The 55,040-nt window shown below is 73.4% G+C and carries 52 protein-coding genes and 1 tRNA gene (2 of these 53 running past the window's edge); 26 read left to right on the top strand and 27 right to left on the bottom strand.

The window, feature by feature from the left end:
* The 4 genes in view from ACF3NH_RS09800 to ACF3NH_RS09785 are tightly spaced (at most 4 nt apart) and all read right to left on the bottom strand, a layout consistent with a single transcriptional unit that may run on beyond the window.
* A protein-coding gene (locus tag ACF3NH_RS09800; protein ID WP_232476923.1) for a CaiB/BaiF CoA transferase family protein crosses the window boundary here: on the bottom strand, positions 1–405 show its 5' portion. The gene continues 846 nt to the left of window position 1, outside the view; only the first 405 of its 1,251 coding nucleotides appear in the window; the start codon lies at positions 403–405; its stop codon lies beyond the left edge, outside the window.
* Positions 392–1,516, bottom strand: a complete 1,125-nt coding sequence (locus ACF3NH_RS09795) for an ABC transporter ATP-binding protein (protein ID WP_198365443.1) — start codon at positions 1,514–1,516, stop codon at positions 392–394. Before ACF3NH_RS09795 ends, ACF3NH_RS09800 begins: the two co-directional genes overlap by 14 nt.
* Positions 1,509–3,233, bottom strand: coding sequence for an ABC transporter permease (locus tag ACF3NH_RS09790; protein ID WP_198365442.1), 1,725 nt, complete (start codon positions 3,231–3,233; stop codon positions 1,509–1,511). Before ACF3NH_RS09790 ends, ACF3NH_RS09795 begins: the two co-directional genes overlap by 8 nt.
* Positions 3,234–3,237: 4 nt before the next feature.
* Positions 3,238–4,362 (bottom strand): ABC transporter substrate-binding protein, encoded by a 1,125-nt coding sequence (locus tag ACF3NH_RS09785; RefSeq protein ID WP_422922682.1) that lies wholly within the window; start codon positions 4,360–4,362, stop codon positions 3,238–3,240.
* A gap of 140 nt (positions 4,363–4,502) precedes the next feature.
* Between ACF3NH_RS09785 and ACF3NH_RS09780 the strand changes: the two genes are divergently transcribed.
* Positions 4,503–5,156, top strand: coding sequence for a GntR family transcriptional regulator (locus ACF3NH_RS09780; protein WP_422922681.1), 654 nt, complete (start codon positions 4,503–4,505; stop codon positions 5,154–5,156).
* A 9-nt stretch (positions 5,157–5,165) separates the two neighbouring features.
* On the opposite strand, the gene ACF3NH_RS09775 is transcribed toward ACF3NH_RS09780, so the two are convergent.
* Complete coding sequence (locus ACF3NH_RS09775; protein WP_370591939.1) at positions 5,166–5,765, bottom strand: TetR/AcrR family transcriptional regulator; 600 nt, start codon at positions 5,763–5,765, stop codon at positions 5,166–5,168.
* Positions 5,766–5,894: 129 nt separating this feature from the next.
* Between ACF3NH_RS09775 and ACF3NH_RS09770 the strand changes: the two genes are divergently transcribed.
* Entirely contained in the window at positions 5,895–7,040 is a 1,146-nt protein-coding gene (locus ACF3NH_RS09770; protein ID WP_422922680.1) for an efflux RND transporter periplasmic adaptor subunit, read from the top strand.
* Positions 7,041–7,051: 11 nt separating this feature from the next.
* Positions 7,052–10,246, top strand: coding sequence for an efflux RND transporter permease subunit (locus tag ACF3NH_RS09765; protein WP_422922679.1), 3,195 nt, complete (start codon positions 7,052–7,054; stop codon positions 10,244–10,246).
* Between the two features lie 33 nt (positions 10,247–10,279).
* Here the strand turns inward: ACF3NH_RS09765 and ACF3NH_RS09760 are convergent, their stop codons facing one another.
* Entirely contained in the window at positions 10,280–10,756 is a 477-nt protein-coding gene (locus ACF3NH_RS09760) for a MarR family winged helix-turn-helix transcriptional regulator (protein ID WP_198365436.1), read from the bottom strand.
* A 179-nt stretch (positions 10,757–10,935) separates the two neighbouring features.
* On the opposite strand from ACF3NH_RS09760, the gene ACF3NH_RS09755 reads away from it, so the two are divergent.
* Positions 10,936–11,259, top strand: coding sequence for a hypothetical protein (locus ACF3NH_RS09755; RefSeq protein WP_198365435.1), 324 nt, complete (start codon positions 10,936–10,938; stop codon positions 11,257–11,259).
* Positions 11,260–11,352: 93 nt separating this feature from the next.
* Here the strand turns inward: ACF3NH_RS09755 and ACF3NH_RS09750 are convergent, their stop codons facing one another.
* The 6 genes from ACF3NH_RS09750 to ACF3NH_RS09725 are packed head-to-tail and all read right to left on the bottom strand — an operon-like array spanning position 11,353 to position 17,864.
* Positions 11,353–12,843 (bottom strand): tripartite tricarboxylate transporter permease, encoded by a 1,491-nt coding sequence (locus ACF3NH_RS09750; protein ID WP_422922678.1) that lies wholly within the window; start codon positions 12,841–12,843, stop codon positions 11,353–11,355.
* Positions 12,844–12,846: 3 nt separating this feature from the next.
* Positions 12,847–13,332, bottom strand: coding sequence for a tripartite tricarboxylate transporter TctB family protein (locus ACF3NH_RS09745; protein ID WP_422922677.1), 486 nt, complete (start codon positions 13,330–13,332; stop codon positions 12,847–12,849).
* A gap of 4 nt (positions 13,333–13,336) precedes the next feature.
* The gene (locus ACF3NH_RS09740) at positions 13,337–14,287 is read right to left on the bottom strand and encodes a tripartite tricarboxylate transporter substrate binding protein (RefSeq protein WP_422922676.1); all 951 of its coding nucleotides are present in this window, start codon (positions 14,285–14,287) and stop codon (positions 13,337–13,339) included.
* A 42-nt stretch (positions 14,288–14,329) separates the two neighbouring features.
* Positions 14,330–15,103 carry an SDR family NAD(P)-dependent oxidoreductase gene (locus ACF3NH_RS09735; RefSeq protein WP_422922675.1) on the bottom strand — a complete coding sequence of 258 codons (774 nt, stop codon included), beginning with the start codon at positions 15,101–15,103 and terminating at the stop codon, positions 14,330–14,332.
* Positions 15,100–16,128 (bottom strand): zinc-dependent alcohol dehydrogenase, encoded by a 1,029-nt coding sequence (locus ACF3NH_RS09730; protein WP_422922674.1) that lies wholly within the window; start codon positions 16,126–16,128, stop codon positions 15,100–15,102. The genes ACF3NH_RS09735 and ACF3NH_RS09730 overlap by 4 nt, the downstream gene beginning before the upstream one ends.
* Positions 16,128–17,864 carry an acetolactate synthase catalytic subunit gene (locus ACF3NH_RS09725; RefSeq protein ID WP_422922673.1) on the bottom strand — a complete coding sequence of 579 codons (1,737 nt, stop codon included), beginning with the start codon at positions 17,862–17,864 and terminating at the stop codon, positions 16,128–16,130. The genes ACF3NH_RS09730 and ACF3NH_RS09725 overlap by 1 nt, the downstream gene beginning before the upstream one ends.
* Positions 17,865–17,947: 83 nt before the next feature.
* Between ACF3NH_RS09725 and ACF3NH_RS09720 the strand changes: the two genes are divergently transcribed.
* A complete protein-coding gene (locus tag ACF3NH_RS09720) occupies positions 17,948–18,649 on the top strand; it encodes a GntR family transcriptional regulator (protein ID WP_422922672.1) in 702 nt (233 codons plus the stop codon).
* Between the two features lie 27 nt (positions 18,650–18,676).
* Here the strand turns inward: ACF3NH_RS09720 and ACF3NH_RS09715 are convergent, their stop codons facing one another.
* The 4 genes from ACF3NH_RS09715 to pip form a co-directional block, all read right to left on the bottom strand.
* Positions 18,677–19,492 carry an SAM-dependent methyltransferase gene (locus ACF3NH_RS09715; protein ID WP_422922671.1) on the bottom strand — a complete coding sequence of 272 codons (816 nt, stop codon included), beginning with the start codon at positions 19,490–19,492 and terminating at the stop codon, positions 18,677–18,679.
* 25 nt (positions 19,493–19,517) lie between these two features.
* Positions 19,518–20,861, bottom strand: coding sequence for an APC family permease (locus ACF3NH_RS09710; protein ID WP_422922670.1), 1,344 nt, complete (start codon positions 20,859–20,861; stop codon positions 19,518–19,520).
* Positions 20,862–21,173: 312 nt separating this feature from the next.
* Positions 21,174–21,250: transfer RNA gene (locus ACF3NH_RS09705), tRNA-Arg, on the bottom strand.
* A 61-nt stretch (positions 21,251–21,311) separates the two neighbouring features.
* Positions 21,312–22,262 carry a prolyl aminopeptidase gene (gene pip / locus ACF3NH_RS09700; RefSeq protein ID WP_198365427.1) on the bottom strand — a complete coding sequence of 317 codons (951 nt, stop codon included), beginning with the start codon at positions 22,260–22,262 and terminating at the stop codon, positions 21,312–21,314.
* Between the two features lie 113 nt (positions 22,263–22,375).
* Between pip and ACF3NH_RS09695 the strand changes: the two genes are divergently transcribed.
* From ACF3NH_RS09695 to ACF3NH_RS09675, 5 genes are all read left to right on the top strand, one after another.
* Positions 22,376–23,155, top strand: a complete 780-nt coding sequence (locus ACF3NH_RS09695) for a hypothetical protein (protein WP_422922669.1) — start codon at positions 22,376–22,378, stop codon at positions 23,153–23,155.
* A gap of 78 nt (positions 23,156–23,233) precedes the next feature.
* A complete protein-coding gene (locus ACF3NH_RS09690) occupies positions 23,234–24,166 on the top strand; it encodes a metal ABC transporter solute-binding protein, Zn/Mn family (RefSeq protein WP_422922668.1) in 933 nt (310 codons plus the stop codon).
* Positions 24,167–24,348: 182 nt separating this feature from the next.
* Complete coding sequence (locus tag ACF3NH_RS09685) at positions 24,349–26,211, top strand: cation:proton antiporter domain-containing protein (protein ID WP_422922667.1); 1,863 nt, start codon at positions 24,349–24,351, stop codon at positions 26,209–26,211.
* 155 nt (positions 26,212–26,366) lie between these two features.
* The gene (accD, locus tag ACF3NH_RS09680) at positions 26,367–27,380 is read left to right on the top strand and encodes an acetyl-CoA carboxylase, carboxyltransferase subunit beta (RefSeq protein WP_422922666.1); all 1,014 of its coding nucleotides are present in this window, start codon (positions 26,367–26,369) and stop codon (positions 27,378–27,380) included.
* Entirely contained in the window at positions 27,377–28,660 is a 1,284-nt protein-coding gene (locus tag ACF3NH_RS09675) for a bifunctional folylpolyglutamate synthase/dihydrofolate synthase (RefSeq protein WP_422922665.1), read from the top strand. Before accD ends, ACF3NH_RS09675 begins: the two co-directional genes overlap by 4 nt.
* 87 nt (positions 28,661–28,747) lie before the next feature.
* Here ACF3NH_RS09675 and ACF3NH_RS09670 read toward each other — a convergent pair whose 3' ends face one another.
* On the bottom strand, positions 28,748–30,238 hold the full coding sequence (locus ACF3NH_RS09670; protein ID WP_198365422.1) for a transglycosylase SLT domain-containing protein: 1,491 nt from the start codon (positions 30,236–30,238) through the stop codon (positions 28,748–28,750).
* Positions 30,239–30,619: 381 nt separating this feature from the next.
* On the opposite strand from ACF3NH_RS09670, the gene ACF3NH_RS09665 reads away from it, so the two are divergent.
* From ACF3NH_RS09665 to ACF3NH_RS09655, 3 genes are all read left to right on the top strand, one after another.
* A complete protein-coding gene (locus ACF3NH_RS09665) occupies positions 30,620–31,189 on the top strand; it encodes a glycine zipper 2TM domain-containing protein (protein WP_232476919.1) in 570 nt (189 codons plus the stop codon).
* Between the two features lie 88 nt (positions 31,190–31,277).
* A complete protein-coding gene (locus ACF3NH_RS09660; protein WP_422922664.1) occupies positions 31,278–32,111 on the top strand; it encodes an ABC transporter permease in 834 nt (277 codons plus the stop codon).
* Positions 32,112–32,115: 4 nt separating this feature from the next.
* Positions 32,116–32,868, top strand: a complete 753-nt coding sequence (locus ACF3NH_RS09655; RefSeq protein WP_198365420.1) for an ABC transporter ATP-binding protein — start codon at positions 32,116–32,118, stop codon at positions 32,866–32,868.
* 13 nt (positions 32,869–32,881) lie between these two features.
* Here ACF3NH_RS09655 and arfB read toward each other — a convergent pair whose 3' ends face one another.
* The 5 genes from arfB to ACF3NH_RS09630 form a co-directional block, all read right to left on the bottom strand.
* Positions 32,882–33,301, bottom strand: a complete 420-nt coding sequence (gene arfB / locus ACF3NH_RS09650) for an alternative ribosome rescue aminoacyl-tRNA hydrolase ArfB (RefSeq protein ID WP_422922663.1) — start codon at positions 33,299–33,301, stop codon at positions 32,882–32,884.
* Between the two features lie 64 nt (positions 33,302–33,365).
* On the bottom strand, positions 33,366–34,088 hold the full coding sequence (locus tag ACF3NH_RS09645; protein WP_422922662.1) for a methyltransferase domain-containing protein: 723 nt from the start codon (positions 34,086–34,088) through the stop codon (positions 33,366–33,368).
* Positions 34,085–35,197: an NADH:flavin oxidoreductase/NADH oxidase gene (locus ACF3NH_RS09640; protein ID WP_422922661.1), complete on the bottom strand. Its 1,113-nt coding sequence runs from the start codon at positions 35,195–35,197 to the stop codon at positions 34,085–34,087. Before ACF3NH_RS09640 ends, ACF3NH_RS09645 begins: the two co-directional genes overlap by 4 nt.
* Positions 35,194–36,087 carry a DUF2272 domain-containing protein gene (locus ACF3NH_RS09635; protein ID WP_422922660.1) on the bottom strand — a complete coding sequence of 298 codons (894 nt, stop codon included), beginning with the start codon at positions 36,085–36,087 and terminating at the stop codon, positions 35,194–35,196. The genes ACF3NH_RS09640 and ACF3NH_RS09635 overlap by 4 nt, the downstream gene beginning before the upstream one ends.
* 63 nt (positions 36,088–36,150) lie before the next feature.
* Positions 36,151–38,187 (bottom strand): hypothetical protein, encoded by a 2,037-nt coding sequence (locus ACF3NH_RS09630; RefSeq protein ID WP_422922659.1) that lies wholly within the window; start codon positions 38,185–38,187, stop codon positions 36,151–36,153.
* A gap of 289 nt (positions 38,188–38,476) precedes the next feature.
* Between ACF3NH_RS09630 and ACF3NH_RS09625 the strand changes: the two genes are divergently transcribed.
* The 4 genes from ACF3NH_RS09625 (at position 38,477) to ACF3NH_RS09610 (ending at position 43,483) form a co-directional block, all read left to right on the top strand.
* Entirely contained in the window at positions 38,477–38,647 is a 171-nt protein-coding gene (locus ACF3NH_RS09625) for a hypothetical protein (RefSeq protein WP_198365414.1), read from the top strand.
* 132 nt (positions 38,648–38,779) lie between these two features.
* Complete coding sequence (locus ACF3NH_RS09620) at positions 38,780–40,177, top strand: FAD binding domain-containing protein (RefSeq protein WP_422922658.1); 1,398 nt, start codon at positions 38,780–38,782, stop codon at positions 40,175–40,177.
* On the top strand, positions 40,177–42,489 hold the full coding sequence (gene xdhB, locus ACF3NH_RS09615) for a xanthine dehydrogenase molybdopterin binding subunit (protein ID WP_422922657.1): 2,313 nt from the start codon (positions 40,177–40,179) through the stop codon (positions 42,487–42,489). Before ACF3NH_RS09620 ends, xdhB begins: the two co-directional genes overlap by 1 nt.
* Positions 42,490–42,544: 55 nt before the next feature.
* Positions 42,545–43,483, top strand: a complete 939-nt coding sequence (locus tag ACF3NH_RS09610; RefSeq protein ID WP_422922656.1) for a DUF5996 family protein — start codon at positions 42,545–42,547, stop codon at positions 43,481–43,483.
* 22 nt (positions 43,484–43,505) lie between these two features.
* Here ACF3NH_RS09610 and metX read toward each other — a convergent pair whose 3' ends face one another.
* Positions 43,506–44,645, bottom strand: a complete 1,140-nt coding sequence (gene metX / locus ACF3NH_RS09605; protein ID WP_422922655.1) for a homoserine O-acetyltransferase MetX — start codon at positions 44,643–44,645, stop codon at positions 43,506–43,508.
* A gap of 68 nt (positions 44,646–44,713) precedes the next feature.
* On the opposite strand from metX, the gene ACF3NH_RS09600 reads away from it, so the two are divergent.
* The 3 genes from ACF3NH_RS09600 to ACF3NH_RS09590 are packed head-to-tail and all read left to right on the top strand — an operon-like array spanning position 44,714 to position 47,665.
* Entirely contained in the window at positions 44,714–45,679 is a 966-nt protein-coding gene (locus ACF3NH_RS09600) for a chorismate mutase (protein WP_422922654.1), read from the top strand.
* A 4-nt stretch (positions 45,680–45,683) separates the two neighbouring features.
* Positions 45,684–46,772, top strand: a complete 1,089-nt coding sequence (gene hisC, locus ACF3NH_RS09595; protein ID WP_422922653.1) for a histidinol-phosphate transaminase — start codon at positions 45,684–45,686, stop codon at positions 46,770–46,772.
* A gap of 5 nt (positions 46,773–46,777) precedes the next feature.
* On the top strand, positions 46,778–47,665 hold the full coding sequence (locus ACF3NH_RS09590; RefSeq protein ID WP_422922652.1) for a prephenate dehydrogenase/arogenate dehydrogenase family protein: 888 nt from the start codon (positions 46,778–46,780) through the stop codon (positions 47,663–47,665).
* 13 nt (positions 47,666–47,678) lie between these two features.
* Here ACF3NH_RS09590 and ACF3NH_RS09585 read toward each other — a convergent pair whose 3' ends face one another.
* The gene (locus tag ACF3NH_RS09585; RefSeq protein ID WP_422922651.1) at positions 47,679–48,326 is read right to left on the bottom strand and encodes a YceI family protein; all 648 of its coding nucleotides are present in this window, start codon (positions 48,324–48,326) and stop codon (positions 47,679–47,681) included.
* A 75-nt stretch (positions 48,327–48,401) separates the two neighbouring features.
* Positions 48,402–49,298, bottom strand: a complete 897-nt coding sequence (locus ACF3NH_RS09580) for a LysR substrate-binding domain-containing protein (protein WP_422922650.1) — start codon at positions 49,296–49,298, stop codon at positions 48,402–48,404.
* 88 nt (positions 49,299–49,386) lie between these two features.
* On the opposite strand from ACF3NH_RS09580, the gene ACF3NH_RS09575 reads away from it, so the two are divergent.
* The 3 genes from ACF3NH_RS09575 to ACF3NH_RS09565 all read left to right on the top strand — a co-directional run bounded on the left by ACF3NH_RS09575 (position 49,387) and on the right by ACF3NH_RS09565 (position 51,711).
* Entirely contained in the window at positions 49,387–50,130 is a 744-nt protein-coding gene (locus tag ACF3NH_RS09575) for a sulfite exporter TauE/SafE family protein (protein WP_422922649.1), read from the top strand.
* 22 nt (positions 50,131–50,152) lie between these two features.
* Entirely contained in the window at positions 50,153–50,683 is a 531-nt protein-coding gene (locus ACF3NH_RS09570) for a 2'-5' RNA ligase family protein (RefSeq protein WP_422922648.1), read from the top strand.
* 71 nt (positions 50,684–50,754) lie between these two features.
* Positions 50,755–51,711: a formate/nitrite transporter family protein gene (locus tag ACF3NH_RS09565; RefSeq protein WP_422922647.1), complete on the top strand. Its 957-nt coding sequence runs from the start codon at positions 50,755–50,757 to the stop codon at positions 51,709–51,711.
* Here ACF3NH_RS09565 and ACF3NH_RS09560 read toward each other — a convergent pair.
* Both ACF3NH_RS09560 and argH read right to left on the bottom strand, forming a co-directional pair.
* Positions 51,677–51,817 (bottom strand): hypothetical protein, encoded by a 141-nt coding sequence (locus tag ACF3NH_RS09560; RefSeq protein ID WP_198365402.1) that lies wholly within the window; start codon positions 51,815–51,817, stop codon positions 51,677–51,679. The two genes, ACF3NH_RS09565 and ACF3NH_RS09560, sit on opposite strands and share 35 nt — an antisense overlap.
* Complete coding sequence (argH, locus tag ACF3NH_RS09555; protein ID WP_232476973.1) at positions 51,814–53,142, bottom strand: argininosuccinate lyase; 1,329 nt, start codon at positions 53,140–53,142, stop codon at positions 51,814–51,816. Before argH ends, ACF3NH_RS09560 begins: the two co-directional genes overlap by 4 nt.
* Positions 53,143–53,259: 117 nt before the next feature.
* Between argH and ACF3NH_RS09550 the strand changes: the two genes are divergently transcribed.
* The 3 genes from ACF3NH_RS09550 to ACF3NH_RS09540 form a co-directional block, all read left to right on the top strand.
* Positions 53,260–53,853, top strand: a complete 594-nt coding sequence (locus ACF3NH_RS09550; RefSeq protein ID WP_422922646.1) for a TlpA family protein disulfide reductase — start codon at positions 53,260–53,262, stop codon at positions 53,851–53,853.
* A gap of 107 nt (positions 53,854–53,960) precedes the next feature.
* The gene (locus ACF3NH_RS09545; protein ID WP_422922645.1) at positions 53,961–54,239 is read left to right on the top strand and encodes a hypothetical protein; all 279 of its coding nucleotides are present in this window, start codon (positions 53,961–53,963) and stop codon (positions 54,237–54,239) included.
* A 73-nt stretch (positions 54,240–54,312) separates the two neighbouring features.
* A protein-coding gene (locus ACF3NH_RS09540; RefSeq protein ID WP_198365398.1) for an amidase family protein crosses the window boundary here: on the top strand, positions 54,313–55,040 show its 5' portion. Its footprint extends 670 nt past the window's final position; the window shows 728 of its 1,398 coding nt (coding positions 1–728); it begins with the start codon at positions 54,313–54,315; the stop codon falls past the right edge of the window.

The raw sequence follows: 55,040 nt of genomic DNA, 5'->3' as shown, positions 1-55,040 counted from the left end.
GAGCCGGGGCTCCAGCCGGAGCAGCTCCTCCGGCGCCAGGCCCATCGCCTCCAGCGTGCCGGGGCGGAAGCTCTCGACCAGCATCGCCGCGCCGGGGACGAGGCGGCGGATCAGCGGGATCGCCTCCCCGTGGCGGAAGTCGATGCAGAGGCTGCGCTTGCCGCGGCCATGCACCTTCCAGGCGGTCTCGACACCGCGCACGCGCCAGCCGCGCAGCGTGTCGCCATCGCGCGGCTCCACCTTGTCCACCGTGGCGCCGAAATCCGCCAGGTGCTGCGTCAGCGTGTTGCCGGCGACGAGACGGGAGAGGTCCAGCACCCGCACGCCCTGCAGCGGGCCGGTCGCCTCCGGCGTGTAGTCGGCGCGCGGCAGGCCGCCGCCCCGCGTGGTCTCAAGCGGCGACATCGGCGCCTCCCCGGAACAGGATGCCGCCCGCATGGGGCAGCCAGAGATCGAGCGTGTCCCCGGCCGGGGGCGTGCGCGCCTCCAGCCGGATGGCGGCGCCGGCGAGGTCGAGCCCCACCTGCCATTGCCCGCCGACATAGGAGCGACTGGTGATGCGCGTCGCCAGCACCGAGCCCTCCCCCGGGCCCTCTCCTGGGCCCTCCCCCGCCCCGGCGCCCGGCGTCGCCACGCGCATCTGCTCGGGGCGATAGGCCAGGGTGACGCGCTCGCCGGCGGCGGCGGCGCGCCCGGCCACCGTCTCCAGCCGCTGCCCGTCGGCCAGTTCCAGGACGGCGCGGCCGCCGGCCGGGGCGGCGCCGACCACGCGGGCGGGCAGGAAGTTGGTGGTGCCGATGAAGTCGGCGACGAAGGGATCGGCCGGCTGCTCGTAGATCTGCTGCGGCGCGCCGATCTGCGCGATGTGCCCGCCATTCATCACCACGATGCGGTCCGAGAGCGAGAGCGCCTCGATCTGGTCATGGGTGACATAGATGGTGGTGAGGCCGAGCCGGGTGCGCAGCTCGGCCAGCCAGGCGCGGGCGCGGTCGCGCAGCTTAGCGTCGAGGTTGGAGAGCGGCTCGTCGAGCAGCAGGATGGCCGGGCGATAGACCAGGGTGCGGGCCAGCGCCACGCGCTGCTGCTGCCCGCCCGACAGCTCGTGCGGGTAGCGCGCGGCGTAGCGCTCCATCTCGACCAGCGCCAGCACCTCCTCGATGCGGCGCCGACGCTCGGCGGCGGGAACCTTGCGCAGCGTCAGGGGGAAGGCGACGTTGTCGGCCACCGTCATGTGAGGCCAGAGCGCGTAGCTCTGGAAGACAAGACCGCAGTTGCGCGCCTCCGGCGGCAGGTAGATCCCCTTCGCGGCGTCGAAATAGACCCTGTCGCCCACCTGGATGCGTCCGCCATCGGCGCGGTCGAGCCCGGCCACGGCGGCGAGGGTGGTAGACTTGCCGCAGCCCGAGGGGCCGAGCAGGGTGACGAACTCGCCATCCGCCACGTGCAGGTCGACCCCCTCGACGGCGGTGACGCCGCCGAAGCGCTTGGTCAGGCCCTGGATGGTCAGGTCAGCCATGCAGCTTCACTCCGAAGATGCCGCGCACCGCGGCGATGCAGACGGCGATGACCGCGACCTGGATGGTGGCCAGCGCGGCGACGAGGCCGACCTCGCCCTGCACCCAGAGTTGCAGCAGGGCCGTGCCGATCACCTCGCTGCCCGGGGCGAAGAGGAAGATCGCCGTGGAATACTCCTTGAAGAAGGAGATGAAGAGGATGGTGAAGCAGCCGACCAGGGCCGGGCGCATCAGCGGCAGCAGGATGCTGCGGCTGGTCCGCCACCAGTCGGCCCCCTGCACCCGCGCCGCGCGGTCGAGATCCGGGCTGACCTGCAGCAGCATCGGCGCGACGGCGCCGAGCCCGGCCGGGATGAAGCGCATGGTGAAGGCGATGACCAGGATCCAGATGGAATTGCGCAGGAAGCCGAGTCCCGGCAGCAGCGCGAAGGCGTAGAAGAAGCCGATGCCGGCGACCACCCCCGGCACCGCGCGGGGGAACAGCGCCAGGTACTGCAGCGCGCCGCGGAAGCGGAACTCCGAGCGGTGCACCACGATGGCAATGAGGGCGATCAGCGCCGTGGCCAGCGCGCCGCCGACCAGGCTGACCACGAAGGAGTTCCAGACCGCGCGCGAATAGACGGGATACTCGAAGATCTGGGTGAAGTTGCCGGTGGTCAGCACCTCGCCGATCGGGATCATGGGCGAGAGGAAGGCGGTGAAGGCGCGCAGCACCAGCGTGCCGATCGGCGCGATGACGGTGGCCAGGATGTAGAGCGCGGCCAGCGCGAAGAGCGGCCAGCGCAGCCCGCCGAGGCGGAAGGGGCGCGGGCGCGAGGCCTTGCCGCCCAGTGTGATGAAACGGCGCGTATTGCCCAGCATCCGCCCCTGCAGCCAGACCAGGAAGCACACCACCACCAGCATCAGCGCCGCCGCCGTGGCGACGAGGCCGTGGTCCGGGCGCGGCGAGGAGACGCCGTTGTTGAACAGGAAGGTGGTGAGCACGGGGATGCCGGCGGGATCGCCGAAGATCAGCGGAATCGAGAGAAGCTCGAGCCCCACGGTGAAGTTCAGCACGGCGCTGTAGGCGATGGCGGGCTTCATCAGCGGCAGCGTCACCCGCCAGAGGGTGCGCGCCGTGCCGGCGCCGGACACCCGCGCGGCCTCCTCCAGCGAGGGATCGGTGATGGTGGCGGAGGACAGGCAGTAGATATAGGCCAGCGGCGCCTGCGAGACACCGGCGATGACCGCCATGCCCCAGAGCGAGTAGAGCGTCCAGGGTGCGTCGCCGAACAGCGACTGCCAGAGCAGGGTGACATAGCCCGAGGGGCCATAGACCGCGTACCAGCCGAAGGAGAGGACCAGCGCGGAGAGATAGAGCGGCCAGAGGAAGAACTCGCTCATCGCCCGCGCCAGCGGCAGGTCGGTGCGGCCGAACAGGATGGCGGCGAGCGTGCCCACGACCTGCGCCACCAGCGTCGTCAGCGCCGCCAGCAGCACGGTGTTCAGCAGCACCGTGCCGAAGCCCTCGGTGCGCGCCAGCCGCGCGAAGTTCGCCAGCGTCAGGTTGTACTCCGGCTCGTAGAGCGCGCCGTCCAGCACCGATTGCAGCAGCACGGGCAGGAGCGGCGCCGCCACCAGCACGAGCACCAGGATGGCGGTGCCGTATTGGATGGGAATGGCGCGCGGGATGGCCGGCTGCGCGGGCGGCGCGTCCGGCCGGTCGAGGGCCAGGCTCATCGGCTCAGCTCACGCCGTAGGCTTGCTTCCAGCGGTCCAGGAAGGGCTGGTATTCGCTGAGGATGGCCGGATTGTAGTCGATGAAGGCGATGTTCTGCTCGCCGCCCACGGCCTCGGTGATCGAGCTGTAGGTGTGGCGGATGCCCTCGCCGGGACGCACGTCGGGCCGGGCGGGGGTCAGGCCGCCACGGCCGAAGGCGCGCTGCCCCTCCTCCGAGGCGATGTAGTCCAGCAGCAGCTTCGCCGCGTTGACGTTGCGCGCGCCCTTCGGAATGGCCATGCCGCGCAGGATCACGAGCTGCCCGTCGCCGATGAAGTTCCAGCCCAGCACACGCGCCCGCGCCGGGTCGTTCAGCCGGGGCCAGAAGGTGATGGCGGAGACGAACCAGCCGGCGACATACTCGCCGGAGGTGACCTTCTCCGTCATCGGCCCGCCGGAGCGTTCCCAGCGTGGCTGGGCGGGGGCGATCTGGCGGAACCATTCCCAGGCCCTGTCGCCGTGCTTCTGCACGAAGCCGAAATTGGCCGAGTAGCCGAAGCCGCCGAAATGCGCGCCGTAGCTGGTCAGCTTGTTGCGCCAGCGGCTGCGGTTCTCCACGGCCAGCTCGGTGAACTGCGCGAAGGTCTTCGGCTGCTGCGCCTCCGGCACCAGCATCTTGTTGAAGATGAAGACCAGCGGATCTGCCGAGACGGTATAGACACCGGGCCAGGGGCGCGACCAGGCGGGCCAGGCGGCGATCTCGGGCGATTCGTAGGGCATCACCTCGCCGCGTTGCTGGAACTCGATCCAGCCCGAGGGATCGGCGGTGGCGAGGAGGTCGGCGGTGCGGCTGTTGGTGCCACGCTCGGCCAGGTAGCGCTCGAACACCTCGCGCGAGTTGGGGAGATCCAGCGTCTCCACCTTCACCTTGGGATAGCGGCGGTTGAAGCCTTCCAGCACCGGCCGCCAGTTCTCGGCCGACATGATGGAATAGACCAGCAGGCTGCCCTCGCGCTCCGCTCCGGCGACCACCTCCTGGTAGCCCTGGGGATAGCCGGCCGGCGCTCCGGTGGCGCCCTGCGCCCGCAGGCTGGCGGGCAGCAGCAGGCCGGGCAGGGCCAGCGTGGCGCGGCGCCCGATCAAGGTCATTGGCGTGTCCTCCCTGACGGGGCCCGCCTCCCTGTGGAGGGGTTCACCCCGGCGCTCTTTGGCGCAATTATTGGCGCCAATATGCTAGGTCCCCTTTGACGATCCCCGCAATCCCTTTTCCGCCACAGGACCGGACGATCATGGCCCGCCTGCCCCGCGCCCGCCGCCCGCTGGCCGCCGAGATCGCCACCGCCATCCGCGGCGGCGCCTACCGCGCCGGCGAATGGCTGCGGCAGGTGGATCTGGAGGAGCGCTTCGGCGCCACGCGCTTCGATATCCGCGCCGCCCTGGCGGAGCTGGCGCTGCGCCAGACCGTCGAGCATGTGCCCAATCGCGGCTTCCGTGTCGCCACGCCCGACCGGCGGCGCATCGGCGAGATGCTGGAGGTGCGGGCGCTGCTGGAGGCGGAGGCCGCGCTCACCGCCCTGCCCCGGCTGGACGACGCCGCCTTCGCCCTGCTGGAGGCCAAGGCCGCCGCCTTCGAGCGGGCCATCGCAGAGGGCAGTCCGGCCAGCCAGAGCGCCACCAATCTCGACTTCCACGACACGCTCTACGGCTTCGCGCCGAACCGCGCGCTGGTGGAGCTGGCGCTGGAGGTGCGGGACCGGGCGCGGCTGTGGCCGCTGGTGCTCTGGCCCTCCATGCGGGCGCTGCGCCGCAGCGCCGAGGGGCATGGCGAGATCCTGACGGCCCTGCGCGGCGGCGACCCGGTGCGCGTCGCCGCCAGCGTGCGGTCCCATATCCTGGACTCGGCCGCCAATCAGCCGGACACGGAGGAGGAAGCGCGGCGCTGACCCGCCGGCTCAGCCGGCCGTGCCCGCCGGCGGCAGCAGGCCGCCGATCAGCCGCAGGCCGGCCCGCTCCAGCGCATCGGCGGCCTCGGCGGCGCCGAGATAGGGCGCGGCGGCGAAGGCGCCCTCGATCAGCAGCAGCAGGGCGTCCCCCATCGTGTCCGGCTCCGCCGCGCCGGCCTCGGCGCAGATCCGCCGCAGGTCGCACCGCACCTTCTGCTTGTAGGCATCCGTCACCTGCCGCGCCGGGTGCTGCGGGTCGGGGAATTCCACGATCGCCATGCCCATCGGGCAGCCCCGGAAGCCGGGCTGCCGCAGCACCTCCACCGCCGCCCGCAGATAGGCGCGCGGCCGCTCCCGCGGCGGCGTCCCCGGCTCGACGGCCGTCTCGAACCAGCAGGAATCCTCGCTGCAATCGTCGCGCAGCACCTCGGCGATCAGCTCGTCCTTCGAGGGGAAGGCGCGGTAGAGGCTGATCTTGGTGGTGCCTGCGACGCGGCAGAGTTCCTCGACGCCGGTGGCGCGGATGCCCTGCCGGTAGAAGAGATCGCGCGCGACATCCCGCAATCTCTGCGCCGCCGGGCGGCGGTCCTCGTCCTTGTTGCGGGCCACGGTTCTCTCCTCACTCCTTCTTGCGCGGCGCGGCTGGAGAAGCATGTCCGCCGCGGGCTTGCAATGTGACCGACCGGTTCGTATCCATGTTACGAACCGGTCGGTATCATCCGGCCCTGGAGATAGGCAATGCCGACCCTCATCCGCAAGTCCCGTCCTCTCCGCGCCCTGCTGCTGGCCGCCCCGCTGGCCCTTCCCCTGCTGCTCCCCACCACAGCCGCCGCGCAGGACCCGCTCCCCACCGTCACCGTCGCCACGCCGCTGCGCCGCGACCTGACCGAATGGGAGGAGCACATCGCCCGCATCGAGCCCTCGGCGCGGGTGGAGCTGCGCCCCCGCGTCTCCGGCCTGGTCGAGGCGGTGCATTTCCGCGACGGGCAGGTCGTCCGGGCCGGGGATCTCCTCTTCACCCTCGACCGGCGCCCCTTCGAGATCGCGTTGCGCGATGCCGAGGCGGCGCGGGATGGCGCCCGCGCCAGGCTGGCCCTGGCCCGGCAGGAGACCCGCCGCAGCCTGCCGCTGGTCGAGCGCCGCATCGCCCCCGAGGCGCAGCTCGACAGCCGCCGCGCCGCCGAGCGGCAGGCCGAGGCCGAGCTGGCCGGGGCGGAGGCGCGGGTGCGGCAGGCGGCGCTGGAGCTGGACTGGACCGCGGTGCGCGCGCCGCAATCCGGCCGCGCCTCGGACCGCCGCGTCGATGCCGGCAACCTGGTGCAGGCGGGCGGCACGCTGCTCACCACCATCCTGGCCCTCGATCCGGTCTATGCCAGCTTCGACATGAGCGAGGCGGACTATCTGCGCCTCGCCCGGCGCGGCGGGGCGCGGCCGGGTGCCGCCCCGCTGACCGTCGGCCTGCGCCTGGCCGACGAGGCGGAGTGGCCGCGCACCGGCCAGCTCGACTTCCTCGACAGCGAGCTGCGCCCCCGCTCCGGCACGCTGCGCGCCCGTGCCGTGCTGCCCAATCCCGACCTGCTGCTGACCCCGGGCGGCTTCGCGCGGCTGCGCCTGCCGGCCGGCCAGGGCGAGCGGCTGCTGGTGCCCGATGCCGCCATCGCCGCCGACCAGGCCAGCCGCGTCGTCATGACCGTCGCCGCCGATGGCACGGTCGTGGCCAAGCCGGTGGAGCTGGGCCCGGTGGTGGACGGGCTGCGCGTGGTGCGCGCGGGCCTCTCGCCGCAGGACCGGGTCATCACCGCCGGACTGCATCTGGCGCGGCCCGGCAGCCGCGTCAGCGCCGAGGCGGCCGGGCCAAACGGCCGCCTCGCCGCCATCCGCTGAGGAGCCGCGCCATGCGCTTCGCCCAGTTCTTCGTCGGCCGGCCGGTCTTCGCCGCCGTCATCTCGATCGCCATCCTGCTGATCGGCGCCATCGCCGCGACGCGGCTGCCGATCAGCGAGTATCCCGAGATCGCCCCGCCCACCGTGACCATCACGGCGCAGTATCCGGGCGCCTCCGCCGAGACCATCGCCAACACCGTGGCCTCGCCGATCGAGCAGGAGATCAACGGCGTCGAGGGCATGCTCTATGTCGGCTCCCAGGCGACCGGCGATGGCCGGCTCACCATCAACGTCGTCTTCCGCCAGGGCACCGACATCGATCAGGCGCAGGTGCTGGTGCAGAACCGCGTCGCCATCGCCGAGCCGCGCCTGCCGGCCGAGGTGCGCGCCCTCGGGCTCATCGTGAAGAAGGCCTCGCCCGACATCATGATGGTCGTCCATCTGGTCTCGCCCGACGGCTCGCGCAGCGACCAGTATCTCGCCAACTACGCCACCCTGGCCCTGAAGGACCGGCTGGCGCGGCTCGACGGCGTCGGCGACGTGCAGCTCTTCGGCGGCGGCGGCGACTATGCCATGCGGGTCTGGCTCGACCCGGCGCGCATCGCCGCGCGCGGCCTGACGCCGGGCGAGGTGGTCGCGGCGCTGCGCCGCGCCAATGTCCAGGTCGCCGCCGGCGGGCTCAACCACCCGCCCACGGGGGCCGGCGGCGGCGAGGCCTTCCAGCTCAACATCCAGGCGCTCGGCCGGCTGCGCGACGCGGCGGACTTCGCCGATATCGTGGTCGCGACGGAGGCCGGCGGCGCGCCGCTGCGGCTGCGCGACATCGCCCGCGTCGAGCTGGGCAGCCAGGACTACACGATGCGCGCCTATCTGAGCGGCACGAGCGCCGTCGCCATGCCGATCTTCCAGCGGCCCGGCTCCAATGCCCTGGCCACGGCGGCGGCGCTGAAGGCGACGCTGGCGCAGGCGGAGCGCGACTTCCCGCCCGGCGTCGCCTACCGCATCGTCTACGACACCACGCAGTTCATCGAGCAGTCGATGGAGGCGGTGCTGCACACCTTTGTCGAGGCCATCCTCCTCGTCGTGCTGGTGGTGATCCTGTTCCTGCAATCCTGGCGCGCCTCGATCATCCCGCTGGCCGCCATCCCGGTCTCGATCATCGGCACCTTCGCCTTCATGGGCGCGCTCGGCATCTCACTCAACAGCCTGTCCATGTTCGGGCTGATCCTGGCCATCGGCATCGTCGTGGACGACGCCATCGTCGTGGTCGAGAATGTGGAGCGGCACCTGGCGGCGGGGCTGGACCCGGTGACGGCGACGCGGCGCACCATGGACGAGGTCGGCTTCGCCCTGCTCGCCATCGCCCTCGTGCTCTGCGCCGTCTTCGTGCCGACGGCCTTCATCGAGGGGCTCTCCGGCGCCTTCTACCGCCAGTTCGCCGTGACCATCGCGGTGGCGACGCTGCTCTCCGCCCTGGTCTCGCTCACCCTCTCGCCGGCGCTGGCGGCGCTGCTGCTGCGGCCGCACGCGCAGCACCCGCCCCGCGGCTGGCGACGGGTGCTGGGCGCGCCCTTCGGCCTGTTCTTCCGGGGCTTCAACCGCGCCTTCGACGCGCTGTCGCTCGGCTACGGGGCGCTGACGCGGCGGCTGGTGCGGGTCTCCGCCATCGTGCTGATCCTCTTCGCCGGCCTGCTGGCGCTGACCGGCCAGGTGGTGCGCACGACCCCCACCGGGCTGATCCCGCCGCTCGACCGCGGCTATCTCATCGCCGCCTTCCAGCTGCCGCCCGGCGCCACGCTGGACCGCACCGACAGGGTGATGCGCGCTGCCTCCGAGGCGGTGCTGAAGGTGCCGGGCGTGGCGGACACCGTCATGTTCACCGGCTTCGACGGCGCCACCTTCACCAACGCGCCGAACACCGGCGTGATCTTCGTCACGCTGCAGAGCTTCGAGAAGCGCGCGGAGGAGGGCATCGCCTATCCGGCGCTGATCGGCGCCGTGCAGGCCGCCATCGGCCGGCAGCGCGACGCGCTCGGCCTGGTCATCCCGCCGCCCTCGGTCTCCGGCATCGGCACCGGCGGCGGCTTCAAGCTCTATGTGCAGGATCACGGCGACCGCGGCGGCCACGCGCTGGAGGCGGTGACGCAGCGGGTGGTGGCGGCGGCGGCGGCGCGGCCCGAGATCGCCATGGCCTTCACCCTGTTCAGCACCGCGACGCCCTCGCTGCGCGCCGAGGTGGACCGCGGCAAGGCGGAGATGCTGGGCGTGCCGCTCGACCGCGTGTCCGAGACGCTGTCGATCTATCTCGGCTCCGCCTTCGTCAACGACTTCAACATCCTCGGCCGCACCTACCGCGTCACCGCCCAGGCCGAGGAGGCGCAGCGCCGCACCCCGCGCGACGTCGCCCTGCTGCGCGCCCGCAATGTCGATGGCGAGATGGTGCCGATCGGCGCCCTGGCGCGGCTGGAGCCGGATACCGGCCCCTATCGCGTGCCACGCTACAACCTGTTTCCGGCGGCCGAGGTGCAGGGTGCGGCGGCGCCGGGCTATTCCACCGGCCAGGCGATCGCGGCGATGCAGGCGGTGCTGGCCGAGACCCTGCCGCGGGGCTACGGCTACGAATGGACCGAGATCGCCCTGCAGGAGACGACCCAGGGCAATACCGCGCCCATCGCCTTCGGCCTCGCCGTGGTCTTCGTCTTCCTGCTGCTGGCGGCGCTCTACGAGAGCTGGCTGCTGCCGCTCGCGGTGGTGATGATCGCGCCGATGTCCGTGCTGGCGGCGCTGGCCGGCATCGCCTGGCGCGGGCTGGACAACAACGTGCTGGTGCAGATCGGGCCGGTCGTGCTCATCGGGCTGGCCGCCAAGAACGCCATCCTGATCGTCGAGTTCGCGCGGCAGGCGGAGCAGCAGGGGCTGGACCGCTGGGCGGCGGCGGCGGCGGCGGCGCGCACGCGGCTGCGGCCGATCCTGATGACCTCGCTGGCCTTCATCCTCGGCGTGCTGCCGCTCGCCATCGCCACCGGGGCGGGGGCGGAGATGCGGCAGAGCCTGGGCACGGCGGTCTTCGCCGGCATGCTGGGCGTGACGCTCTTCGGCCTGTTCTTCACCCCGGTCTTCTACGTGGTGGCGCGGGCCATGGCGCAGCGCCAGGGGCACGGGCAGGCGTCGGCCCGGGATGACGCCACCTCGGAAGGCCATGCCTGAAGGCGGAAGGGGGGGCCGGCCGGCGCTCCGGCCTCAGCTCACCCCCGGCTCCCGCGTCACCGCGTCCCGCAGGCGCAGGATCGCCCGCTGCAGCGCCCGCGCCTCCTCCTCGCCGCCGAAGCAGTGCCCCATCCAGGCCGGCTTCTCGCAGGCCTTGCCGCGCAGGGCGCGGCCGGCCGCCGTCAGGCGGATCCGCACCTGCCGCTCATCCGCCGCGTCGCGCTGCCGCTCGACCAAGCCGGCCGCCTGCAGCCGCTTGAGCAGCGGCGTCAGGGTGCTGCTCTCCAGGAAAAGGCGGTCGCCGATGGCGCCCACCGTCTGCCCGTCGGCGGACCACAGCACGACCATGACCAGGTACTGCGGATAGGTCAGGCCCAACCGGTCCAGCAGCGGCTTGTTGGCGCGCTGGATGGCATGCGCCGTGGAATGGATGGCGAAGCAGAGCAGTTCGTCGAGGTCCGGGGCATTCCCTTCGGGACTGTCCGGTTCGGGGGTGTCGTGCGGAGTCATGGCGGGGCTCCTGAGGGGGAAGGCTGCCAGGCATATAAGTCGTGCGCGACGTGATCGCGCAATATTGTCGCGCATGGCTGGCCTGCCGGATTATAGGTCGCGCACGATGATATCGCGCTCAATATCACTTTCAACAGCGCTCCACCGGGGGCGCCCCACTCCCACAAAGGCTCCATTCCATGTCCACCCTCCGCACCCTCCTCGCCGCCGCCGCCCTGCTCGGCACCACCGCCGCCCTGGCCCCTGTCCAGGCGCGGGACTTCCTGACGGTCACCGGCCAGGGCGAGAACTTCGCCGTCCGGTATGACGAGGCCTATCGCGGCAATGTCGTCGGCGGCGGCTATGCGCGCTTCGCCGGCCAGGGCCAGTCGGGCCGGATCGCCTATGACGATCCCGCCCTCGGCCGCCAGGCCCCGGGCATCCCGGTGCTGATCGGCGGCCAGCATTCGGAGGTGGTCTATCTGGCCCCCTCGGCCGCGCCCGCGACGCTCGCCGCGCGCTAAGCCGGCCGCCGGGAAGGCGGCCACCGGGAGGGCGATCCCCTCCCGCCGCGCCGAAGGGGCGCCCGGCATCGCTCCGGGCGCCCCTTCGCGCCGTCAGTCCGCCACGCGCGCCCGGTTGCGCAGCAGCACCGCGCCGGCCAGCGTCGCCACCGCCGCCAGGATGAAGCCCAGCGCGATCGGCCGGTCGGCCAGCTCCAGCAGGTTGCCATCCGCGATCAGCAGGCCCTGGCGCAGCGAGCGCTCGAAGGTCGGCCCCAGCACATAGGCCAGGATCAGCGGCCCGAGGTCGAAGCCGCCCCGGCGCAGCGCGAAGCCGAGCAGGCCGAAGCCCACCGCCAGCAGGATGTCGAAGGTCGCGAGATTGGTGCTGTAGACGCCGATGACACAGATCGAGAGGATCGCCGCCGCCATGAAGCGGCGCGGGATCTCCAGGGCGCGCACGAAAAGCCCGACCAGCGGCAGGTTCAGCACCAGCAGGATCAGGTTGCCGAGATACATCGAGGCGATGACGCCCCAGTAGATCTCGGGCTGCCGCTCCAGGATCATCGGGCCCGGCTGCACGCCGTGGATCAGCAGCGCGCCGAGCAGCAGGGCGGTGACGGCGTTGGACGGGATGCCCAGCGTCAGCAGCGGGATGAAGGCGCCGGCGGTGCCGGAATTGTTCGCCGCCTCCGGCCCCGCCACGCCCTCCACCGCGCCCCGGCCGAATTCCTCCGGCCGCCGCGTCAGCCGCCGCTCCACGGCATAGGAGAGGAAGGAGGCCAGCACCGCCCCGCCCCCCGGCAGCAGCCCGACCAGGAAGCCCAGCACCGAGCCGGGCAGCACCGGCGCCACCGAGCGCCGCGCCTCCTCGCGGTTCGGCAGGAAGCCCAGCAGCGAGTTGGGCGGCCGCAGGATCTCGGCCTTGCCGGGGCGGGCCAGCGCCAGGAAGAGCAGCTCCGACAGGCCGAACAGGCCGAGCGCCAGCGGCGTGATGTTGATCCCGTCCACCAGCTCCGGGATGCCGAAGGTGAAGCGCGGCGTGCCGGCGATGGGATCGATGCCGACCGAGCCGAGGAACAGGCCGAGCAGCGCCATCAGCGCCGCCTTGGCCAGGCCGGAGGCGGCGAAGAAGGCGATCAGCGACAGGCCGGCCAGCATCAGCGCCGCGTACTCCCAGGGGCCGAAGGCGATGACCAGCTCGGCCAGCAGCGGCGAGAGCAGCATGACGCCGAGGATGCCCACGGTGCTGGCGAAGAAGGAGCCGATGGCGGCGATGCCGAGCGCCGCCCCGGCCCGCCCCCTGCGCGCCATCTCGTAGCCGTCGAGGCAGGTGACGACGGAGGAGGCCTCGCCGGGGATGCGCATCAGCACCGAGGTCAGCGTGCCGCCATAGGCGACGCCGTAGTAGATGCCGGCGAGCAGGATGATCGCCCCGGTCGGGTCGAGCTTCAGCGTGATCGGCAGCAGCAGGGCGATGGTGGTGGCGGGACCGAGGCCCGGCAGCACGCCGACCAGCGTGCCGAGAAAGGCGCCGAGCAGGCAGAGGCTCAGATTCTGCCAGGTGGAGAGCACGGCGAAGCCGTGCAGCAGGCCGTCCATCATGGCTCAGCTCCCGCGCAGCAGGCCGAGCCCGCTCAGCACCCGCTCGACCGGCCCGGCGGGAAACGGCACGCCGAGCGCCGTGCCGAAGAGCAGCACGATGCCGGCCGCCAGCAGCAGGGCGTAGAGCAGCGCCTCGGTCCAGGAGCTGCGCTCGCCCAGGCGCAGCATCAGCGTGGTCGCCGCCAGCATCGGCAGCACGAAGCCCAGGAAGGGCACCGCGGCGGCGGCACCCACCATGGCCAGGACATAGGCGAGGAATGTGCGGTCGCGGAAGGGTGCCGCGCCGCCTTCCGCCTCCGCCGTCGGGTCACCTGGCCAGACCAGCACCGCCAGCGCCGCCAGGGCGATCAGGATCGACAGGGCCTGCGGCATCAGGCCGGGGCCCGGGCCGTCCCAGCTCCAGCTCTCCAGGCGCGAGGCCTCCCACCAGGCCAGCGCGGCGAAGACCAGGCCGCCCAGGGCGACCCCGCGCGCGGTGCGGGTCATCATGGCCTCAGCGCTTCCGGGCCAGGCCGGCCTCGCGGAGCTGCGGCCCGAAGCGGTCATGCGCCTGGCGCACCGTGGTCTCGAACTCCGCGGCCTGCATCAGCGAGGGCACCATGCCGAAGCGGCCCAGGATCTCGGCGAGCGCCGGCTTCTGCGCCGCCTCCAGGATGGCGCGCGCCAGCACGGCGCGCCGTTCCTCCGGGATGCCCCTGGGGCCGATGAAGCCGATCATGGAATCGACCACCACCTCATGCCCCTGCTCGCGCAGCGTCGGCACCTCGGGGAACTCCTTCCAGCGCCCCGCGCTGGCCGAGGCGAGCAGGCGCAGGCGGCCGGATTCCAGCGCCGGCAGCATCTCCGGCGGGTTCTGGATCACCGCCTCGACATGGCCGCCGATCGCCGCCGTCACCGCCTCCGCGCCCGAGCCGAAGGGCACGAACTGGAAGCGCGCGCCGGTCAGCCGCGCCAGGTCGAACATGCCGATGTTGTTGGGCGCGCCGGTGGCGCCGAAGGTGGTGCGCTTCGCCCTGGCCGCGGCGATGAGGTCGGCCAGCGTCCGGTGCGGCGATTCCGCCCGCACGGCGATGCCGTAGAGGTAGCGCGCGAAGGCCGGCAGGAAGGCGAAGCTGTTGGCGCTGTAGGGCACGTCCAGCATGTGCGGCGCGATGGCCAGGCCCGCGAGGCCGGTGGTGCCGAGCGTGTAGCCGTCCGGCCGGGCGGCGGCCACCTGCTGCGGCCCGACCGTGCCCTGCCCGCCGGGCCGGTTCACGATCTGCACCGGCACGCCCAGGATCTTCTCCATCTCCGCCGCGATGGCGCGGGTGGAGACATCGGTCGAGCCACCCGGTCCGTACTGGACGATGATGGTGACTTCCCGCTCCGGCCAGGTGGCGGCGCGGGCCAGATGGGGCGCGAAGAGGCCGGCGGCCCCGGCCGCCAGCAGCGTCCGTCTCTGCATGATTCTTTCCTCCCGAATGTCGTTGTCCGCCGGGGTGGCGGCTCAGGGCATGTAGCTGCCGCCGCCGACGTCGATGGTCGTGCCGGTCAGGTAGGCGGCCTCGTCCGAGGCCAGGAAGCGCACCACCGCGCCCACCTCCGCCGGCTCCCCCAGCCGGCCGAGCGGAATGCGCGCCAGGAAGGCCTCGTTCATCCCCGGCGCGGCGCCGGCCACCATGTCCGTGCGGATGCGCCCGGGCGCCACGCTGTTGACGGTGATGCCGAAGGACCCGAGCTCGACCGCGAGGTTGCGCGCGAAGCCCATCAGCCCGGCCTTGGAGGCCCCGTAATAGGCGCCGGTGATGCTGCTCGGCACATGCGCGGCCTGGCTGGTCATCATCACGACGCGGCCCCAGCCGCGCCGCTTCAGCACCGGGATGGCGGCGCGGCAGAGCAGGAAGGGGCCGGTCAGGTTGACCTCCATCACCCGCCGCCACTCCTCCGTCGGGATCTCCTCGACCAGCCGCTTGCGGCCCTCCACCTTGGGCGAGATGCCGGCATTGTTCACCAGCACGCCCAGCGCCGCCCACCAGGGGCCCAGCGTCTCCGGCAGGCGGCCGATGGCGCCCTCGTCCGCCACGTCGAGCCGCAGCGCGCGGGCCCGGTGGCCGGCGGCGTTCAGCGTGGCGGCCAGGGCCTCCACGCCCTCCAGCACATCGGCGAGCACCACCGGATGCCCGGCCTCGGCCAGGCTGCGGCCGATGGCGGCGCCGAGGCCGCGCGCGGCGCCGGTGACGAGCGCGACGCGGTCCTCGGCGCCGATGACAATGTCGTTCATGGGGTCAGGATCACCTTGCTGGCGGCGCGCTGGCGGGACAGTTCGAACCCCTCCAGGCCGCGTTCGAGCGGCAGGCGGTGCGTGATCATCGGCCGGAAGCCTTCCGGGTCGCGCGCCAGCAGGGCCAGCACGCGGTCCCAGGTGCCGCGGGCCGAGCCGTGCGAGGCGCGGAGCTGATGCCGGTTGCGGACGAAATCGGTGAGCGGCAGGGTGAGCGGCGCCGCGTGGATGCCGGCCACCACCAGCACGCCATCCCGCCGCAGCACGCCGAGCGCCTCGGTGACGGAGGGCGGATGGCCCGTCGCCTCCAGCACCACATCCACCGCGCCGCCGGTCAGCGCCCGCACCCCCTCGGCCAGCGGCGCCTCGGCGACATCGACGAGATCGGTGAAGCCCAGCCGCCGCAGCACCGCGAAGCGCGGCGCGTCGGCGCGGCCGGCGATCACCACCCGCCCCGCCCCCGCCGCGCGCGCCATCAGCGCCAGCCCCTGGCCGATGGTGCCCGGCCCCAGCACCAGCACGGTGTCGCCAAGGCCGACCCCGCCGAGCCGCACCGCCTCGGCCGCCACCGCCAGCGGCTCGACCAGCGCGCCCAGCTCGGCATCCACCGCCGGCGGCAGCGGCAGGAGATTGGCCGCCGGCAGGCGCAGCAGCGGCGCGAAGCCGCCGTCGCAGGTCAGGCCCAGGGTGCGGCGGCCGGTGCAGCCGCGCGGCTCGCCCCGCCGGCAGGCCTCGCAGCGGCCGCAGACCAGGCCCGGATGCAGCGCCACGCGCAGCCCCTCGGGCAGGTCCGCGCCCGGCCCGGCGGCGAGGACGCGCCCCGCCATCTCATGCCCCATCGTCAGCGGCAGGTGCGGCGTCATGTGGCCGTAGCCCTCGGTCCACTCATAGGCATGGACATCGCTGCCGCAGATGCCCACCGCCTCGATCCGCACCAGCACCTCGCCCGCCGCCGGGGCGCCGGGCTCCGGCACCTCCAGCGCCTGCAGCCCCGGGCCGGGCCGCGTCTTGCGCAGCGCCAGCATCAGAAGGGCTCGGGGAAGTGCCCGTGGAAGACGGTGATCGGCGGCTTGGCCTCGGGGTCGGTGATCACCTCGATCAGCGCCGGCTTCCCGGCGGCGAAGGCGGCGTCCAGCGCGGCGCCGAGATCCTCGCCGCGCTCCACCCGCACGCCGGAGATTCCGCAGGCCCGCGCGATGGCGGCGTGATCGACGCTGGCGAAGTCGCAGGCGATGGTGTGCTCGCCGAACTTGGCGTCCTCCGCGTGCTTCTGGAAGCCGAGGATGCCGTTGTTCAGCACCACCACCGTGACCGGGAGCCGCAGGCGGAACAGCGTCTCCAGCTCGGCCCAGGAATGGCCGAAGCCGCCATCGCCGCAGAGGCAGACCACGCGCCGGTCCGGCGCCGCCACCTGGACGCCGATCGCCAGCGGCACGCCCCAGCCGAGCCCGGCCAGGCCGCGCGGCGTCAGGAAGCGCTGCCCGACGCGCTTCGCCGTCATGTGGATGTTGATCCAGTTCGAGGAGTAGGAGGCATCGGCGACCATGATGCCGTCCTCCGGCATGCGGCGGTCGATCTCGGCGGCGACGCGCTCGGGGCGCACCGGGCCGCCATCGCGCCCGCGCACCCCGGCGGTGAGCCTCTCCCATCCCCGGACGGCCTCGGCGATGCGCGCCTCGACCGCGGGCCGCGCCGCCGCGCGCGCGGCAAGGTCCTGGCGCAGCATCGCCTCGCGCAGCGCCGCCAGCGTCGCCTTCGCGTCACCGGCCAGGCGCATCGCCTCGTAGTTGCGGCCGATCTCGATGGGATCGGGGTCGATATGGATGAAGCGGGCGGCGCGCGGGTAGAGCGACCAGCTGTCGGTGCCGTTCTGGTTGGTGCGGTTGCCGACCAGCAGGACGACATCCGCCTCCTCGACCAGCGGCCGCATCGCGTGCGTGCGGGCGCCGAGCCCCATGGTGTTGCCGACGACGCCGAGCGAGAGCGGGTGCGTCTCGGCCACCGCGCCCTTGCCCATGAAGGTGGTGGCGACGGGCAGGTGCGCCGCCTCCTGCAGCGCGGCGAGCTCCTCCGCCGCGTCCGAGAGATGCACGCCGCCGCCGGCGATCACCAGCGGCTGCCGCGCCCCCGCCAGCGCCGCCGCCGCGGCCTCGATGCGCGCGGCCTCGGGCAGGGTGCGGTCGAGCGGATACCGGCCGAGGCTGGCCCGGCGTCCGGCCACCGGCACCGCCTGCTCCAGCAGCAGGTCGGCCGGCAGCAGCAGCACCGCCGGGCCCGGCCGGCCCGAGGTGGCGGCGGTGAAGGCCATGTCCACATAGTCCTCCAGCCGGTCGGCCCGGTCGATCCGCCGTACCAGCTTGGCCACCGGCGCGAAGAGGGCGAGGTGGTCGAGCTCCTGGAAGGCGTTGCGGTCGACGCTGTCGCGCGACACTTCCTGCACCAGGGCGAGGACCGGCACGCTGGCCTTCATCGCCTCGGCCAGCGGTGGCACCAGCAGGGCGGCGGCGGGGCCGTTCTGTGCCGTGACCACGCCGACCTTGTGCGAGACGCGCGCATAGCCGTCGGCCATGGTGCCGCCCATGTTCTCCTGCCGGTAGACCTTCTGCTCGATCCCGGCATGGGGCGCGGCCAGATGAAAGGCCGAGGGCAGGCTCTGGCCGAAGGTCAGCGTCACGCCGTGGCGGGCCAGGGCCTCGGCCAGGCGCAGGGCGACGGTCGCGTTGGGCGTGTCGCGGGATGGGGCGGGAGCGGAGGCGGGCATGGCGTTTCCTGATGCTTTTGCGATTTGCTATAGCAAATAACGCCGTGCTTGACTCGTCAAGCCACTCCGGGGATCTCCGCCGCATGGACGATAGCCTGCCCTCGGACGGCCTGCCCCTGGCGCCCATCCACCGCGAGGATTCCCTGGCCGGAAAGGCCTATCGGCAGCTCCGTGCCGCGCTGATGTCCGGCCGGCTGATGCCGGGCCAGAAGCTGGTGCACCGGCTGCTGGCGCAGGAGCTGGGCGTCAGCCCGACCCCGGTGCGCGAGGCCCTGCTCCGCCTCGCCTCGGAAGGGGCGCTGGACCTGGATGCGCGCGGCGTCGCCCGTGTGCCCCGGCTGCATCCCGACCGCTATGCCGAGATCATGGACCTGCGCGTGGACCTCGAGGGCCGCGCCGCCGCCCGCGCCGCCGAACTGGCCCTGCCGGCTGAGATCGCCGAGTTGCGCGCCATCCATGACCGCGTCGCCGAGGGGCGGATGCGCAACGACGCCCGCATGGTCCTGACGGAGAACGAGCGCTTCCACTTCCGCACCATCGCCCTGGCGCGCATGCCGATCCTGCAGCGCCTGGTCGAGGGGCTCTGGGTGCAGGCGGGGCCGACGATCAATCTGCTGTTCGCCGCGCCGCGCCCGCTGACCCCGCAGGCGCACCCGCACCAGGCCCTGCTGCGGGCGCTGGAGGCGCATGACGGCGAGGCCGCCCGCGCCGCCGTCACGCGCGATCTGCGCGAGCATAGCGCCTTCATCGCCGCGCTGCTGGCGGCGAGCCCGCCGCCGGACTGAGCGGAGAAGCGCCGCCGAAGCCCGCCCTTACCCCGGGCGTTCCGCGCTCCAGGCCGCGCCCTCGACCTGACCGGAGATGCGGCCCTCGCGCACCTCGCCCTGGTAGCGGCGGCCTCCTGCCTCGAAGCTGATGCGGCGACCATCCATGCGGCCATCCGTGATGTCCATCGTGCGGCCATCCCGCGTCAGGGTGCCGGTCAGCATCTGGTAGCGCTGCACGAGGGCCAGCCGGCCCTCGCCGAGCCGCCATTCGCCGCCGGCCTGTGCCGGGATCACCCATTTATAGGCACGACAGAAGCTGGTGCAGCCGGACTCGCCGACCACCTCGTCATCCGGTGTCCAGTCTCCCATGGTGAAGGTGTTGGAGACCACGCGGGTGCCCGGCTCCATGGCCAGCAGGGTGGGGCGGAGGCGCTCATTCAGGGCTTGCAACAGGAACAGCGTCACCACCGTGGCGTCCGAGAAATCGGACTGGAAGATGTCCCCCTGGGAGAAGGTGGCGCGATCCGCCACGCCTTCCGCCTGCGCGCTGCGGCGGGAATGCTCCACCAGATCCGCGTTGTACTCGATGCCGTGGGCGCGCAGCCCGCGCTTGGCCGCGGCGATCACCGTGCGGCCATCGCCCGAGCCGAGATCCACCAGCCGATCCTGCGGCGTCACCGCCGCCATATCCAGCATCCGCTCGATCAGCCAGGCCTGGGTGGGCAGCCAGATCACGTCCTTGCCGGCCTGCCCCACCGTGGGCGCATAGGCGGGCGGCGCGGCCGGCTGCTGCGCCAGGACGCCCTGCGACACAAGGGCGGAGAGGGCGGTGGCCACGACGAGTGTGGAGAAGCGCGTCATGTGGGGCCTTTCCGGGATCAGGGGGCTAGGGGGAGGAGGCGGGCAAGGGAGGTACCTCGCGGCGGCGGAACAGCAGCAGAGGCGCGCCCGCCGCCACGGCGGCCAGCCCCACCAGGGCGCCGAGGCCGGTATAAGCGATGCTGGAATGCAGCATGTAGGCGCAGGCCAGGCAGAACAGGATAGGCGTGAGGGGGTAGAACGGTACCCGGAAGGGCAGCACCCGCTCTGGCTCCCGCCATCGCAGCACGAACAGGGCCAGGCCCGTCAGCAACATGAAGCCCCAGAACACCGGCGCGCCGTAATCCACCATGGCGCGGAAGCCATCCTGCGTGGCGGCGCCGAATCCCACCAGTGCCAGGGCCACCGCGCCCTGCAGGAGCAGCCCCCGCGTCGGCGTGTGGCGGGCCTGGTTCCATTCGCCCATCCTCGCCAGCCAGGTGACGTCCCGCGCCAGGGCGGCGGCGGAGCGGGCGCCGGTGAAGATGGTGGCATTCAGGGTGGAGACGGCGGCGACGACCACGGCGGCGGTGACGATGCCCGCCCCCGCCTCCCCGGCCACCACGCGCATCATGTCGGCGGCCACGGCGTCGGAGCGGCGCAGCCCCTCCAGCCCCAGCACGACCAGCAGCGCGATGTTGACCAGCAGGTAGAGGCCAACCAGCAGGGCGGTACCGATCAGGAAGACGCGCGCGATGTTGCGCGGCGCGTCCCGCACCTCGCCGGTCAGGTAGGAGGCCTCGTTCCAGCCGCCATAGGTCAGGAGCACGAAGACCAGGGCGAGGCCGAGCGATCCCATCGCCGGAGCGGAGACCGGCGACGGGGCCGTGGCCTCGGGCGCCGCCAGCAGGCCGAGGCCGATGATGGCGAGGATGGCGCCGATCTCGAGTGTGGTGACCGCCAGCTGCAAGGTCTTGCTCTGGAAGGTGCCGGCGATGTTGACGGCCGTCAGCATCACCACGGCCAGCGCCGCGTAGACCGCGCTGCCATACGGCCCGAGGGGCAGGGCGGCCGCGGCGTAATCTCCGAGGACGAAGGCGACGGCGGCGATGGCGCCGGTCTGGATCACCGCGCTCCGCGCCCAGCCGAACAGCATGGCCACGGGGCGGCCATAGGCGCGGGACAGGAAATGGTACTCTCCTCCGCTCTGCGGATGGGCGGCGGAAAGTTCGGCGTAGCAGAGGGCGCCCACCAGGGTGATGAGGCCACCTATCAGCCAGACACCCAGGAAGGCGGCCTCGCTGTCCACCTGGGACGCGACGAGCGAGGGGGTGCGGAAGATGCCCACCCCGACCACGATGCCGACCAGAATGACCACCGCGTCGAGCACCGACAGACCGGACCGCGCTTCCGATGTTCCGGGCTGCGGCATCACATGTTCCACATCTTAGATGGAGGGGCCGCGACGGTCTGTGGCTGGATCATATCCAAAAAATTACGAAACCGATAGTTCAGCTTGCTCCTGCCCGGGGCGCGACGCCAAGTGAAGAAGAGTTGCGAAGCGTCATGGAGGGCGGCCGGTGGCGACTTCCGCATTCGCTGCCGGCGAGGCACGGGGCCTGATTGATGCAAGTGGCTCCCGCGAGGGCGGCGCGGCTGTGGCGCGCTTCATCGAGGGGTGGGCAGGCGGCACGATGCGGAGGGATGGCCGTCCGTGCCGGGAAACGCGCGGATTATCGGTGAATGGTGTCCCCGGCGGGATTCGAACCCACGGCCCCCAGATTAGGAATCTGGTGCTCTATCCTGCTGAGCTACGGAGACGCCGGCGGCAAAATAGAGCAGATCGCGCCAGGGCGAAACCGCCCTTCCTCATCATGGGGCCTCATCGCGGGCGGCGGAAGCGCTCGACCGCGGCCACCAGCGCCATCCGCACCCCGGGCTCCAGCGCCGAATGCCCCGCATCCGGCACCACCGTCAGCCGGGCGCGCGGCCAGGCGGCGGTCAGGTCGAAGGCGCTCTCGGCGGGGCAGACCATGTCGTAGCGCCCCTGCACGATCTCGGCCGGCAGGTGGGCGATGCGCTCCATGCGCCCGAGCAGCCCCTCCGGCGGCAGGAAGAGGTCATGCGCGAAGTAGTGCGCCTCGATGCGCGCCAGGCCGAGCGCCGTGCGGTCCTGGGCGAAGCTCGCCACCGTGTCGGGGCTCGGCATCAGCGTGCTGCAGAGCCCCTCATACTGGCTCCAGGCCCGGGCGGCGGCGAAATGCACCGTCGGGTCGGGGTCGGTCAGGCGGCGCAGATAGGCGGCCAGCAGGTCGCCCCGCTCGGCCGGCGGGACATGCTCGGCGAACTGCTCCCAGGCATCGGGGAAGACCCGGCGCAGCCCGTAGAGGAACCAGTCCACCTCCCGCCGCCGCCCGAGAAAGACGCCGCGCAGCACGCAGCCGGCCACGCGCCCGGGATGCTCCTGGGCATAGGCGAGGGCCAGGGTGGAGCCCCAGGAGCCGCCGAAGAGCAGCCAACGCTCCAGGCCGAGGAAGCGGCGCAGGGTCTCGATGTCGCCCACCAGCTCCTGCGTGGTATTGCCGGCGAGCTCACCGAGCGGGCGGGAGCGGCCGGAGCCGCGCTGGTCGAAGATGATGATGCGCCAGTGCAGCGGGTCGAAGAAGCGGCGGTGCACGGCCCCTGCTCCCGCCCCCGGCCCGCCGTGCAGGAACAGCACCGGCTGGCCCCGCGGATTGCCGACCTGTTCCCAGTACATGACATGCCCGCCCGAAAGCGGCAGCAGGCCGGTCTCGTAGGGCGCGATATCGGGGAAGAGGTCGCCGCGGGGCATGGCGGGATGTTTGGCGCTTCGGCCGCTGCCGCGCAACACCATCTCGGGAGCGGCATAACGTTTGCGCGCGCCCGCCTCTTCGCGCCGGGCCGCTTCGTGCCTAGCTTGGGCCAATGGCGTCTCCCTCCTCCTCCACCGGCCCCTCCTCGACCGGCACCCAGGCCGGCCGGCCGGCCGGTGGCCTGCGCTGCGCCGTCTGCGGCGGCGAGAGCCGCCAGCCGCCCTTCCGCCCCGGCCCGCCCGAGCAGGCCCCGGACCTCGACCTGCGGCCGGGCGAGCCGTTGCGCGGCACCATGGCGCGGTGGCTGCAGCAGTGCCCGCACTGCTCCTATGCCGCGCCCGACATCGGCCGGGCGCATCCGGCGGCGGCCGAGGCGGTGGCGGCGGCGCCCTTCCGGGCGCTGATCACCGAGACCAGCCATCCGCTGCTGGCGCGGCGCTTCCTGGCCTGGGCGCATGTGCTGGAGGAGACCGGGGCGCTGCATGCCGCGGCGGAGGCGACGCTGCACGCCGCCTGGGTGGCGGACGACATGAACCGCCCCGACCTCGCGGCCAGCTGGCGGCTGGAGGCGGTGGCGCTCTGGCGCAGCGGCCCGCCGCTGGATGCCGAGCAGACGGTCCGGGTGATCGACGCGCTGCGCCGCGCCGAGGCCTGGGAGGACGCGGCCGCCACGGTGGAAGGGCTGCTGGCCAGCCAGCCGCCCGAGGCGGTGGCCCAGGTGACGGCGGTGGAGCGCCGCCTGGTCGCCGCGCGCGATGCCGGCCGCCACACCATGGCCAGCGCCCTACCGCCGCCGGCGCGCCGGCCGCATGTGGCGCAGCAGCGGATTGGCCGCCGCGCCACCGGGGAGGGCCTCTGGAGCTGGCTGCGGCAGATCTTCGGCCGGCGCTGAGGGCGCGGCCCGGGCGGGCTTGCCGGGCCCGCCATTTCGGGTGAATTGATACGCTATAACGTTCTCTGGAGACTCCTCATGCCGCTATCCCGCCGCGCCCTGGTCGCGCTGCCCCTCGCCCTTCCTGCCCTTGGGCGCGCCGCCCGGGCGCAACCGGCACCGCTTCCGGTCGTCGCCTCCTTCTCCATTCTGGGCGACATGCTGCGGGAGGTCGGCGGCGACGGGCTGGCGATGCGCGTCCTGGCCGGGCCCGATGTGGACGCCCACAGCTTCCAGCCCCGCCCCTCCGACGCCCAGGCCCTGCGCGCCGCCCGGCTGGTGGTCCGCAACGGGCTGGGCTTCGAGCCCTGGCTGGACCGCATGCTGGCCGCGGCCGGGCAGCAGGGGCGGCTCGTCACCGCCAGCCAGGGGATCACGCCCCGCCAGGCCGGGCCCGCGGATCACGGCCACAGCCATGGTCACAGCCACGGCCACGATCATGACGCGGTCGATCCGCATGCCTGGCAGGATCTGCGCCTGGGCCAGTCCTATGTGCGGACCATCCTTGCCGGGCTGCAGGCGGCCGATCCCGCCGGGGCGGCGGGCCATGCCGCGCGGGCGGAGGCCTACCTGGCCCGGCTCGCCGCCCTCGATGCCTGGGTGCGGGCCGAGATCGGGCGCGTGCCGGAGGCACGCCGGGTGGTGGTCACGAGCCACGATGCCTTCGGCTATTTCGGCGCGGCCTATGGCGTGCGGTTCATCGCGCCGCAGGGCGTCAGCACCGCGGCCGAGCCCTCGGCCGCCGAGGTGGCCCGGCTGATCCGCCTGTTGAAGCGCGAGGGGATCACGGCGGTGTTCCTGGAGAACATGGCGAATCCAGCGACGCTGAACCGGCTGGCGGCGGAGGCGGGGGTCACGGTCAAGGGCCGGCTCTACGCCGATGCCCTCTCCTCCGCCGACGGGCCGGCGCCGAGCTACGAGGCGATGTTCCGCCACAATGTCGGCCTGCTGACAGCGGCCATGCGCGGCTGAGACGGCGCCCGGCCGGCGGCCGGGCCACGCCGTGAGCTGCCGGCGGAATAGAAGTATTTCCGTAAAATCTCCTGAACGGCAGGAACAAAGCTTGAAATTGAGCGATCGTGCAGTTAATTTCCGGCAACGGAATTCAACCGCTCGCTCTTTCAACGCCCGATCCAGCCCGTACAGGGAGACGCATGCATCACGGACCGCTGATCGCCACCATCTGCGCCGGGCTTTCGCTCGCCTTCATCTTCGGCGCGGTCGCGCAGAGGCTGCGCATCTCCCCGCTTGTCGGCTATCTTCTCGCCGGCGTCGCCATCGGGCCCTTCACGCCGGGCTTCGTCGCCGACCAGGGCCTGGCCAACGAGCTGGCGGAGATCGGCGTCATCCTGCTGATGTTCGGCGTCGGTCTGCATTTCTCCCTCAAGGACCTGCTCTCCGTCCGCAAGATCGCGGTGCCGGGCGCTGTGGTGCAGATCGGCGCCGCGACGCTGATGGGCATGGGCCTGGCCTGGATGCTCGGCTGGTCGATCCCCGAGGGTTTCGTCTTCGGCCTCGCCCTCTCCGTCGCCTCCACCGTGGTGCTGCTGCGCGCCCTGCAGGAGCGGCGCATCGTCGAGACCGAGCGCGGGCGCATCGCCGTCGGCTGGCTGATCGTCGAGGACCTGGCCATGGTCCTCGCCCTGGTGCTGCTGCCGGCCATCGCCAGCGCGGTGAACGGCACGCCGAGCGATGGCGGCGGGCCGCTGGCGGCGCGGCTCGATCTCGGCCTCGCCGGCATCCTGATGGTCACCCTCGCCAAGGTCGTCGCCTTCGTCGCCGTCATGCTGATCGTCGGGCGCCGCGTCATCCCCTGGGTGCTGCACTGGGTGGTGCATACCGGCTCGCGCGAGCTGTTCCGCCTCTCGGTGCTGGCCGTGGCGCTGGGCGTCGCCTATGGCGCGGCCATCCTCTTCGACGTCTCCTTCGCCCTCGGCGCCTTCTTCGCCGGCATGGTGCTGGCCGAGAGCCAGCTCAGCCACCGCGCGGCCGAGGAGACCCTGCCGCTGCGCGACGCCTTCGCCGTGCTGTTCTTCGTCTCGGTCGGCATGCTGTTCAATCCGAGCATCATCGCCACCGCCCCGGCGGCCCTGGCGGGCACCATCCTGATCATCGTCGTCGGCAAGTCGATCGCCGCCTGGGCCATCGTCCGTGCCTTCGGCCGCTCGAACACCGTGGCGCTGACCATCTCCGCCAGCCTGGCGCAGATCGGCGAGTTCTCCTTCATCCTGGCCGGGCTCGGCGTGGCGCTGAACATGCTGCCCGCCGAGGGGCGCGACCTGATCCTGGCCGGCGCCATCCTCTCCATCCTGTTCAACCCCTTCTTCTTCATCATCATCGACCGCGTCACGGCGCGGGCGGCCGCCCGCCAGGCCGCGGCCGCCCCCGCCCCGGTGCCCGCGCCGGCTCCCGTCATGGCCGCCGCGACGCCCGCCCCCGTCGCGCCCGCCGCGCCGGCGGAGCCAGCCCCCGCCGAGTCCCAGGATGAAGAGCAGGCGACCGACCTCCGCCCCACCGCCCTGGCGCATCATTCGGTGCTGATCGGCTATGGCCGGGTCGGGCGGCTGGTCGGGCAGGGATTGCACCGTGCCGGCGAGCCGGTGCTGGTGATCGAGGAGCGGCGCGAGAGCGTCGAGGCGGCGCGGGCGGATGGGATGGAGGCGATCCTGGGCAATGCCGCCGATCCGGCGGTGCTGGCCGCCGCCAACCTGGCCGAGGCCGACCGCCTCTTCATCGCCATCCCCGAGAGCTTCCACGCCGGGCAGGTCGTCGAGCAGGCGCGGGCGATCAATCCCGGGCTGGACATCCTGGCCCGCGCCCATACCGATGCCGAGGTCGAGCACCTGATGAAGCTCGGCGCCTCGCTGACCATCATGGGCGAGCGGGAGATCGCGCGCGGCATGCTCGACCATGCCCGCCTGCCCCCCGCCGCCGCCGCGGTGCAGCCCGCGCTGCACATGACCGCGGCCCGGCGGGTGGTCGGCAGCCAGCGCGACCCGGCGGAATCGGGGAACTGACGCGCCGGCGGGGCCGGCCTCCGGCGCCCGCCGCGTTCCGCGACCCGGCGCGGGTGGACGGCCCGGACCGCGGGGGCGCGGCGAGACCCTTGCCAGGGTAGGATGGCGGCCCTACCACCGCCCCTTTCCGCCAGGTCCGCAAGGGGGTGACGCGCATGAACTGGATCAGCGAATGGGCGCTGCCGAAGATCCAGACATGGCTCGGCCGCAAGGAGGTGCCGGACAACCTCTGGCACAAATGTCCGGCCTGCGAGCAAATGATCTTCCACCGCGACCTCGAGCGGAACCTGCATGTCTGCACCCATTGCGGCCATCATCTCCGCGTCGGCGCGCTGAAGCGGGTCGAGTACACGCTCGATCCCGGCTTCCAGCGCATCGAGCTGCCGAAGGCGCCGGCCGACCCGCTGCGCTTCCGCGACCAGCGCCGCTACGGCGACCGGCTGAAGGAGGCGCAGGCCAAGGCCGGGCAGGATGACGCCGTGGTGGTGGCGCATGGCGCCATCGAGGGCCGCCGCGCCGTCGTCGCCGCCTTCGAGTTCAGCTTCATGGGCGGCTCGATGGGCGCGGGCGTCGGCGAGGCCATCGTCACCGCGGCGAAGCTCGCCGTGCTGCAGGACGCGCCGCTGATCGTCTTCACCGCCTCGGGCGGCGCCCGCATGCAGGAGGGCGCGGTCAGCCTGATGCAGATGCCGCGCACCGTCATCGCCAGCCAGATGGTGAAGGAGGCCGGCCTCCCCTTCATCGTGGTGCTCTGCGATCCGACCACGGGCGGCGTCACCGCCAGCTTCGCCATGCTGGGCGATATCCAGATCGCCGAGCCGGGGGCCATGATCGGCTTCGCCGGCGCCCGCGTCATCGAGCAGACCGTGCGCGAGAAGCTGCCCGAGGGCTTCCAGCGCGCCGAGTACCTGCTGGAGCACGGCATCCTCGACATGGTGGTGAAGCGCGGCGCCATGCGCGAGACGCTGGCGCACGTGATCTCCCTGCTGCGCGAGCCGGTCCTGGTGGCGGTGGCGGGGGATGTCACCGCCGGGACGACGCCGGACCGCGCCGCCCTGACCGGGGCCGAGGGCGCACCGGAGCCGCAGGCCGGGCCGCCGCGCGCCCGGGCGCCGGAGGAGGCGCCGGCGTCATCCCCGGCGGCGGCGAAGGGAGCCCCGCCGGCGTGAGTCGCGCGGAGGCCATCATCGAGCGGCTGCACAGCCTGCACCCCAAGCTGATCGACCTCAGCCTGGAGCGGCTGCAACGCCTGCTGGCGACGCTCGGCCATCCGGAGCGGAAGTTGCCGCCGGTGGTGCACGTCGCCGGCACCAACGGCAAGGGCTCGACCTGCGCCTTCCTGCGCGCCATCGCCGAGGCGGCGGGGCAGCGCGTGCATGTCTATTCCTCACCCCATCTGGTACGCTTCCGCGAGCGCTACCGGCTGGCCGGCACGCTGGTGACGGACGAGGCCCTGGCCGCCGCGCTGGAGGAGGTGGAGGCGGCCAATGCCGGCCAGCCGATCACCGTCTTCGAGGTGACAACGGCGGTGGGCTTCCTGCTGTTCAGCCGCGTGCCGGCCGACCTGCTGGTGCTGGAGGTCGGCCTCGGCGGCCGTTTCGACGCGACCAATGTGGTCGAGCGCCCGGCGGCCTGCGCCATCAGCAGCATCTCCCTGGACCACACCGATTTCCTGGGCGACAGCCTGGCGCAGATCGCCGGCGAGAAGGCCGGGATCCTCAAGCCGGGCGTGCCCGCCGCCACTGGTCGGCAGCCGCCCGAGGCATTGATGGTGCTGGAGGACGTGGCGCAGGCGCTCGGGGTGCGGCTCGCCGTGCGCGGCCAGGACTGGGCGGTGACCTGGACCGAGGCCGGGCTGCGCTATGCCGATACCGGCGGCGCCATGGACCTGCCGCGACCGGCCCTGCCGGGGCCGCATCAGGCCGACAATGCCGGCCTCGCCATCGCCGCGCTGCGCGGCTGGGATCCGCCCTGGCTGAATGAGGCGGCGATCGCCGCCGGCCTCGCCACCGTCACCTGGCCGGCCCGGTTGCAACAGCTGCACGGCGCGCTGGCCACGCTGCTGCCGCCGGGCTGGGAGCTGTGGCTGGATGGCGGGCACAATGCCGGCGGCGGCGCCGCGCTGGCCGAGCACCTGCCGGCCTGGGCCGACCGGCCGCGCCACCTGGTGGTCGGGATGAAGCAGGGCAAGGCCTCGCAGGATTTCCTGCGGCCGCTGCTGCCAATGGCCGAGGGCCTCTGGGCGGTGGCCGAGCCGGGCCAGCACCTCGCCGTGCCGGTGGAGGGCATCGTCGCCGCCAGTGGCGGCCGCGCCCGGCCCGGGCCGCGGGTGGCGGACGCGCTGCGCGCCATCGCCGCCGAGGCCGGGGAACCCGGACGGGTGCTGATCTGCGGCAGCCTCTACCTCGCGGGCGAGGTGCTCAAGGCGGACGGCAGCAGCATCGCCTGAGGATGGGCGCCTGAGGATGGCGCCTGAGGACAAGCGCTGACCTTCCGGACGGGGTGGCGGGAGAAACGGCTCCCGCCACCCGATGCCTCAGGGCGAGACGATCAGGCAGGCGCCGCGGCTGCGCAGCTTGTCACAGGCCGCCTGGGCACTGGCCTGCGACAGGCCCATGACCCGGGCCCGGTAGAGCGTGCCATTGCCCTGCCCGACCGATTCGACCGCCGGCCTGGCGCCCGCCGCGCCCAGCCGGCCGCGCGCGTCGTTGGCGGCGCTGCGCGCCTGGGCGGCATTGGCGAAGGCGCCGACCTGCACGCCCCAGGCGCCGCCGCTGGCCACCGCGGCGGCCGGTGTCGCCTTGGCCGGGGCACGCAGCACATTCGCCGGCGGCGCCACCGTGGCGGCGTTCGCCGTGCCGACCAGGCTGAAGCCGCTGCTGCGGGCCAGGCTCGGGGCGGGAGCGGGACGCGCCGGCTCGGAGAAGGCGGTGGCGATGCGGGCCTTGGTCGGCACCTCGGCACGGGCCTGGACCGGCGCGGCCGCTGCCGGGCGCGGCGTCACCGCGGCGGCGAGCAGGCTCGGCGCGGGCGCCGGAGGCGGCGGCTCGGCCACCGGCGGCGCGCTGGCATAGGTGGAGCCGTCCGGGATCGGGTCCATCCGCACCACGGTGCCGGCGGCCAGGGCGGAGGCGGCGGGCGGGGCGTAGGCGGGCTGGGCGTAGGTGGAGCCGTCCGGGATCGGATCCATCCGCACCACGCCGCCGGCGCCGTCGAGGCTGGCGAGCTGCACGGGGGCCGGATAGGTCGAGCCATCCGGGATCGGGTCCATCCGCACCACCGGGCCCGGCGGCAGGGTGGCGACCCTGATGCCGGGGTCGACCGCGTTGCGCTGTTCGCGCAGCGCCAGCATGGTCGCCTGGTTGCCGCGGCGCGGGCCGGCCGGGATGTTGAGCGGGATCTCGGCCGCCGCGTAGACTTCCGGCGCGGCGCGGCGGTTCGGATGGGTGTCGCCGATGCGCGAGCCGATGCGGGCCACGTAGTTGCGGGTCTCGGCCGGCAGGCCGCGGCCGTTCCAGAGGTAGTCCTCCAGGCGGCGCGGGCCGGCATTGTAGGCGGCGAGGAAGCCCGGGCTGCCGTAGAGCTCGTACATCTCGCGCAGATAGGCCGTGCCGGCCATCATGCTGTTCCAGGGATGATAGGCATCATCCCCCAGGCCGTAGCGGGCGCGCAGCTCGGCGTAGGTGCCGGGCATGACCTGCATCAGCCCCATGGCCCCGACCGGGCTGGTGGCGGTGACGCGGCCGCCGCTCTCCTGGCGCATGACCTCGCGGATCCAGCGCTCGGGAATGTCGAACCGCTTCGACGCCTCGCGGATATAGGGGCCCCAGGGATCGTGCGACGGTCCCGGCGGCTCGTAGCTGGATGGTTGTGGATAGGCCGCGGCCTGGGCCGCGGCGCTGGCCGAGATCGGCCGGCCGGCCTGCTGCGCGCTTCCGCAGGCGGCCAGAAGGCTCACCATGGACAGCGTGGCCAGCAGGCGGATGCGCCCCCCCGGCGTCATCCGAGCAGATTGGAACGGAGTCATCCCCAGTTCTCCGTCAGGCAACGCGAAGCACCCCTGATGACGGACCGCCTGCGCCCCCACGCCTGCGAATCCAGGGTACAACCCGGTGCTGGTTTCAATACGACACGTACGCGCAAACCGCTAAAGGATACAGGAGGCTAGCGCAAGCCTCGTCTGCGCCGTCCTTCCGCGCCCGGAGGCGATGGCCGCCCTTCCGCCGGCCTGCAGCCCTGCCTCCGGCTCGGCAAGCCCCATGGCAAGCCCTCTGGCAACCCCTCTGGCAAGATCGCGCGAAAAGCGCCATGTCTCGCCCGGCGGCGCGGCCTGCTTCTCCGGCCCGCCGCAGGCCCGCCGTCGCGGCGGCGGTGCGCCGATGTCCCTCGATTCGTCAGGAAAGATCACATGGCCGCGCCTCATCACTTCCTCCGCGCTCTGGCTGCCCGCCCCGTGCTCCGCGCCGGGATCGCCGCGCTGCTGATCGGCGGCGCCGTCTCCGCCTGCGCCCCGCAGCAGTCCGGCTCGAGCTTCTCCAGCGCCTCCATGGGACGCGCGGCGTCCGTGTCCTTCGGCACCATCATCGGCATGCGGCCCGTGCATGTGCAGGGGAGCGGCTCGGGCATCGGCACGGCGGCCGGCGCCGTCGCCGGCGGCGTGGCCGGCAGCTTCATCGGCGGCGACTGGCGCTCCAATGCTCTGGCGGGCCTCGGCGGCGCCGTGCTGGGCGGCCTCGCCGGCAACGCCATCGGCAGCGGCGTCAGCGGCGGCAACGCGGTCGAGTTCTTCGTCCGCGAGGATCAGGGCGGCGACATCTCCGTGGTCCAGACCAACGAGGAAGGGCTGCAGGTCAATGACCGTGTTGTGATCGCGCGCGGCGACCGCACCCGCCTCTCCCGCGCCGCCGGCGGCCCGCCCCCGGGCGCCTTCCCGCCGCCGGCCAGCGCCATGGGCGCGAGCTACGGCGGGCCGAAGTAAGGCGCCGAAGCAGGATCGTGGCGGCGACCGCCGTCCCGGCGACCCGGGATGGCGGTCGGCCCGCCTTGCGGTGTATAGAGCCGCGGCCATGCAGCACGCGGTCTCCCCCACCTATCATATCGACGCCAACCGGCCGGACCGGGCGGGGCGGGCCATGGCCGACCTGCGCGACGGCTTCGCCGCCTGGCGGCTGGCCTGGGCCCTGGCCCGGCTGGACCTGCGCAACCGCTATCGCGGCTCGGTGATCGGCCCCTTCTGGGTGACGCTCTCAACCGCCGCCATGCTGCTCGGCCTCGGCCTGCTCTACTCGCAGCTCTTCGGCATCGCGCTCGGCAGCTACCTGCCGCACCTCGCGGCCAGCCTGGTCACCTGGCAGGCCCTGGCGACGCTGGTGGGAGACGCGACGACCAGCCTCAGCAGCGCCGAGGCGGTGATCCGCCAGCTCCGCCTGCCCCTGACCACCCATGTGCTCCGCTGCGTCTTCCGCAACGCGGTGACGGCGGCGCACAGCCTGCCGCTGATCCTGGTGGTCTTCCTGCTGGTCGGCCACTGGCCGGGCTGGGAGTTGCTGCTGGTGGTGCCGGGCCTCGCCGTGCTGGCCTTGAACGCCTTCACCATCACGCTCTTCCTCGGCATGATCTGCGCCCGCTTCCGCGACATCGGGCCGATCGTCACCAACTTCATGCAGCTCGCCTTCTTCATGACGCCGGTGATCTGGAAGCCGGAATCGCTCGGCGACAAGGCGGTCTGGCTGCCGCTGAACCCCTTCTACACGCTGCTCGAGATGCTGCGCGGCCCGCTGGTCGAGGGCGGCGGCACGCTGATGACCTGGGTCGCCGCGCTGATCTATTCCTCGGTCCTGGCCGCGATCGCCCTCGTCTTCTTCGTCCGTTTCCGCAACCGCGTGGCATTCTGGGTCTGATCCGGTGGCGAATATCTCCGCGCGCGGCCTGCGCATCGAATTCCCGCTCTATCACCTCGCCGCCCGCAGCCTGAAGAAGCGGCTGCTGGCCAAGGCCGCCATCCGGGTCAAGACCGACGAATCGAACCGCGTCGTCGTCTCGGCGCTGAGCGACCTCAACTTCGAGATCACCCGCGGCGAGCGCGTGGCGCTGATCGGCACCAATGGCGCCGGCAAGACCACCCTGCTCCGCACCATCGCCGGCATCTATGAGCCGGTGGCGGGGCAACTCTCCGTCGAGGGCGAGATCGGCTCGCTGATCGACCCCGCCGCCGGCATGGATTCCGACAGCACGGGACGCGAGAACATCCGCCTGCGCGGCCTCTACCGGGGCATGGACGAGGCCGGCATCGCCGCCCTGGAGGCCGATGCCGCCGAGTTCTCCGGCCTCGGCGAGTTCCTCGACGTGCCGACGCGCGGCTATTCCGCCGGCATGAACATCCGCCTCGCCTTCGCCATGGCGACCGCCATCACGCCGCAGATCCTGCTGATGGACGAGTGGTTCATGGCCGGCGACGCCGACTTCATGCGCAAGGCGGAGGCGCGGCTCACCCGCCTGGTGGAGGGGGCCGACATCCTGGTGATCGCCACGCACGACATGGGCGTGGTGCGCCGCTGGTGCAGCCGCGTGATCCGGCTCGAATCCGGCCGTATCGTCGCCGATGGCACGGTGGACGAGGTGCTGGGACCCGTCGCGGCCGCGGACCCGGTGGCCTGAGCGGAGGGCCGGCTCACTCCGGGGCCGGCCGCGCCCGCATCTGCTTCACGCCCGCCCGCACCTTCTTCTCCTCCACGCGCTTGCGCTTCTGGGTGCGCGAGACGCGGGTGGCGACGCGCGGCGCCGGCGGCACCGCCGCCTCGCGCAGCAGGGCGATCAGCCGCTCCCGCGCATCCTGCCGGTTCTGCTCCAGCGAGCGGAAGCGCTGCGCCGCGATCACCAGCAGCCCGGCCGGCGTCATCCGCCGCCCGGCCAGCCGCGCCAGCCGGTCCTTCACCGCCGGCGGGATGCCGGGCGAGGCCAGGACATCGAGGCTGAGCCGCACGGCGGTGGAGACCTTGTTGACGTTCTGCCCGCCCGGCCCGGAGGCGCGGACGAAGCTCTCCCGCAGTTCCTCCTCGGCGATGGCGATGCGGGGCGGGATCTCGATCATCGTCCGGGGTCCGGGAAGCTGGGGGCGGCGTGGCCTCTCCTTTGCCCCGGAGCGGTCCGCCGCCTCAAGCCCGCTTCTCCGCCAGCAGCAGCACATTCGGCAAGGGCAGCCCGCCCCAGCAGGGCTGCCGCGTGACGGCGAAGCCCCCCTCGTCCAGCACCGCCTCCAGCGCGCCGAGCGGCAGCGGCGCCACCCGCGCGCGCGGCTCGCCGCGCAGCAGCGCGTTCACCCGCTCCATTCCCCGGCCGAAGCGGCTGCGCCAGCCGCACTCAGGATCGAAGACGCGCAGCACCAGCCGCCGGTCCGCCATCGACATGGCCCGCCGCAACAGGGCGAGCTGCGCGGCGGGCGGCAGCAGGTAGAGCACGTCGATGAGCATCACCGTGTCGGCGCCGGGCAGGGCCGCCTGGACCTCCGGCCGGGCCAGGTCGCCGGCCAGGAAGCGGGCGGGCAGGCCGGCGGCGGCGGCGGCGGCCTCCGCCACCTGGCCCGCCAGCAGGTCGAGCCCCACCGCCCTGCGCGCCAGCCCGGCCTCCAGCAGCAGCAGGGTGAGCTGCCCGCGGCCGCAGCCGAGATCGGTGACGGCGCCGAAGCCGCCCACCGCGGCGGCGCGCGCCAGGATGGCGGCGGTCGCCGGATCGTGGCGCAGCTTGCGCGGCACGAAGCCCCGGCTGTAGCGCGAGGCGCCGGCATAGCGCGCGGCGACGCGGCCGATCAGCCCGGGCAGGGCGGCGGCCACCGCCTCCGGCCGCCCGGTGAGCGCCGTGCTGTCCGCCGGCGCCGTCACAGCGGCGGCAGGGGCTCCGCCACGGCGAGATCGATCCGTGTCTTGTTGCGGCTGTTCCAGGCCCGGTCGTACTGCGGCGGCATCTGCATCGCCTCCATCCGGCCCAGCGTGGCGGCGGCGCGCACCGGCCAGTAGGGGTCGCGCAGCAGTTCGCGCGCCAGCAGGATCAGGTCCGCCTTGCCCTCGTCCAGGATCGCCTGGGCCTGCTGCGGCTCGGTGATCAGGCCGACCGCCGCGGTGACGATCCCGGTGCCGGCGCGCACGGCGGCGGCACCCGGCACCTGGTAGCCCGGGCCCATCGGGATCTCGGCCGGCAGCACGCCGCCGGAGGAGACATCGGCGAGATCGACGCCCGCCGCCTTCAGCTCGCGCGCCAGCGCCACGGTCTCCTCCGTGCTCCAGCCGCCCTCGATCCAGTCGGTGTGGGAGAAGCGGACGGCCAGCGGCACCTCGTCCGGGATGGCGGCGCGCACCACCGAGACCACCTCGCGCAGCAGCCGGGTGCGGCCGGCGAAATCGCCGCCCCAGCCGTCATTGCGCTGGTTGGAGAGCGGCGAGAGGAAGCTGTGCAGCAGATAGCCATGCGCCGCGTGGATCTCGATCAGCCGGTAGCCGGCGGCGATGGCGCGCCGCGCCGTGGCGGCGAAGTCCTCGATGACGCGGTGGATATCCGCCTCGGTCATGGCGCGCGGCGTGTCCATCCCCGGCATGGCCAGGGCGCTGGGACCGAGCGCCTGCCAGCCATGCTCGCGCGCCATGCCGCCGATCCAGGGCGCGGCGGAGCTGGCCTTGCGCCCGGCATGCGCGAGCTGGATGGCCGGCACCGCGCCGGTCGAGGCGATGGCGCGGGCCAGCCGGGCATGGCCGGGAAGGTGCCCGTCGCTCCAGAGGCCCAGATCGGCCGGGGTGATGCGCCCCTCCGGCGCGACCGCCGTCGCCTCGGTGATCACCAGCCCGGCGCCACCGATGGCGCGGCTGTGCAGATGCGCCAGATGCCATTCCGTTGGCAGCCCGTCCGGCGCGCAGGAATACTGGCACATGGGCGCGACACCGATGCGGTTGCGCAGCGTGACGCCGCGCAGGGCGAGAGGCTCGAAAAGATCGGTCACCAGGCGGAACTCCGGTTGGCGGCGAGGGCCGGGATGGCATTCCAGGGGGGCAGGCGCCCCAGTCGGTTCTCGAAGACGGCAAACCATGTAGGCCCCCCGCCCCGCCGCGCCAACAGCCGCCCCGCCGCATCGGCCGGGAAGCGTGACAGGGTGACCGCGTCGCGCACATTGCCGCCGACCGCCGCGACCTCTCCCGGCCCGGCGGTGAGCACGATGTCGCAATGCATGGGGCGGAAGCGGCCGGTCTCGGGCAGGCGCGCGCGCCAGTCCGGCAGCGGCCGCGCCGAGCGGTCGGCGCAGACCAGGTCGCCCGGCCGCGGCGCATAGGCCGCCCAGTCCCGCGGCAGGAAGGGCGCGTGCCCGGGGAAGGCCATGGCATCGGCCAGCAGGGCGTCAATGTAGAAGGCATGCGCGGCGGAGGGTGGGAACTCGCGGCGGTCGAGCCCGGCGCTCCGCATGACATGGCTGATGAAGGCCGCCGACCATGCGGGCTCGGACCAGAGGCTGGAGGGCGCGCCGGGCGCCGCCAGCAGGGTGGCGTAGCGCGCCCGGTTGCGGGCGACGGCGCCGGCCGCCTCCGCGTCGTCCACGGCGCGCCAATAGGCCAGGACGCGCGGGAAGTTCAGCGGGTCGCTCTCGGCGGGGCGCGCGGCGCCGGGGGTGGGGTGGTCCTCCTCGCGCGGGGTGGCGGCCTGGGCCTCGGCCTCCAGGACAATGCCGCCCCAGTCCCGCCACTCCGCCTCGGCGATGCGCAGGATGCGCTCCCGCACGCTCGGCGGATAGGAGAGCGGTGCCTCGCGCGGCGGAGCGGCGGGCGGGGTGGCGCAACCCGCCAGGGCCAGCAGGAAGGCCAGCAGCGGCAGGAGACTCGGTGAGCGGTGTGACGGCATGAGGCGGAGCCTATGGGCCGCACCGGGGGTGGCTGGGAAGCCCCGCCCCCCCTTCCTCGGCCCTCAGGCCGGTACGGGACGGCGCGTGCCGATGCCGAGGATGGCGGCATCGGGCGCGAGCAGGCCGAGCATCACCACCGGCTGGGTGGCGGCATTGCCCTCCCCGGCCAGCGGGCTGGTCAGCACCTCGAGGCAGCCCTGGTGATCCCGCACCCGGCCGCGCAGGGCGCGGAAGCTCGCCTCGTACAGCGTCTGCAGGCGCTGCAGCTCGGCCGTCTCCAGCGGCAGGGCGCCGGCCTCGCGCGCCAGCCGCGCGGCGCTCAGCGCCCGCATCAGCAGGCCGAGCTTGAAGGACCAGAAGCCGCCATCATCCTCCCACGGCCCCGGCGCCGCCCCCCCGCCCCCGCCTCCGGGGAGCCGGCCGCGCACGAAGGGCGTGTCGAGATTGTGCCGCCGCCCCTCGCCCAGCGCGACATCGACGCTGCCGAGGCGGAGCGCGGCGATGGCGCGCCGCAGCGCCGTCTGCAGGACCGGATCGGGGCGCTGGGGCAGCAGCCGGGCCAGCGCCAGCATCGCGGCGGCGTGGCAGTCCAGATAGGGCATCTGCCCCAGATCGGCGAAGGCGCCGCCATCCTCGTCGGGGCGCTGCAGCGGCAGCATCAGCGCCAGGCCACGCTCGATCAGGGCGGTGTAGCGGCCATCGCCCGTGGCGCGCTGCATGGTGTCCAGCGAGACCAGGGCGAAGGCGAGGGCGCGCAGGTAGCCGCGCGCCGGGTCCGGCGCCGCGCCATGGCCGCCGAGGCCGGCGAAGAAGGCGGTGAGGTGGCGGTCGTACCAGGCCTGCATCGCCGCCAGGCGCCCGGGCGGCAGCGGCGGCTCGTAGCTGCCGTGCCGGGCGTGGAGGATCTGCGTCGCCATCGCGTTCAGCGCCGTGCCGACATCGGCGGTGAGCCCCGGGTCGCGCCCGCCGAGCAGGCCGGGATCGTGCAGCATGGCGGCATAGGCGGCGGTGGCGCCCGGCTGCGTGCCGGCGGTGATCAGCCGCGCCTCGCGCAGGGTGAAGGCCTGCCCCCCCTCCAGGCGCGGCACGGCGTGACGGGTCAGCAGCCAGTGCAGGCGGCCGCTCCGGGCCTGCGCCTTGACGCTGAACACCGCATCGGGCGCCAGCGGGTGCAGGTGGATGCCGTTGGCGGTGCCGGGAGGCGCCTCCTCGACCATGCTGATGAGGCCGACCGCGCCCTCCGCCAAGGTGACCAGGCCGTCCTCGGGCAGTGGCGCGGTGCGCAGCGCGGCACCGGCGGCGTCGCCCAGCACCACCTGCCGGATCGGCCGTCGCGCCTCGCCGGAGAGTTCGTCGAGCGCGGTGGTCAGGCGGATGTCCGACAGGCTGACGCCCGGCTCCGCGCGCAGCGTGACGGCGAGCATCAGGCGCGGGTCCGTGGCGCTGATGCTGTATTCGTAGCGCAGCCGGCCGACCACGCTCTCCGACCGGCGCAGCAGGCCGGCCGGCACCTTGAGCAGGCTCTCGTGGAACAGGACGGCGCCATCGGGGCGGGTCAGCAACCCGTGCTCGACGATGCTGTCCTCCACATCCAGGCAGTGCCGCTGCCGGCCGAGGCGGAACTCGACGAGATGCCCCGTGTGGCGCAGCTCGCGCTGCGCGGGACCGCCGCGCACCGACTGCCGCACCAGGCCGCGCGAGAGATCGCCCTGGAAGCTGTGGGTGCCGGTCAGGATCAGGAAGTCGCGCGGGTCGTCCTGCTGCACCACGCATTCCGGGGGCGCCAGGCGGCGCAGCAGCAGCTCCCCGCGGCCCATGGCGAGGAGGAACTCCGTCAGGTCATCGGCCAGATGGCCCCATTTGCGCCGCAGTTCCGGCTGCGCCAGCAGTTCCACCGCGGCGGCGCTGTCGGCGGTCCAGCACCATTCGGAGGTGGGAAAGGGCAGGTGCGTCTCCCGCAGCGCCGGCACGGCAAGCCCGTCCAGGGGCGCGGCCCGCAGCAGGCGGCGCTCCATGAAGGCGATCAGGCGGTCGCGCTCGGGCTCACGCAGCAATTCGGCCATTGGCAGTTCCGGCTCCATCGATCGGCGGCGGCGCATGATAGGCAAGCTTTGCGGCGAACGCACGCGGTGAGCGAGTCGAATCAGAAATCATCCGCCTCAGGTTGCAGTCTCGTGGCACACAAAGGGGCGCCCGGCCATCTCCGTAGGCTTGGCCATAATTCGGCCGCAAGGCGGGAAACCACCATGCCTTTGTTCCAAAAGGCCTTTCTCCCCGTCCGCGGTGTCACAGCCGCGTGAATACGGCGCAAAAATGGCGTTCGGGCGGGATTAAGGCTGGAATGTGGCGGCGGCTTGCCCCAATTATGTCTGCAGCAAGGAGGCCAGCATGTTCGATCGCAAGCAGACCATCGCCGAGACCGACGCCCGCAAGACCGCCCCGATCAACGAGCGGCTGCGCGAGGATGCCTTCCGTGCCGACACCGCCTCCAGCTTCAGCCAGTGGAACAGCTGGGGCGAGCGCAACAGCCTGAGCCTCGGCTCCTACGGCCGCTGGTAAGCGGCGCGCCCTGACGGCGGTCGTCCCCGAAGCCCGGCCCCCCAGCCGGACTTTTTGCTGCCCGGGCCGCGCCGGCCCCGGCCCTTCCGTTTTCCTTAGACGGGCCGGCCCGGCTTTTGCTTCGCTCCGGGCATGACCGGATGCATCGCCTTCCTCCTCAACGGCGAACCTCGCCGCCTGCCGCCCGCCACGCCCCCCGGCCTCACCCTGCTGGACTGGTTGCGCGCCCCTGACGGCGCGGGGCTGCCCGGCACCAAGGAAGGCTGCGCCGAGGGCGATTGCGGCGCCTGCACCGTGGTGCTCGAGGAGGCGGATGGCAGCCGCATCCCGGTCAATGCCTGCCTGGCCCTGCTCGGACAGATGCATGGCCGGGCGATCCGCACGGTCGAGGGGCTGGGCGGGGGCGCGGCGCCGCATCCGGTGCAGCGCGCCATGGCGGAGGGCGACGCCACGCAATGCGGCTTCTGCACCCCCGGCATCGTCATGTCCGCCTGGGCCCATGCGCGGGAGGGCGGGGCGGCCGATGAGGCGCTGGCCGGCAATCTCTGCCGCTGCACCGGCTACCGGCCGATCCTGGCGGTGCTCGAATCCCTCACCGATGACGGGGCGCCGCCGCCCTCCCCGCCCCCCGTGGAAAGCGCCGAGTTCATCGCGCCCGGCCAGGTCTTCCACCGCCCGGCCAGCCTGGCCGAGGCCCTGGCGCTGCGTGCCGCTCACCCGGAGGCCTGGCTGCTGGCCGGCGGCACCGACCTCGGCCTGCGCGTCTCCGAACACCGGGAAAGGCCGGGGCGCATCCTCGGCCTCTCCGGAGTGGCGGAGCTGCAGGCGCTGGCGGTGCATCCCGGCCGGCTGCGCATCGGCGCCGGCGTCACCTATGACCGGCTGCTGAAGGCCATCGCGCCCCTGCCCGATCTGGCGCCGCTCGCCGCTTATCTCCGCCGCCTCGGCTCGCGGCAGATCCGCGGCATGGGCACGCTGGGCGGCAATCTCGGCACCGCCTCGCCGATCGGCGACGCCCTGCCGCCGATGCTGGCCCTCGGCGCAGAGCTGGTGCTGGCCTCCGCCGCCCGCGGCGAGCGGCGCCTGCCGGTGGCGGAGTTTCTCACCGGCTATCGCCGGACCGCGCTGGCGCCGGACGAGATCATCGCCGCTATCGACCTGCCCCGCCCGCCCGCCGGCGCGATCCTGGCCTGCGAGAAGCTCTCCAGGCGGCACGACCAGGACATCTCCGCCGTCTCCGCCGCCTTCCTGCTGCGGCTCGGGGAGGGTGTCATCGACGGGGCGCGGCTGGCCTTCGGAGGCATGGCCGCCACCGCCACCCACGCCCCCGCCGCCGAGGCCGCGCTGGTTGGCGCGCCGCTGGCCGAAGCCAGCTTCGAGGCCGCCGCCGCCGCCCTGGCGCGCGACCTCACGCCGCGCGACGACTGGCGCGGCAGCGCGGCGTACCGGATGCGGGGCGCGCAGGGCCTGTTGCGGCGGCTCTACTGGCGCGCCGCCCGGCCCGACCTGATGCTCGAGGTGCAAGGCTGATGGACACCCCGCCCCCGAGCCGGAGCGGCATGGGCGCCGCGCTGCGCCAGGACAGCGCGCTGCGCCACGCCACCGGCGAGGCCCGGTTCCTCGACGACCTGCCCGAGCCCCCTGGCCTGCTGCACGCCGCCCTGGCCCTCTCCCCGGTGGCGCATGGAAGTCTGGCGCCGCTCGACCTGGCCCCGGCCCGCGCCGTGCCGGGGGTGGTCGCCGCCTTCGGGCCGGCCGAGGTGCCGGGACGCAACGACATCTCGCCCAGCGGCAAGGCGGCGGAGGTGCTCTTCGCCACGGGCCATGTGGCGCATTGGGGCCAGCCGCTGGCCCTGGTGGTCGCGACCACGCGCGACGCGGCCCTGGCCGGCGCCGGCGCGCTGCGGCCGGAGATCGCGGAGTTGCCGCCCATCCTCTCCATCGAGGCGGCGCTGGAGGAAGGGGCGCTGCTGATGCCGCCCCAGGTGATCGCGCGCGGCGACTGGGAAGGCGCCCTGGCCGCCGCGCCGCGCCGCATCCAGGGCGAGTTCCGCTGCGGCGGGCAGGAGCATTTCTACCTGGAAGGTCAGATCGCGCTCGCCATCCCCGGCGAGGATGGCGATCTCGTCCTGCATTCCTCCACCCAGCACCCGACCGAGGTGCAGCACATCGCGGCCCGCGTGCTGGGCTGCGACTACAACCGGATCACGGTGCAGTGCCGGCGCATGGGCGGCGGCTTCGGCGGCAAGGAGAGCAACGCCTCCTGGATCGCCGCCGCCGCTGCCCTGGCGGCCCGGCTGACCGGGCGGCCGGTGAAGCTGCGCCTCTCCCGCCGCGCCGACATGGCGGCGACCGGCAAGCGCCATCCCTTCCTCTACCGCTGGCGGGCCGGGATCGACGCGCGGGGCCGCGTCCTCGCGCTGGACGCGACGCTGGCCGCCGATGGCGGGCACAGCCTGGATCTCTCGGGCGGCGTCATCTTCCGCGCCGTGACCCATGCGCTGAACGCCTATGACGTGCCGGCGGTGCGGATCACCGGCCTCGCCTGCAGGACCAACACCGTCAGCAACACCGCCTTCCGCGGCTTCGGCGGGCCGCAGGGCGCGCTACTGATGGAGGACGTGCTGCACGGCGCCGCCCGCGCGCTGGGCGTCCCGGTCGATTCGTTGCGAGAACGGAACTTCGCCGGCGGGCCGAATGGCGCCGAGACCCCCTATGGCCAGGCGCTGGAGGGCGACCTCATCCGCCGCGTCTGGGCCGAGGCGCGGCGCGACGCGGACTGGGAGGCGCGCCGCGCGGAGATCGATGCCTTCAACGCCGCCCATCCGACGCTCCGCCGGGGCCTCGGCGGCTTCGCGCTCGCCTTCGGCATTTCCTTCGGCATCATGGCGATGAACCAGGCGGGCGCGCTGGTGCATGTCTACACCGATGGCTCGATCCGCCTGAACCATGGCGGCACCGAGATGGGCCAGGGCCTGTTCATCAAGATCGCCCAGGTGGTGGCCGAGGTGTTCGGCGTCGAGGTGGAGCGCATCCGCATCACCGCCACCTCCACCGCCGAAGTGCCCAACACCGCGCCCACCGCCGCCAGCACCGGCTCCGACCTGAACGGCTGGGCGGCGCATCAGGCGGCCTCCGCCATCCGCGCCCGCATGGCCGCCGTCGCCGCCGCGCTGTGGAAGGTGGAGGCGGCGGCGCTGCGCTTCGCCGATGGCCGCGTGACCGCCGGCAACCACGCCATGGACTTCGGCGAGCTGGCGCAGCAGTGCTGGGCGCAGCGCGTCAGCCTCTCGGCCACCGGCTTCTACAGGACGCCCGACATCCACTGGGACCCGGTGGCGATGCGCGGCGAGCCCTTCTTCTACTTCTCCTACGGCGCCGCCTTCGCCGAGGTGCTGGTCGATACCCTCACCGGCGAGTACCGCGTCACCCGCGCCGATCTCGTGCAGGATTGCGGACGCTCGCTGAACCCGGCCATCGACCGTGGGCAGATCGAGGGGGCCTTCCTGCAGGGGATGGGCTGGCTGACCTGCGAGGAGCTGTGGTGGGACGCGGCGGGGCGGCTCCGCACCCTGGGCCCGTCCACCTACAAGATCCCCGGCTCGCGCGAGATGCCGAAGGCCTTCCACCTGCGGCTGCTGGAGGACAGTCCGGCGCGGGCCAACACCATCTTCCGCTCCAAGGCGGTGGGGGAGCCGCCGCTGCTGCTGGCGACCTGCGTCTGGAACGCGCTGCGCGATGCGGTCTCGCCACTCGGCGAAACGCCACGGCTCGACCTGCCGGCGACGCCGGAGCGCGTGCTGGCGGCGCTGCGGAGCGGGGCGCAGGTCAGGCAGCCGTGAATGGACAGCCACCCCTCCGGACATCCAGCCTGCCCCGGCAACAGGAGGCGGCACCATGTCGGACGACAACTGGCCCGAGATCCCCTATGCGCCCTGGCGCGAGACCTGCGCCGCGCTGCACCTCTACTGCCAGGTCCTCGGCAAGTACCGGCTCGCCCATGCGCCCTGGGTCAACCATTCCTGGCACGCCACCCTCTATCCGGAGACACGCGGCCTCACCACCGGCCCGGTGCCGGACGGGCCCGGCGGCATCACCCTGGGGCTGGACCTGATCGGCCATGCCGCCTGGGGTCAGGCGGCGGACGGGCGGGAGGCGCGCTTCGCGCTGGGGCCGATGTCGGTCGCGGCGTTCCATGCCCGGCTGCTGGAGATGCTGCGCTACCTTGGCGGCACGGCGCGGTTCCATGGCATCCCGAACGAGGTTCCCGATCCCGTCCGCTTCACCGAGGACACCACGCCCCGCCCCTACGACGCCGCCGCGGTGGCGCGCTTCCACCGGGCCCTGCTCTCGGTCAGCCATGTGTTCCGGCAGTTCCGCACCGGCTTCCTCGGCAAGGTCAGCCCGGTGCATCTCTTCTGGGGCAGCTTCGACCTGGCGGTGACGCGCTTCTCCGGCCGCGCCGCGCCGCCGCATCCGGGCGGGGTGCCCGGCCTGCCCGACCCGGTGACGCGCGAGGCCTACAGCCACCAGGTCTCCTCCGCCGGCTTCTGGCCGGGCGGCGGCGGGGTGGAGGAGCCGGCCTTCTATTCCTACGCCTATCCCGCGCCGGAGGGTTTCGCGGCGGCGGCCGTGCGGCCGGCGGCGGCGCGCTTCGACACCGGGCTCGGCGAGTTCCTGCTGCCCTACGAGGCGGTGCGCCAGGCCGCCGACCCGGCGGCGCTGCTGCTCGAATTCCTGGAGAGCAGCTATGGCGCGGCGGCCGATCTCGGCCGGTGGGACCGGGCCGCGCTCGACTGCGCCATGGGCCGGCCCGGCCGGCCGCGTCCGGTCTGAGGGTTCCGGCTGGGGAGAGCGCTCAGAGTCCCAGCTTCCGCGCCGCCCCGCGCAGGAAACCGCCGAGCGCCGCGTGGAATTCCGGCTCGTCGAGCAGGAAGGCGTCGTGGCCCTTGTCGGAGTCGATCTCGATGAAGGAGACATTGGCCGCCGCCGCGTTCAGCGCCCGGACTAGCTGCCGGCTCTCGCTGGTGGGGAAGAGCCAGTCGGAGCTGAAGCTCGCCACGAAGAAGCGCGTGCGGGTGCCGCGGAAGGCGGCGGCCAGATCCCCGCCATGCTCGGCGGCGAGGTCGAAATAGTCCATCGCCCGGGTGATGGTGAGGTAGCTGTTGGCGTCGAAGCGGCGGACGAAGGTGCTGCCCTGGTGGCGGAGGTAGCTCTCCACCTCGAAGACATCCTCGAGGAAGTTCAGCGCCGAGGCGCCGCGCAGCCGGCGGCCGAACTTCCGCGTCAGCGCCTGCTCCGAGAGATAGGTGATATGCGCCACCATGCGCGCGACGGAGAGGCCCTTGGCCGGGATCCGCCCATCCTCCCAGTAGCGGCCGCCCCGCCAGTCCGGGTCGGAATGGATGGCGGCGCGGCCGACCTCGTGGAAGGCGATGTTCTGCGCGCTGTGGTGCGTCGCCGTCGCGATCGGCGCCGCCGCGTGCACCATCTCCGGGAAGGTCGCCGCCCATTCCAGGCACTGCATGCCGCCCATCGAGCCGCCGACCACGGCCAGCAGCCGGTCGATGCCGAGATGCCCGACCAGCAGCCGCTGCGCGCGCACCATGTCGCGGATGGTGACGGGCGGGAAGTCGATGCCCCAGGGCTCGCCGTCCTCCGTCCCGTCGCGCGGGCTGCGCGGCCCGGTCGAGCCCATGCAGCCGCCCAGCACATTGGCGCAGATGACGAAGTAGCGATCGGTGTCGATCGGCCGGCCGGGCCCGACGATCGCCTCCCACCAGCCGGGCTTGCCGGTCAGCGGCTGCCGCTCGGCCAGGTACTGGTCCCCGGTCAGGGCATGGCAGACCAGCACGGCATTGCTGCGCGCGGCGTTGAGCCGGCCATAGGTGCGGTAGGCCACGTCCATGGGGGCGACGACCGCCCCGCAGTCGAGCGCCAGCCCCTCGGGGAAGCGGACATGGCGGTGCGCCACGGAAGCGCCGGGGGCGGCGGGCATCGAAGGGATCGGCTGCGCCTGACTCATGATGCCGCAAGCAATAAGATGGCGGGCGCCTCAGGTCCATCATGCCCGATCCCGCCGCCGGCTCCGTCGGGCCGGACGGCTTCCGGCTTGGCGGCGGGGCGGGGGGGCTCTATTGCTGGCGGCTGATGCGTGACCCGACCGCCGAACCGCCGCCCGCCGCGCCGCTCCCGGCCTCCTCCGCGCCGCCTGCGGCGCTCGCCACGCTGCGCGCCCAGATCGACACCCTCGACGATGCCCTGCACGATCTGCTGATGCGCCGCGCCGATCTGGTGGCGGAGATGGCCGGCGGGCGGGCGAAGGGCGGCGGCGCCATCTTCCGCCCGGGGCGCGAGGCGTCGATCCTGCGCCGCCTGCTGGCCCGCAACCGGGGCGCCCTGCGGCGGACGGTGGTGCTGCGGGTCTGGCGCGAGATCATCGCCGCCTCCCTGGCGCAGCAGGGGCCCTTCTCGGTGGCCGTGGCGCCCGGAGAGACGCTGGCCGGAGAGGAACTGGCCGATCTGGCGCGCGGCCATTTCGGCGGGCTCACGCCGCTGCACCCCCATCCCACCCCCTGCCGCGCCCTGGCCGCGCTGGAGCGGGGCGAGGCCAGCCTGGCGGTGCTGCCGGCCCCGCGCGAGGAGGAGCCGGCCGCGGCGGCCTGGTGGACCCGGATGCAGGCCCCCCGCCTGCAGGTGGTCGCCGCCCTGCCCTTCCTGGCCGCCGGCGCCGCGCCGGGCGCCTGCGTCGTGGCCGCCCTGCCGCCGGAGCCGACGGGGCGCGACCACAGCCTGCTGCGCCTCGCGCCGGTGCCCGGCCAGCCGCGCAGCCATGCCGTCGCCGCCCTCAGGGCCGCGCTGGAGGCCGCCGGCCTGCCGCCGCTGGCCCTGCTGTGGCGCGAGCAGCCGGAGCCGGCCATGCTGGCCGTGGTCGAGGGCTTCCTGGAAGCGGGCGATCCGCGCCTCGCCGCCCTGCCCTTCCCCCATCTGCAGATCCTCGGCGCCTATGCCGAGCCCGAGCCGGAAGAATGAGCCGATGACCGTGCCGCCGCGCCCCGCCATCCTGTCGATCGAACCCTATGTCGGCGGCGAGTCGAAGATCCCGGGGGTCAACCGGATCATCAAGCTATCCTCCAACGAGGGCGCCTTCGGTCCGCCGCCCGGCGCCATCGAGGCCATCGCGCGCGCCGCGCGCGAGGCGCACCGCTACCCGGACGGCAACGCCCGCGCGCTGCGCGAGGCGATCGGCGCCCGCTTCGGCCTCGACCCCGCGCGCATCGTCTGCGGCAACGGCTCGGACGAGCTGATCACCCTGCTCTGCCTCGCCTATGCCGGCGAGGGCAGCGAGGTCATCATGTCGGCCTATGGCTTCATGATGTACGACATCACCGGCCGCGCCTCGGGCGCGCGGGTGCTGAAGGTGGCCGAGGTGCCGGCGGAGGGCGGCGGGATGCAGGCCGATATCGACGGCATCCTGGCCGCCGTCGGCCCGCGCACCCGCCTCGTCTTCCTGACCAACCCGAACAACCCGACCGGCACGCTGCTGCCCAATGCGGAGCTGGCGCGGCTGCGCGAGGGCCTGCGCGACGACATCCTGCTGGTGCTCGACAGCGCCTATGCCGAATACGTCACCGCCCCCGGCTACGATCCCGGCGAGGCGCTGGTGGATGCCGCCGGCAACACCATCATGCTGCGCACCTTCAGCAAGATCTTCGGCCTGGGCGGCATGCGCGTCGGCTGGGGCTACGCGCCCGCCGACATCATCGACGTGCTGAACCGCGCGCGCGGCCCCTTCAACGTCGCCGCCGCCAGCCAGGCCGCGGCCATCGCCGCGCTGGCGGAGCCGGGCTGGGTGGAGCGGAGCGTCGCGCACAACAGCGCATGGCGCGAGCGGATGAGCGCGGCGCTGCGCGGCGCCGGCATCGACGTCTGGCCGAGCCAGACCAACTTCATCCTCTGCGACTTCGGCGCGCCCGAGGCGGCGCGGGCGGCGGATGAGAGGCTCAAGGCACGCGGGCTGATCGTGCGCGGCATGGGCGGATACGGCCTGCCGCGCTGCCTGCGCATCACCATCGGCACCGCCGAGGAGTGCCAGATGGTCATCGACGCGCTGGCGGCCGGATAAGCGGCATGGCCGCCCCCCTGTTCCGCCGCCTCTGCCTGATCGGGCTCGGGCTGATCGGCTCGTCCATCGCGCGGCTGGCCCGCGAGCGGGGCGACATCGCCGCCGAGATCGTCGCCTGCGACCACGGCGTCGGCGTCGCCGCAAGGGTGCGCGAGCTGGGCCTGGCCGATGTGGTCGAGGTGGATGCGGCCGCTGCCGTGCGCGGCTGCGACGCGGTGATCCTCTGCACCCCGGTCGGCAGCTTCGCCGGGCTGATGGCGCAGATCGCGCCGCATCTCGAGCCCGGCTGCGTGCTGACCGATACCGGCTCGACCAAGGGCTCGGTGCTGCGCGATCTGCAGCCCCTGCTGCCCGGCGGCGTGCATCTCGTGCCCGGCCACCCGATGGCCGGCACCGAGCATTCCGGCCCCGATGCCGGCTTCGCCACCCTCTTCGAGGGACGCTACGTCATCCTGACGCCGCCGCCCGGCACCGATACGGAGGCGGTGGAGAAGGTGGCCGAGCTCTGGCGCCGCGCCGGCGCCATGCTGGAGAGCATGGACGCGGCCACGCATGACAAGGTCGTGGCCATCGTCTCGCACCTGCCGCACCTGATCGCCTTCACCATCTGCTCCACGGCAGACGATCTGGCGCAGGAGACGCGCGGCCAGGTGCTGAAGTTCGCCGCCTCCGGCTTCCGGGACTTCACCCGCATCGCCTCCAGCGACGTGGACATGTGGCGCGACATCTTCGTCAACAACCGCGAGGCGCTGCTGGAGATGCTGGCGCGCTTCTCGGAGGACGCCCATGCCCTGGGCCGCGCCGTGCGCTGGAACGAGACGGAGTTCATCGAGGACCGCATCCGGCGCGGCCGCAAGATCCGCCGCAGCCTGATCGAGATGAAGCAGGCCTGACCTTCCGGGCGGCTCATTCGACGATCTGGAACTCGCCTTCCAGGTGCAGCTCCACCGTGTCGCTCACCGCCGGGATGACGTAGTCGACGCCGAACTGCGACCGTTGCAGCGTGGCGCGGCCGTCGAAGCCGATGGTGTAGCGCTGGCTCACCGGGTGCACGCCCGCCGCGTTGAACACCGCCTCGAAGCTGACCGGCCGCGTGACGCCGCGCAGCGTCAGATCGCCGGTGATGCGCGCCGTGCGCTCGCCGGTGCGCTCGATCCGCGTCGAGACGAAGCGCGCCTCGGGGTGGCGCTCCACATCGAAGAAATCGGCGCTGCGCAGGTGATGGTCGAGCCCCTCATGCAGGGTGCCGCCCTTGCCCATCGGGATGGTGACGCGAAGGCTGGAGCGCTCCAGCGCCGCCGGATCGAGCGTCAGCTCGCCCCGCACCTCGGTCAGCTGCCCGCTGTAGCGGGAGAGCCCGAAATGCTCGACCGTCCAGGTGATCTTGCCGTGATCGGAGTCCAGGACATAGGTGCCGGCGCGGACGGCGGCGGGGTCGCGGTTGAAGGGCGCGGCCGGCTGCGCCGCCACGGGGGAGAGGACCACGGGGGAGAGGACCGGCGGCGCGGCGGCGAGGGCGGCGAGCAGCAGCCCGGCCGAAAGGATCTTGTTCACGGCATGCTTCCCGGCATGGTTCCGGCGGGGCGCCACGCCCCGCCTCGGCCCGAGGTGGCGACGGTGCCGCGGGAATCAACCGTCAGCGCCAGCCATCAGATGCTCGCGCAGCCGCTGCGCCTGCGGGCTCGGCGCGCCGCCCCGCCGCCAGCACAGCCTGAGCTCGCGCACCGCCCAGTCCTCGGCCAGCCGGACCACGGCGAGGCTGCGCGCGTGCCGCAGCGCCGCGCTCCGCGGCAGGATGGCGATGCCGGCCCCGGCCGCGACCATGCGGCAGACCGGATCGCTGCCGCCCAGGCTGACGCGCAGCCTGAGGTGCCCGCCGAGCCGCGCCGCCGCCTGCCAGGCCAGGTGCGCCTGCAGCGCGCTTTCGGCGCCGAGGCCGATGAAGTCCTCGCCCAGCAGCTCGGCCAGCCGCAGGCCGCGCCGCCGCGCCAGCGCGTGGCCGCGCGGCAGGATCACCACCAGCCGGTCGCCCCGGAAGGGCGCGGAGTCCAGCCCCTCGACCCCCGGCAGCGCCCAGTCGGCGGCGATGCCGAGATCCGCCTCGCCGGCCATCAGCGCCGCCAGGATGGCCGGGCTTGGCCGCTCGCGCAGGTCGATGTCGATGCGGGGATGGGCCGCCAGGAAGCCGGGCAGGACGCGCGGCAGGATCTCGCCGCAGGCCGCGCCATTGGCCCAGAGCCGCACCAGCCCCCGCGCGCCCCCGGCATGCTCGGCCAGCTCGCCGCGCAGCCGCGCCATCTGGTCCAGCACCTGCCGCGCATGCTGCAGCAGGGTCAGGCCGGCGGCGGTCGGGCGGGTGCCGCGCCGGCCCCGCTCCAGCAGGCGCAGGCCGGCCTGCTCCTCCATGCCCCGGATGCGGGCGCTGGCGGCCGCCAGGGCGAGGTGGCTGCGGGCCGCCCCGGCGGTGATGCTGCCCGCCTCGGCCACGGCGCGGAACAGGCGCAGATCGGTCAGGTCGAAATGCACGGCCGGGCCCTGCCTTCGTCACGGGCGAAGACTGCCTTGCCCGGCCTCGCATTGTGCGCGCCCCGGCCGGCGGCGCAAGCTGCCCCGCATGAACACCGAGATCCTGCTCTGGACGGCCATCGGCCTCTGCTTCTTCCTGGCCGGCATGGTGAAGGGCGTCATCGGCCTCGGCCTGCCGACGGTCGCCATCGGCCTGCTCGGCCTGTTCCTGCCGCCGGCCCAGGCGGCCTCGCTCCTCCTCCTGCCTTCGCTCCTGACGAATCTCTGGCAGGCCGCCTCCGGCGGCGCGCTGGGTGCCCTGCTGCGCCGGCTGGCACCGCTGCTGGCCGGCATCCTGGCCGGCACCGCCCTCGGCGTCGTCCTCGGCATCGGGCTGGGCCAGGCCGACGCGGCCCAGGCCCGGCTGGTCCTGGGGCTGGCGCTGATCCTCTACGGCCTGTTCGGCCTGGCCGAGCGGAGCCTCGCCCTGCCGCTGCGCCACCAGGGCTGGGGTGGCGGGCTGGCCGGGCTCGTCACCGGCGTCATCACCGCCGCCACGGGCGTCTTCGTGATGCCGGCGGTGCCCTATCTGCAGGCGCTGCGCCTGGAGCGCGCCGAGCTGCTGCAGGCGATGGGCCTCTGCTTCACCGCCGCCACCCTGGCCCTGGCGGGCGGCCTGGCCGGCAGCGCGGGGCTTGGCGGCGGCGCGCTGCTCGGCTCGGCCCTGGCGGTGCCGCCCACCCTGCTCGGCATGGTCGCGGGGCGGCGGCTGGCCCTCTCGCCCCGGCTGTTCCGCCGGCTGTTCTTCCTCGGCCTGCTGGCGCTGGGCCTGCATCTCGCCTGGCCAGGCTGAGGCGCCGCCCCATCTGGACGGCATGACCGAGCCGGCACCGCTGATCCTGAGCCTGGAACCCGACGCCACCAGCCTCGCCCGGCTGGAGGCCCTGCGGCGGGCGCATTTCCCGCCCGAACGCAACCGGATCCCGGCGCACCTCACCCTGTTCCACGCCCTCCCCGGCGCGGCGCTCGGCGCGATCACCGCCCGGCTCGCGGCCGTGGCCGCGGCGACGCCGGTCCTGCCCCTGGCCTTCACCGGCCCGCGCAGCCTGGGGCGCGGCACCGCCATCGCCGTCGACAGCGCGCCGCTGCACCGCCTTCGCGCCGGGCTGGCGGAAGCCTGGCGGCCCTGGCTCGGCGCGCAGGACCGGCAGGGCTTCCGCCCGCATGTGACGGTGCAGAACAAGGTCACGCCCGAGGCGGCCCTCGCCCTTCTCGCGGCGCTGCGGCAGAACCTGCCGCCGTGGGAAGGAACGGCGCAGGCGCTGCTGCTCTGGCACTATCGCGGCGGGCCCTGGGAGGCGGCCGGGCGCTTCCCCTTCACGGCGCCGGCGCCCGGCGCGGGCTGAGCGCCGGCCTGCGCCTGCAACCCGGATGGCCGCGCCCGCGCTAGATTCGGGAAGCGCCGCGAGATCCCCCAATGACCGACCCCACCCGCCGCCCCCAGGCCGACCAGGACCGGGCGGACGCGAAGTCCGATGCCGAGATCGAGAGCAGCGGCGGGCCGCTGACGCCCGAGGAGGAGGAGGAGGTCGAGGAGCATGCCAAGCTCCGCCCGCTGGCCATCTACGAGGTGGTGCGGCAGGAGGGCGTCGAGGAGCTGGGCCGCCCCTGGCAGGGGCTCTGGTGGTCGGGCCTCGCCGCCGGCCTCTCCATCGGCATCTCCATCACCACCGAGGGCACGCTGCACGCGCTGCTCCCCGAGGCGCCCTGGCGGCCGCTGGTCGAGAGCCTGGGCTACACGGTCGGCTTCCTGATCGTCATCCTGGCGCGGCAGCAGCTGTTCACCGAGATCACCCTGACGGCGGTGCTGCCGGTGCTGGCGCATCCGACGCGCAAGTCCCTGGGCGCCCTGGCGCGCAACTGGTCCGTGGTGCTGGTGGCCAATCTGGCCGGCACCGCCATCTTCGCCGGGGTGCTGGCCACCGAGGGCTTCCTGCCCGGCTTCGTGTCCAAGGGAGCGCAGGCGATCTCCGAGCACATGATCGAGGTGACGCCGTGGCAGGCCTTCCTGCGCGCCGTCCTCTCCGGCTGGATGATGGCCCTGCTGGTCTGGATGCTGCCGCTGGCCGAGGCGGCGCGCTTCTGGGCGATCGTGCTGATCACCTACCTGATCGCCCTGTTCGAGCTGTCCCATGTGGTGGCCGGCTCGGTGGAGATCTTCCTGCTGGTCTTCGAGGGCCGGATCGGCCTGCTGCACGGCGCGGCCACCTACCTGCTGCCCTTCCTCGCCGGCAATGTCATCGGCGGCTCGGCCCTCTTCGCCCTGCTCGCCCATGTCCAGGTCTGGCAGGAGATGCCGGATAGGGAGGCCAGGGCGCACCCGGCCTCCCGGCGGCGGCCTACTTCGTACTCGGATAAGCCCGCGGATGGGTGATCTGGTCCGGCGGCCCCGGTGGCCGCACCGGGCCGGGCCGGCCGCAGGCGGCGAGCAGCGGCAGCAGCAGCGCCAGCGCCAGCAGCGCCGGGAGAGCCCGCCTCATGCCAGCCGCTCCCGCCATTCGGCCGCCATGCGCCGGACATTGACCGGCGCCGTGCCGCCATAGGAGGTGCGCGAGGCGACCGAGGCCTCGACGCTCAGCACATGGAAGACGCCGCCATGGATGCGCGGCTCCTCGGCCTGCAGCTCCTCCAGCGACAGGCCGGAGAGGTCCACGTCCCGCGCCTCCGCTCGTGCCACCAGGCGGCCGGTGACGTGGTGCGCGTCGCGGAACGGCAGGCGCAGCTCGCGCACCAGCCAGTCGGCGAGATCGGTCGCGGTGGAGAAGCCGGCGCCGGCGGCCTCGCGCAGCCGGGGGCCGTCCGCCTTCATGTCGCGCACCATGCCGGCGGTCGCGGCGAGCGCCAGCGCCATGGTCTCGGCCGCGTCGAACAGGCCCTCCTTGTCCTCCTGCATGTCCTTGCCATAGGTCATCGGCAGGCCCTTCATCACCGTCAGCAGCCCGATCAGCGCGCCGGAGACGCGGCCGACCTTGGCGCGCACCAGCTCGGCGGCGTCCGGGTTGCGCTTCTGCGGCATGATCGAGGAGCCGGTGGTGTAGGCGTCGGACAGCTTGACGAAGCCGAAATAGGGGTTCGTCCAGAGCACGATCTCCTCCGCGAAGCGGGAGAGATGCGTCGCGCAGATCGCCAGGACGGCAAGGAATTCCAGCGCGAAGTCGCGGCTCGCCACGGCGTCCAGGCTGTTGCGCATCGGCCCGTCGAAGCCCAGCGCGGCGGCGGTCATGTGGCGGTCGATGGCGAAGCCGGTGCCGCAGAGCGCGGCCGAGCCCAGCGGGCTCTCGTTCATCCGCGCGCGGCAGTCGCCGAGGCGGGAGCGGTCGCGCCCCAGCATCTCGACATAGGCCAGCAGGTGGTGGCCGAGGGTGGTGGGCTGCGCCGGCTGCAGGTGGGTGAAGCCCGGCATCACCGTCGCCGCGTGCTCGTCGGCGCGCTCCGTGAGGGCGCGCATCAGGTCGGCGAGCTGGCCGTCGATGCCGTCGATCGCGTCGCGCACCCACAGGCGGACATCGAGCGCCACCTGGTCGTTGCGGCTGCGCGCGGTGTGCAGGCGCTTGCCGGCCTCGCCGATGCGCTCGGTCAGCCGCGCCTCGATGTTCATGTGGATGTCCTCCAGCGCCTCGCTGAAGGGGAAGTCGCCCGCCTCGATCTCGGCGGCGATGCCGGAGAGGCCTTCCCTGATCGCGGCCTCGTCATCGGCCGAGATGATCCCTACATGGCGCAGCATGGCGGCATGGGCCAGGCTCCCGCGGATGTCCTGCCGCCACATCTTGCGGTCGAAGCCGATGGAGGCATTGATCGCCTCCATGATGGCCGAGGGGCCGGCGCTGTAGCGCCCCCCCCACTGCTGATTGCCCTGGCTGCGGCCTGAACTGGACCCGCTGGAGCTGGACCCATTGGAACTGGACAAGGAAGGATCTGCCTCGTGTTGCTCGGACGCCGCCCTCTGCTCTCGCTGCTCGCGGCCGGGGCGACCCTAACCACGCTGCTTCGGGCACGGCAAGGGATTGCGGCGGCGCCGGGCCCGAAGCCCTCCGCCGGCGAGGCCCCCGAAGGCCTCGCCAAGCTGGAGGCCATCCCGCCCCGCCCCGCCCCCGCGCTCGACTTCACCGACGCGCAGGAACAGCCCGCCAGCCTCGATGCTTTCCGGGGCAAGGCGGTGCTGGTGAATTTCTGGGCCACCTGGTGCCCGCCCTGCGTCGCCGAGATGCCGGCGCTGGACCGCGCTCAGCAGGCGCTCGGCCCCGAGGGCTGGGTGGTGCTGGCGCTGTCCTCCGACCGGGGCGGCCGCGCCCAGGTCGAGGCCTTCTACCAGCGCACCGGCGTGCGCAGCCTCGGCGTCTGGCTCGATCCCAAGGGCGCGGCGGCGCGCGCCGCCGGCTCGCGCGGCCTGCCGACCAGCCTGATCGTCGACCGCGCGGGGCGGGAGGTGGCGCGGCTGGAGGGCGCCGCCGCCTGGGACCATCCGGCCTTCCTGGCGCGGCTGCGCGCCCTGGCGGAGGGCCAGGACACGACCTGACCGGGCGCGCCCCTGGGTCGCCCCGGCGGCCCCCCCGATCATCGCTTCTTCCGGCGGAGGCCAGGGTCTAGCCTCGCCGGTGGCGCAACAGCCGAGAGGAGATCCGGATGCCCCGACCGAGCATCGTCATCGAAAGCGACAGTCGCGAGGCGGTGGCGCTGGCCCTGCTGCAGCTCGTGCTGCGGGCGGAGGACGCGCCGCGCGATGCCGCCGGCATCCTGGCCGCGTATCGCGACTGCCTCGACGCCGTGCGCGGCCCGGCGCCGCCGCTCGCGGCGGAGCCGCTGGCCCTCGAGGAGGAGGAGCCGGCCAGCATCGGCGAGGAGGATGCCGCGCCGCGGATCGCCCCGCCGCCCCCGCGCCGCCGCAAGCCGCGCAAGGGCTGAGCGCCCCCTCTCGACGGCCGCCGCGCCCGGCGCGACACTCGTCCGACGGATCCGGATGGATGAGGGAGCTGGCATGACGGAACTTTGGCGCCTTGAGGCCCATCAGATCGCGGCGCGCGTGGCGGCGCGGGAGATCTCGGCGCGGGAGGTGGCGCAGGACGCCCTGGCGCGTCTCGCCGCCGTCAATCCGGCCATCAACGCCGTGGTGCAGGAAATGCCGGAGGAGGCCCTGGCGGCCGCCGACGCGGTGGATGCGGCATTGGCCCGCGGCGAGGCGGCGGGGCCGCTCGCCGGCGTGCCGGTCACCATCAAGGTGAATGTCGACCAGAAGGGCCACGCGACGACCAATGGTCTGCGCATCCAGCGGGAGCTGGTCGCCACCGAGGACAATCCGGTGGTGGCCAACCTCCGGCGCGCCGGCGCCGTCATCATCGGGCGGACCAACACGCCGGCCTTCTCGCTGCGCTGGTTCACCCGCAACGCGCTGCATGGCCATACGCGCAACCCGCGCAATCCGGCACTGACGCCGGGCGGCTCTTCCGGCGGCGCCGGGGCCGCGGTCGCGGCCGGCATCGGCGCCATCGGCCATGGCACGGATATCGGCGGCTCGATCCGCTACCCGGCCTATGCCTGCGGGGTGCACGGGCTGCGGCCGACGCTGGGCCGGATCCCGGCCTGGAACCCCTCCGGCGCCGAGCGCGCCATCGGCGCCCAGCTGATGGCGGTCTCCGGCCCGCTGGCCCGCTCCATCGCCGATATCCGCCTCGCCCTCGCCGCCATGGCGGCCGAGGATCTGCGCGA

It is taken from the genome of Pseudoroseomonas sp. WGS1072, from assembly GCF_049340465.1.
GTDB lineage: Bacteria > Pseudomonadota > Alphaproteobacteria > Acetobacterales > Acetobacteraceae > Pseudoroseomonas.
Note: the sequence above shows the minus strand (reverse complement) of the source record. Positions and strands in the feature narration are given on the sequence as shown.

Coding starts and splice junctions, on each gene's coding strand:
- ACF3NH_RS09795 (WP_198365443.1), bottom strand. CDS start 1,516: ATGGCTGACCTGACCATCCAGGGCCTGACCAAGCGCTTCGGCGGCGTC.
- ACF3NH_RS09790 (WP_198365442.1), bottom strand. CDS start 3,233: ATGAGCCTGGCCCTCGACCGGCCGGACGCGCCGCCCGCGCAGCCGGCC.
- ACF3NH_RS09785 (WP_422922682.1), bottom strand. CDS start 4,362: ATGACCTTGATCGGGCGCCGCGCCACGCTGGCCCTGCCCGGCCTGCTG.
- ACF3NH_RS09780 (WP_422922681.1), top strand. CDS start 4,503: ATGGCCCGCCTGCCCCGCGCCCGCCGCCCGCTGGCCGCCGAGATCGCC.
- ACF3NH_RS09770 (WP_422922680.1), top strand. CDS start 5,895: ATGCCGACCCTCATCCGCAAGTCCCGTCCTCTCCGCGCCCTGCTGCTG.
- ACF3NH_RS09765 (WP_422922679.1), top strand. CDS start 7,052: ATGCGCTTCGCCCAGTTCTTCGTCGGCCGGCCGGTCTTCGCCGCCGTC.
- ACF3NH_RS09760 (WP_198365436.1), bottom strand. CDS start 10,756: ATGACTCCGCACGACACCCCCGAACCGGACAGTCCCGAAGGGAATGCC.
- ACF3NH_RS09755 (WP_198365435.1), top strand. CDS start 10,936: ATGTCCACCCTCCGCACCCTCCTCGCCGCCGCCGCCCTGCTCGGCACC.
- ACF3NH_RS09750 (WP_422922678.1), bottom strand. CDS start 12,843: ATGATGGACGGCCTGCTGCACGGCTTCGCCGTGCTCTCCACCTGGCAG.
- ACF3NH_RS09745 (WP_422922677.1), bottom strand. CDS start 13,332: ATGATGACCCGCACCGCGCGCGGGGTCGCCCTGGGCGGCCTGGTCTTC.
- ACF3NH_RS09740 (WP_422922676.1), bottom strand. CDS start 14,287: ATGCAGAGACGGACGCTGCTGGCGGCCGGGGCCGCCGGCCTCTTCGCG.
- ACF3NH_RS09735 (WP_422922675.1), bottom strand. CDS start 15,103: ATGAACGACATTGTCATCGGCGCCGAGGACCGCGTCGCGCTCGTCACC.
- ACF3NH_RS09730 (WP_422922674.1), bottom strand. CDS start 16,128: ATGCTGGCGCTGCGCAAGACGCGGCCCGGCCCGGGGCTGCAGGCGCTG.
- ACF3NH_RS09725 (WP_422922673.1), bottom strand. CDS start 17,864: ATGCCCGCCTCCGCTCCCGCCCCATCCCGCGACACGCCCAACGCGACC.
- ACF3NH_RS09720 (WP_422922672.1), top strand. CDS start 17,948: ATGGACGATAGCCTGCCCTCGGACGGCCTGCCCCTGGCGCCCATCCAC.
- ACF3NH_RS09715 (WP_422922671.1), bottom strand. CDS start 19,492: ATGACGCGCTTCTCCACACTCGTCGTGGCCACCGCCCTCTCCGCCCTT.
- ACF3NH_RS09710 (WP_422922670.1), bottom strand. CDS start 20,861: ATGCCGCAGCCCGGAACATCGGAAGCGCGGTCCGGTCTGTCGGTGCTC.
- pip (WP_198365427.1), bottom strand. CDS start 22,262: ATGCCCCGCGGCGACCTCTTCCCCGATATCGCGCCCTACGAGACCGGC.
- ACF3NH_RS09695 (WP_422922669.1), top strand. CDS start 22,376: ATGGCGTCTCCCTCCTCCTCCACCGGCCCCTCCTCGACCGGCACCCAG.
- ACF3NH_RS09690 (WP_422922668.1), top strand. CDS start 23,234: ATGCCGCTATCCCGCCGCGCCCTGGTCGCGCTGCCCCTCGCCCTTCCT.
- ACF3NH_RS09685 (WP_422922667.1), top strand. CDS start 24,349: ATGCATCACGGACCGCTGATCGCCACCATCTGCGCCGGGCTTTCGCTC.
- accD (WP_422922666.1), top strand. CDS start 26,367: ATGAACTGGATCAGCGAATGGGCGCTGCCGAAGATCCAGACATGGCTC.
- ACF3NH_RS09670 (WP_198365422.1), bottom strand. CDS start 30,238: ATGACTCCGTTCCAATCTGCTCGGATGACGCCGGGGGGGCGCATCCGC.
- ACF3NH_RS09665 (WP_232476919.1), top strand. CDS start 30,620: ATGGCCGCGCCTCATCACTTCCTCCGCGCTCTGGCTGCCCGCCCCGTG.
- ACF3NH_RS09660 (WP_422922664.1), top strand. CDS start 31,278: ATGCAGCACGCGGTCTCCCCCACCTATCATATCGACGCCAACCGGCCG.
- arfB (WP_422922663.1), bottom strand. CDS start 33,301: ATGATCGAGATCCCGCCCCGCATCGCCATCGCCGAGGAGGAACTGCGG.
- ACF3NH_RS09635 (WP_422922660.1), bottom strand. CDS start 36,087: ATGCCGTCACACCGCTCACCGAGTCTCCTGCCGCTGCTGGCCTTCCTG.
- ACF3NH_RS09630 (WP_422922659.1), bottom strand. CDS start 38,187: ATGCGCCGCCGCCGATCGATGGAGCCGGAACTGCCAATGGCCGAATTG.
- ACF3NH_RS09625 (WP_198365414.1), top strand. CDS start 38,477: ATGTTCGATCGCAAGCAGACCATCGCCGAGACCGACGCCCGCAAGACC.
- ACF3NH_RS09620 (WP_422922658.1), top strand. CDS start 38,780: ATGACCGGATGCATCGCCTTCCTCCTCAACGGCGAACCTCGCCGCCTG.
- xdhB (WP_422922657.1), top strand. CDS start 40,177: ATGGACACCCCGCCCCCGAGCCGGAGCGGCATGGGCGCCGCGCTGCGC.
- ACF3NH_RS09610 (WP_422922656.1), top strand. CDS start 42,545: ATGTCGGACGACAACTGGCCCGAGATCCCCTATGCGCCCTGGCGCGAG.
- metX (WP_422922655.1), bottom strand. CDS start 44,645: ATGCCCGCCGCCCCCGGCGCTTCCGTGGCGCACCGCCATGTCCGCTTC.
- ACF3NH_RS09600 (WP_422922654.1), top strand. CDS start 44,714: ATGCCCGATCCCGCCGCCGGCTCCGTCGGGCCGGACGGCTTCCGGCTT.
- hisC (WP_422922653.1), top strand. CDS start 45,684: ATGACCGTGCCGCCGCGCCCCGCCATCCTGTCGATCGAACCCTATGTC.
- ACF3NH_RS09590 (WP_422922652.1), top strand. CDS start 46,778: ATGGCCGCCCCCCTGTTCCGCCGCCTCTGCCTGATCGGGCTCGGGCTG.
- ACF3NH_RS09575 (WP_422922649.1), top strand. CDS start 49,387: ATGAACACCGAGATCCTGCTCTGGACGGCCATCGGCCTCTGCTTCTTC.
- ACF3NH_RS09570 (WP_422922648.1), top strand. CDS start 50,153: ATGACCGAGCCGGCACCGCTGATCCTGAGCCTGGAACCCGACGCCACC.
- ACF3NH_RS09565 (WP_422922647.1), top strand. CDS start 50,755: ATGACCGACCCCACCCGCCGCCCCCAGGCCGACCAGGACCGGGCGGAC.
- ACF3NH_RS09560 (WP_198365402.1), bottom strand. CDS start 51,817: ATGAGGCGGGCTCTCCCGGCGCTGCTGGCGCTGGCGCTGCTGCTGCCG.
- argH (WP_232476973.1), bottom strand. CDS start 53,142: ATGGAGGCGATCAATGCCTCCATCGGCTTCGACCGCAAGATGTGGCGG.
- ACF3NH_RS09545 (WP_422922645.1), top strand. CDS start 53,961: ATGCCCCGACCGAGCATCGTCATCGAAAGCGACAGTCGCGAGGCGGTG.